This is a genomic window from Tuberibacillus calidus DSM 17572, from assembly GCF_000430685.1.
Classification (GTDB): Bacteria; Bacillota; Bacilli; order Bacillales; family Sporolactobacillaceae; genus Tuberibacillus; species Tuberibacillus calidus.
The window spans coordinates 1-57,671 of record NZ_AUMM01000005.1 but is presented as its reverse complement, the minus strand read 5'-3'; the positions used below and the strand labels follow the sequence as shown (position 1 = coordinate 57,671).

The window sequence follows — 57,671 nt, the reverse complement described above, 5'->3', positions numbered from 1 at the left end:
AAGTATGTATGTAAAGCGGTGGCTTCTCGACGCGTTGACAGTTGCATGCGAATCAATCCCTCGACCCCTCCTCAAACACGACTCCAATCAATTTGGTTATAGGTATCATTTTCAGGACAACTTTATTCACAAGGACAAAATGATCTTGAATCGTTGACCGGCTACGGCGGACGACAAACGCTTTTGCCCTTTAAGCAGGCTTACGTTTAATAAAATATATGGGGCTGGTCCAAAAAAAATGACACCTTCACTTAGGAGATGCCGAGTAAGATCGTTCAGTAACGTATTTGTAAAAAGAAAGCCGTCTCTCAAATCCTTTAAATGATTTAAGAGACGGCCTTTTGCTTTTCGCTGTCAAAATAAAAATCTCAATTTTTCTTTTTCCGGCTAGCCTGACTCATGCTCTTCGATTTTTCCCGTTAACGCGCACATTGATGGTTAAATATCGGATGCGTTCCATGATTCTTTTTGCTTTGACGTATTCTGTCCCGCTTTTATTAGAATAAGCGAGATGGTCTTCCAGTTCATCGTAATCAAAATTTGAGGTATATAATGTCGGAAGCTTGTCCATCATCCGCCGTTGCAAAATGCTCCCCAATATTTCATCACGAATCCAAGGCGACATCGATTCGGCACCGATGTCATCGAAAACAAGAATCGGCACGGTTTTAATGTAGTCGAGCTTCTCATTAAGCGTTTGATCCTCGATGGCGCTCTTTAAGTCACGGAAAAAATCGGGGGCATAGACCATCATCGATTCGACGCCCGCTTCAGCTAATGCGTTTAAAACAGCTCCCATAATAAAAGTTTTGCCGACGCCAAAGGGGCCGTGCATGTACAAGCCTTTCGTTTCTTTTGGATTTTGCAAATAATTTTGCACAAATCTTCCTGCAGCTTCAAGGGCATCAATGCGCCCAAGATCATTTTTTTCAATCGTTTTAAAGGTTGCCCGCAACACGTCATTAGGAATATACAAACTGCCGATCAGTGCCCTCTGACGTTTTTCCCGATCTGCTTTCACCTTTAAAGGACAGGCACGATAGACGATTTCCACAGTGCCTTTATCCACGGTTAACACCGGCTCGTGTCCTTTTACTAAATTCGGACAGTTTTCTAGGCCAGGACAAGTCGCACAATGGTCAGATCCTTCCATAAACTCAACCAATTTAGGCAGCGCTTTCCGCCAAGTCCGCCCATTGATTTCAGGATGATCTTGTCGAAAACGGTCAATGCGGGCATCCATCATGACTTTTTCCAACAACAGTTGATATTGATGGTCGAGGTCAACGGACCCAGCCATTTTACGGACGGTTGATTTGATCGATTCCAAACGATCACCACCTATAAATTAGTTAAAAAACGTTCAAGCTCTTCCACCCGTTTTTGGATGTCTTCATCCGACCGGGTATCCGTTTCCCACTCGCCTGTCATCCACTTCGGCAGTTTTTCTTGGTGCGGATTGGAGCGGTTGGATGAACGCTTTTTCTTTGTCTGCCAATCTTGGTATTTTTTATGCTCGCTTTTTGCCAGTTCCATGGCTTGGCGAACGGTTTTTATGTTTTTTCGCGCCCAATGCGCGGCAATTTTTTGTACATAGCTCTTGCTGAGTTTATAATCATTCGTCGTCATCACGTAGTGTAAAAGCACGTTCATGACGCCGGGAGAAAGTTTTTGATCGAACATGGTCTCTTCAACGATTTTTAAATCGGCCGGTGCCGGTTTCGCTCCGCCAGAGACTGCTTTAAGAAGTTCATATGGGCTAATGGTTTCAAAAAATTGTATTTGCCGTTCATAGTCATCTTTCGGCGTTGTATGATCCATCTCACGGTCAGCCGGTGCTTGTTTGCGAAGCGCAAGTGCCGGAAGTGTATCGCCATGCTCAATTTGATAGTAGTTGCGGACCTCTTTACGCAATTGGTCAATATCAATGATTCCAGTATGTAAAAAGGCGCCTTGTATGATCTGGCTCATCTCTTCGGCGGTAAGCCGGTAAACAAAAGCGAGCTTTTCAACAGCTGTTTTTACCTCATCCGTAAATGCCTCTTTAGAAATAATGACATCGGATAAAAGCCGATATAAGTGATCAAAATCAAAGTGAGACCGAAAGAGAGGTGTGCCTTCCTTGCGGTCTAGCGCATCTTCTGCCATCCCCGTCGCTTCCGCTTCCCATCCTTGCGTCAATTCCGATGGATGAAGGGATGTAAAGACATCATTAAAACTAGCCGTTAATTCTTCTAAGCCATCGGGTGCTGAAGTCTGCGCTTGAAACAACGCCTTCAATCTTAAGTATTCACGCTTTCCAACGCGGTTGTATAGATAAATATTTAATAAACCATCAGAAAAAAAACGAGCCGGTGAAAGCGGTGCCTCCAATATATAAACGAAGGACGGTCTTTCTTCCCCAGATTTTTTGTAAACTTTTAGAAGACCAATCGCTTCTAATTTTTTACGTGCATCAAGAAGCACATCTAACGAACTGTCTGTGCGGACCATAAGATGATGATGCGTAAAGGCGCCCTCTCCTAATGCTCTGCCGTCTTCAGCTTCATACAACAGCGTAGCATATAATTGGCAAGCAAGTGGGCCGATAAGGGGCTGATAAAGATAATTAATGATTTTTAAATCGATTGGTTGGATCAATCCACCGGCTAAAACCGTATAAGGGTCAACCGGAAGCACTTCTTTCCAATGGGTCTGCATAAAAATTCCCCCCATCGCAACCCATAAAGAGAACTTGGCTCCGCAAGCCTTTTAGGCGAAGTCGGAGCCTTAGTTGCACTTATGCTGGCCTGAAAATATTTTATACTTTTTTACTCGTATAAAAAACGCTATTGGCTCCATGCCTATTGTCGGGCCTTCTTAAGTAATTCCTTTAACTCATGAATAAAAACATTAATATCTTTAAATTGCCGGTAAACCGAAGCAAAACGGACGTAGGCCACTTCATCAACCTTTGCCAGCTCGTCCATCACAAGTTCGCCGATCTCCCCGCTTTTGACTTCAGAAACCCCGCGACTTCGCAATTCCCGTTCTACATGATTGACGATTTCTTCAAGCTTTTCCAAAGGGACTGGCCGTTTCTCACAGGCTTTAATCAAACCATTGAGCAGTTTCTCGCGATTAAAGGCTTCTCGGTTATCTCCTTTTTTGATCACGATGAGCGGTGTCTCTTCGATGGTTTCAAAAGTGGTGAAGCGAAAGTGACACGCCTCGCATTCTCTTCGGCGACGAATGGAACGGCCGTCATTCACAGGCCGGGAATCCAATACTTTCGAACCCATCCCTTGGCAATTAGGGCAACGCATGGTCTGGCCTCCTCCACACGACAGGCGATAATCATCTAGATTAATTTTAGTCGAAACAAGGTTGAGGGACAAGCGAAAAACGAAAAGGAGGCGAATCGCCTCCTTTTACTAAATGACGGCTCTGATATTCCGTTCGGGGACCTGCACGGGTCCAGTTCCGCGCGGGATTTCAGCCGTCTCTATTGTTTTTGCTTCCAATTCTCGCGCGATGTAATCAGCAGCGATGGCGGGATCAATCCGATCGCCGCAAGTATACACGTCAATGCTCGCATAACCGTGTTCTGGAAAACTGTGAATCGTCAAATGCGATTCCGAAATGATGACGACACCGCTCACGCCTTGTGGTGCAAATTTGTGAAAGGCTACTTCTCTCACTTCTGCACCGCATGCCAAAGCGGCTTCTACAAAAGTTTTCTCAATAAAATCAATGTCATTCAACCGGTCGACATTACAATCCCACAATTCGGAAATAATGTGACGACCAATGGTTTCCATATGACATTCCCCCTTTAAAATGATACCCATGCCCGCTTGAGTGGCATGTGGATGGTTGTAACACCACGGGGGATAGTTAGTCCGCTGAGGTCCTAACCCTTTAAGTGTTCAAGCCCATCCATTAAAAACTACACTTTTCATTCGAGACTAAGTATACTTGTTTTGTTCTCAGAATGCAATAAAATTTTTAAAGAACAGCCGGGCATTCATTCAGCCTTTTTTAGGAGTCGGGCTTTACAAAATAACACGGCGCTTCGATCAAAAGACATTGAAGATCCAGTTCTCTCTTTATCAATCCCTAAATTTCCTAGTTTTCCAATTTCTGGATTATATATAAAAAAGAGCGCCCATCCGGTGCGCTCTCTTCATGTAAACCGCCAGGATCTGTTGGTTGATCCTTACGAAACTTTCACGTCAGCTTTATTAAGCATATGCCGTGCCACATGGACCGCCAAGTCGACAACCCGGCAGGAATAGCCCCATTCATTATCGTACCAGGCTAGAATTTTCACTTTTCTGTCGCCGATGACCATAGTCGATAAACCATCGACAATCGCAGAATGCGAGTCCGTTCTGAAATCAACCGATACCAACGGCTCTTCACAGAAGGCGACAATCCCTTCATAATCCGTTTGCGCCGCTTCTTTTAACACTTCGTTCACGGTATCCACAGTGACGGGCGTTTTCACATCTAAAACGAGGTCCACTAAGGAAACATTAGGCGTTGGCACACGCAAAGCCAATCCGTTCAATTTTCCATTCAAGTGAGGCAAAACTTTACCAATTGCTTTTGCCGCTCCCGTCGTCGTCGGAATGATCGATTCCCCACATGCCCGCGCCCTGCGCAAATCTTTATGGGGATTATCGATGTTGTTTTGATCGTTGGTATAAGCATGAACGGTTGTCATCATGCCTCCTTCGATGCCGAATCGGTCATCAATGATTTTGACAACGGGTGCTAAGCAGTTCGTCGTGCATGAGGCATTTGACAAGATTTGGTGATGTTCAGGGTCATAATCTCCATCATTGACACCTACGACAATTGTCACGTCTTCGTCTTTCGCTGGTGCTGTGATGATGACTTTCTTTGCACCGGATTCTAAATGATACCCAGCTGTTTCTTTCGTTTTAAATTTTCCAGTGGCTTCAATGACGATGTCGATGTCCATTTGCCGCCAAGGCAATTCCCGAGGATCACGGGCATTGACAAGCGTGATGACTTGATCATTCACTTGAATATGTTGATCATCGATTGCCTTCGCCGTTCCGTCAAAACGTCCATGGACGCTGTCATATTTTATTAAATGTACTAACGTTTCCGCAGGGTAACGCGCGTTGATGGCAACGATGTTGAGTTCCGGTTGGGTGATCGCCTTTCTTAAAAACATCCGGCCGATTCGACCAAATCCATTAATAGCAAGTTTCACAGGCATGAACCTTCTACCTCCAAATGTGCTATACTTTTTATCTTTATCCTCAAAAACAGTATAACATAATAAAACTTATTTGTAAGCGGTTTATTGTGAATTCTTTTCGTCCAAATGTGAAATGTCCCGATCGAGCAGCTTTTCATGAAAAAATATCATTGATGGGCAAGAAAAATGGAGCCGGCGGATTAAGCCAAGCTCCATTCTTTCAAGATCATATCTAATTGTTTTTCTGTTTGCGCAAGCGACCCGCTGTTATCAATCACAACATCGGCGTACGCTTTCTTTTCTTCTAAAGGCATCTGGGCGCGTATGCGCAAAAGGGCTTCCGCTTCGGACAAATGGTCGCGAGCCATGAGCCGTTTGAGTTCCACTTCTTGCGGGACATATACGACGATCACTTTATCCACCCAGCTGGTCAATCGGCTTTCGATGAGAAGCGGAATATCTAAAACCACTGCCTTCTCTTGTGCCGCCTCACATGCGGCGACTTTTTCCAGCATCCTTTTCCGCACCTCAGGGTGAACAATGGCGTTTAACTGTTTTCGCTTTTCTTCATCGGCAAAAACGATCTCTCCAAGCTGTTTGCGGTTTAACGTCCCGTCTTCTAAGAGTACTTCTCGCCCAAATGTTTCAACGATTTGACGGTAGGCGGATTCACCCGGCTCTACCACTTCCCGGGCGCAAACGTCAGCATCCACAATGGGCAAGCCTCTTTTCTTAAGCATCCGTGACACAGTGCTTTTTCCGCTCGCAATCCCGCCCGTTAAACCGATTTTAAGCATTTATGAAACCCTCCCCTGGCACTTGGGGCAAAAATGAGTGCCGCGGCCGGCGGTCTTCGTTTTTTCGATTAATGTCCCACATTGCTTGCACGGTTCGCCTTTACGTCCGTAAACATACAATTTTTGTTGAAACATGCCCATTTCCCCTTGACTATTTAAATACGTTCGCACAGAACTACCGCCCATTTCCACCGCTTCCGCGAGCGTTTTCTTAATGGATGTCGCAAGCAACCGGATTTGTTTTTTCGTTAATGTTTTCGCTGTGGTTTGCGGATGGATGCCACTCCGAAACAGCGCTTCATCCACGTAGATGTTTCCGAGTCCCGTGACGACCTTCTGATCGAGCAATACAGCTTTAATCGTTCTTTCCGTATTTTTTAAGACTTGCCGCAGGTACGTCTCATTAAAATCGTCATCAAATGGTTCAGGGCCGAGCGCGTTAAGCGGCGGGTGATCCCATTCCGTTCCTTTTGCAAATAGATGCATCGTTCCGAACTTCCTAACGTCACGGTAACGCAATTCACTCCCGTCAGTAAAGCGAAATATGACATGGGTGTGCTTGTCGATCGGAACATCCGGCGTCTCTACTCGGTATTTGCCTTCCATTCTTAAGTGGGAGACCAATACATAATGGTCAAGGATAAACCGTAAAAATTTTCCTCTACGTTCAATATCGCGAATCGTCTCACCAAGGAGCATCGTTTTAAATTGTTCTGGATCACTCGGTTGTTTTATGATTTTGCCCCAGCGAACATCGACATCTGCAATGGTTTTATCAGTCACTAACCGCTGCAATGTCCGCTTGACGGTTTCGACTTCTGGTAATTCCGGCATGTCTACCCCTGCTTTTATCTTTCTGATTTACTTCGCGTCATACCATGTCGGACCGTACGCCACGTCCACAATAAGCGGTACTTTGAGATCGATGGCGTTTTCCATTACCTCAGGTACAACGATTTTAAGTTTTTCAACTTCTTCCTCAGGCGCTTCAAAAATTAATTCATCGTGTACTTGAAGCAGCATTTTTGCTTTTAAGCCTTCTTGTTTAAGCCGTTTGGCCATTTGTACCATGGCAAGCTTGATAATGTCGGCGGCTGTTCCCTGAATGGGCGTATTCATCGCCGTGCGTTCCGCAAAACTGCGGCGGTTGAATTGCCGGCTGGTAATATCGGGTAAATAGCGGCGCCGGTTTAACAATGTCGTGACGTAGCCGTCGTGTTTTGCTTTTTGAACGATCTCCGTCATATAATTTTTGACCCCGGGGAATGTCTCCAAATATTTTTCAATGAATGCACCGGCTTCTTTTCTTGAAATATTCAAGCTCTGGGATAAGCCGTAATCGCTGATGCCATAGACAATCCCGAAATTAACAGCCTTGGCATGGCGCCTCATGAGCGGTGTGACTTTTTCCGGCGGGACGTCGAAGACATCCGAGGCCGTCTTCGTATGAATGTCCATGCCTTCCTTAAAAGCCCGGATTAAATTCTCGTCTTCAGAAATATGGGCGAGGACGCGCAGTTCAATTTGCGAATAGTCGGCTGAAAAAATCATATAACCGGGTTCAGAAGGCATAAAGGCTTTGCGAATTTTTCGCCCCTCTTCCAAGCGAATCGGGATGTTTTGCAAGTTCGGGTCAATCGAGCTAAGGCGCCCTGTTTGTGTGTACGTCTGGCGAAAGACGGTATGAATTCTTTTCGTTTTTGGGTGAATGACTTTTAAAAGGCCATCGATGTAGGTTGAACTCAACTTGCCGAGTTGGCGATAATCCAAGATTTTATCAATAATTTCGTGCTGGCCTTTCAGTTTCTCTAAAACGTCCGCCGATGTGGAATATCCGGTTTTCGTTTTTTTCACCGGAGGTAGATTGAGTTTTTCAAAAAGCACTTCGCCTAACTGTTTCGGAGAGTTGATATTAAAATCCACCCCGGCTAGTTTATGAATATCGCTTTCCAATTCTGCGAGTCTTTCCTCAAGGTCAACTCCCATTTTTTTAAGCGCTTCTTCGCTTACGGCCACACCTTCTAGCTCCATATCCGCCAAAACTTTGGAGAGCGGCCTCTCAAGCTGGTTATAGAGTTCATCTTGATTGTTTTTCGCAAGCTCTTTTTTAAGCAGCGGCATGAGATCTAAAAGAGCCTGGGCTTTACGCACAAGGTGATCAGCAAGTTCCTCCTCACCGGGCACGTGCTGCTTCACACCTTTTCCGTAGAACGCTTCATCGGCAAAAACATAGGTGATGCCGTACCGCTTGGCAATAGCCGCCAAATCGCTGAACGTCTCCGACGGGTCGATAAGGTATGCAGCAAGATTCACATCAAAACAGACGCCATCAAATGTCAAACCGTGCCAGTGCAAAACCGCTTGGTCATGTTTAGCATCCAAAACAATTTTTCTTTTAGAGGCGTCGGCAAGCCATTCTTTAAAAAGGTCAGACGCCAGGCCAACGGATTTCGGAATATACCAACGGCCTTTCGCATTGGTCAGAGCGAAGCCGATGATGTCGGCAAAGTGGTAATTTTCCTCTAAAGTTTCAACAATTAAAGCCGTCTTGTCTTCAAATACTGGCGCTTCTTTATCAATGTGCTCGATCACCGTAAATGATAAATCCGTTTGTTTCGCTTCTTCTGAAAGGGTTGCCTCCGCACCAATGCGTTCAAGAAGCGACTGAAACTCCAGCTCTTTAAAAAGGTCAATGAGCGGGGCGTTGAAGGACGGTTCATATTTCAAATCGTCTAGGCTAAAGTCGAGCGGTGTTTGACAATTGATCGTTGCCAGTTTTTTGCTCATCAATGCTTGCTCTTGGTGCTGGGCCAATTTTTCCCGCAATTTCGTACCCGAGACGTCATCCAAGTGGTCATAGATCGCCTCAACCGAGCCAAATTGTTTCAGGAGTTTGATGGCCGTCTTTTCTCCGACTCCCGGTACGCCGGGGATGTTGTCGGATGCATCACCCATCAACCCTTTTAAGTCAATGATTTGATCTGGATTGAGTTCATAGCGCTCAAAAACCTTTTCCGGGGTATACCCATCAACATCCGTGATCCCTTTTCGCGTCAAAAGCACCTTGACGCGCTCGTCGGCGAGTTGGAGCAAGTCTTTATCCCCAGTAACGACTTCCGTTTCCCAGCCTTTCTCTTGCGCAGCTTTAGCGAGCGTTCCGATGATATCATCGGCCTCGTAAAGTTCCTTTTCATACCTTTTAATCCCCATTAAATCTAGCACTTCACGTATGAAAGGGAACTGCTCCGACAGCTCAGGCGGTGTTTTTTGGCGGCCGCCTTTATACTCTTTAAATGTTTGATGCCGGAATGTCGTTTTGCCGGCATCAAAAGCGACGAGCATATGTGTTGGCTTTTCCTCTTCAATAATTTTTAAAAGCATGTTTGTAAACCCGTAGACCGCGTTGGTGTACACGCCCTTGTCAGTATTTAGAAGCGGGAGGGCAAAAAAGGCTCGGTAAGCAATGCTATTGCCATCAATAAGAACAAGCTTGTTCATGAAAGCACTCCTTTTCAGGGTCTTGTCTCCTTTAATTATCCTGTGTCCATCATACACTTTTTCCTATTGTTTATAAAGGAGAAGCTTAAGTCAATCGGGTTTACTCGAAAGCAAATGAGAGAAAAAGACAACACGACTTTTTTGGCTGATCGTCATGAAAATCTTCGATCGACATGCTCATTCTCCTTGAGTCCACCCAATCATGGGCATAAAAAAGCACCACCTCAGAACCATTGAGGCGGCGCTTATTAGAACGCTTAAGTTTTACATATTTTTGATTAACGCATCGCCGAACTCGGAGCATTTGACTTCCGTTGCGCCTTCCATGAGACGGGCGAAGTCGTAGGTAACAACTTTTTCGGCAATTGTTTTTTCCATGGCTTTAATGATCAAGGATGCGGCTTCATGCCAACCTAAGTGTTCGAGCATGAGGACGCCGGAGAGAATAACCGAAGACGGGTTGACTTTATCAAGGCCAGCATACTTCGGTGCCGTGCCATGTGTCGCTTCAAAAATAGCATGTCCGGTTTCATAGTTGATGTTTGCACCTGGAGCAATGCCGATGCCGCCAACTTGGGCTGCTAATGCATCGGAAATGTAGTCCCCGTTTAAGTTCATCGTTGCAACAACATCAAATTCTTCTGGACGGGTTAAGACTTGTTGTAAGAAAATATCCGCAATCGAATCTTTAATCAAGATTTTGCCGGAAGCGAGCGCTTCTTCTTGAGCTTTATTGGCAGCGTCTTTGCCTTCTTTTTCCGCAATGCGGTCATATTGAGCCCATGTGAAGACTTTATCGGCAAATTCTTCTTCCGCCACTTCGTAGCCCCAGTTTTTAAAGGCGCCTTCCGTAAACTTCATGATATTGCCTTTATGGACGAGCGTGACGCTCTTCCTGCCTTCTTTAATAGCGTATTGAATAGCGGCGCGAACAAGACGTTTCGAGCCTTCTTCGGAAACCGGCTTAATGCCAATGCCGGAAGTTTCCGGGAAGCGGATTTTCTTCACGCCCATTTCGTTTTGCAAGAAGTCGATGACCTTTTTAACTTCTTCGGTTCCTTTTGCCCATTCAATACCAGCATAGATGTCTTCCGTGTTTTCGCGGAAAATGACCATGTCGGTTTTTTCCGGATGTTTGACCGGTGAAGGAACGCCTTGGAAATAGCGCACAGGACGCAGGCAAGTGAAAAGATCAAGCTCTTGGCGAAGGGCGACGTTCAAAGAACGGATACCGCCGCCGACCGGTGTTGTGAGCGGACCTTTAATGGCAATTATGTACTCCCGGACGGTATCGAGCGTTTCTTGCGGCAGCCATTCGCCGGTTTGGTCAAAAGCTTTTTGACCCGCTAAAATTTCTTTCCAAACGATTTTCTTCTTACCAGCATAGGCTTTATCAACGGCTGCTTCCAATACACGGGAAGCCGCAGCCCAGATGTCCGGGCCAGTTCCGTCGCCTTCAATAAAAGGAATAATCGGGTAATCCGGTACATTTAATTTTCCGTTTTCGACTGTAATGCGTTCTCCGTTTGCCACTCAAAAAACCTCCTAAAATCGATTAACCATTGATGGTGGTCTGGTTAAAAAATGTGTTTCTTTTCAGGTCATTAAGTTTTTTACGCATTGGCGCCGTTTGTCAAAAAGGTCGCCTTAGTTACGGTCTTCGAGCTTCACATATTCGCGCGCTTCCGGACCGACATATTCCGCACGCGGACGAATCAGACGGTTATCGGAATATTGTTCAAGAATGTGGGCCAACCATCCTGATACGCGGCTTACGGCAAACACCGGTGTGAAGATGTCATGTGGGATGCCGAGGCTGTGATAAACCGATGCGGAATAAAAATCAACATTCGGCAAAAGCCCTTTCTTGCTTGAGACAAGTTCTTCAATTTTTTCGCTCATTTCATACCATTTAGGTTCTCCGGTAATTTGCGTCAATTGACGGGACATTTCTTTAAGGTGTTTAGCGCGCGGGTCGCCAGTTTTATACACGCGGTGACCGAAGCCCATAATTTTTTCTTTCTTTTCAAGTTTATCGTTGATATAGGCTTCGACATTGTCAACGCTACCGATTTCGCTCAGCATTTTCATTACCCGTTCATTGGCACCACCGTGAAGCGGACCTTTTAACGCACAGATCGCTGCGGTAATACCGGAGTAAATATCGCTTAACGTACCGACGGCAACACGTGCGGTAAAGGTTGATGCATTAAATTCATGATCGGCATGGAGAATCAAGGCTTTATCAAAGGCTTTGACTTCCACTTCATTCGGTTCGCGATCAAACAGCATATACAAGAAGTTAGCAGCGACACCAAGATCTTGGCGGGGTGCAACAACCTCTTTGCCATCGCGAAGCCGGGTGAAAGCGGCGACAATGGTCGGTACCTTAGCCTGTAGGCGTAGCGCTTTTCTTTTGTTCGCTTCATCGCTCATGTCATCGGCTTCACTGTCGAATAAACCGAGAGCGGAAACAGCCGTGCGCAAAATGGCCATAGGATGAACGTTTTTCAGTGGATAGGATTTGATTTGTTCAATCAGTTCATTCGGAATGGCGTATTCACTAGCAAGTTCTTTCTTAAAAGCCGCCAATTCCTCTTTATTTGGAAGTTTATCGTTCCACAATAAATAGACGACTTCTTCAAACGTGGCATAGTTTGCCAAATCGTCGATATTATAGCCTTTATACCTAAGAACGCTATTGACAATGGAACTAATCGCCGAAGTTGCGGCGACAACCCCTTCTAAACCCTTGGTTGCTGGCATCCCAATCTCCTCCTTAATCTCAACATTTAAAGTGGCGCCTTCATTTTTAATAAAAATCGGGCTTTTAGTCAATGGAACGGTAGAGTCCACATACAATTATAAACAACTGGGAACTGTTTGTGAATAAATATGGATGGTTCCCACCCTCATCAAACGCCTACCCAGACGGTGACCGACTTGAAAAATGGACAAGGAGGATCCGCAGTGAACGATTCCCATTCATTCTTTCTCATTAAATATTTAACCATTTTTCTACGTTTTTCTTTTGTATTGGCCATTATTATTGTGTTCACGGCGCTCTCTTACTATGTTTTAAAATATGCCTATCCGTTCGTTATCGCCCTGATACTCGCCATCCTCATCCAACCCTTTGTCGCATGGTTGGAACGCCATCTCAGAATGCCGCGGGCGTTTGCCACCCTCATTGTCATGATGGCTGGTTTAGCCCTTATGGTCGGGACAATCAGCCTTATTTCCGTGGAAATGATCAGCGGCTTGTCCTATCTCATCGACCGCTTGCCCGTTGCCATGCAATCGGCAATAACGTTACTAAATGGTTTTATAACCCACCACTTTTTTCCGATTCGAGAAAAAATGATCGATTTCTTTTATACCATGAATGATAGTCAAAAAGCCGCCCTTCTCCACCATATCGAAAACGTCAATCATGAGATGATGGCTTTGATCACGACAACTGGGACAAATGTCTTGCGGCAATTGATGGATATGATTCTTCACCTTCCGAACGCCATTGCTTTATTGATCATTATCTTTATGGCAACGTTTTTCATTTGTAAAGATTGGCATCGGATTTCCAACTATCTTCACAGAAGGCTTTCGACAGCCATTCACTCGACATTACTGCAAGTTTTCAATGACTTTAAAGAAGCTGTCCTCGGCTATATGCGGGCGCAGCTGGCATTGATGTCAGTAACCTGTGCGGTTTTAATGATTTGTTTATCGATCCTGCGCGTGCCTCATGCGTTTACCGTGTCCCTTCTAACGGCTGGAGTTGATTTTTTGCCTTATATCGGAACTGGGGCCGTGCTACTTCCGTGGGCAACATATGCGTTTTTATCCGGACAAGCACCGCTTTCTTTTTATTTGGCGGTCATTTACCTATTACTTGTCGCCATTCGACAGCTCCTTGAGCCAAAATTACTGGCGACATCCATCGGTTTAAACCCTTTGGCTGCCTTGGTTTCCGTTTTCGTTGGTTTTCAAATCTTCGGCTGGGCGGGCATAATGATCGGGCCGTGGCTTGTCGTATTCCTCAAATCGCTGTCCCATGCGAATGTCTTCAAAACTGCCTGGACGTTTATCGTCGGATCTTCCGGGAAATAAGAAAAGGTAGACTCATGAGGGGTCAGACCCCAACTTTTAGCTTCTCATGCTGTCTAAGATTTTTTGATGTAAATCCGGCCAATGTCGGCTTAACTTTACCGGACGCATGTCTGTTGTCGTCCAGCAATGTTCCGTAAATCCTTCGGCTAACACCGCCCCGTCTTCATCTCGGATGGCCTTATAATGAAATTTTATCCTTACACCGTTATATGAGTGAATGCGGGTTTCAATCGTCACCAGATCCTCGTACTTAGCCGGCGCTTTATAAGCGACTTGAACGCCGATGACTGGCAGGTAAAACCCTTCCTGTTCAATCTCACCGTATGACTTGTCCAAGGCGCGAATATAATCCGTACGTCCGACTTCAAACCATTTGACATATTCGCTGTGGTGAACGATTTTCATTTGGTCGGTTTCGCTGTATCGGACCCGCAATTTCGTCTCCGACTTCATCCCTTATCCTCTCCTTTTCCGTAAAAAAGAGAAAGGCGAAACCTTCCTCTTCGCATTACAATACTTTGGCGTGGCCGTCGTAGATATGACCACGTTCTGCGTCCACCGTGATTTCTTGACCGGTTTTTAAAATGGATGTCGCCTCCCGAACCCCGACAATGGCCGGAATGTCTAGGCTGACACTGACGACTGCACCATGTGAGGTTAATCCGCCTTCCTCGGTAATGATCGCACTTGCCCGCTCAACAGCCGGCATCAAGTCTTTATCAGTCGCCCGCGTGACGAGAATGGCGCCGTCCGGCATATTGCGGTTGGCGTCCTCTGCGTTATTCGTCACATAGACAGCCCCGCATACCGACCGCTTGCCAATTCCCTGACCTTTGGCCAAAACTTCTCCAACGACATGGACTTTTAAGAGATTCGTCGTACCCACTTCACCGACTGGCACGCCCGCTGTGATGACAACGAGGTCTCCGTGGTGCACAAAGCCCGATTTCAATGCTTGGTCGACGGCCGATTCAAGCATTTCGTCGGTTGAAGTAGCGGTTTTCCCCAATACTGGATATACTCCCCAGAACAGAGTCAGTTTCCGCAGCGCTTCCTCGGTGCTTGTGACAGCTAAAATTAATGCTTTCGGGCGGTATTTCGAGACGACTTTAGCGGTATGACCGCTGACGGTGGCCGTGATGATGGTGGAAACTTTTAATTTTAAAGCAGTATTTGTGACCGCTTGTCCGATGGCATCGGTGATGGTCGTTTCACTATCACGACTTCGTGTTTCGTAGAGTTCCCGATAATTCAAGGCTTGTTCGGTTCGAAAAGCGATGCGGTCCATCGTTTTCACCGCTTCGACGGGATATTCACCAGCCGCCGTCTCCCCAGACAGCATGATGGCATCCGTCCCATCAAAAATTGCATTGGCCACATCACTCGCTTCGGCACGGGTTGGCCGCGGATTTCTTTGCATGGAATCCAGCATTTGCGTCGCCGTAATAACGGGTTTACCAAGGGCATTGCATTTTTTAATTAACATTTTCTGTACAAGCGGCACTTCTTCGGCGGGAATTTCAACGCCTAAATCCCCACGGGCGACCATTAATCCGTCGGAGACGCTCAAAATTTCATCAATGTTTTCAACGCCTTCTCTGTTTTCAATCTTTGGGATGATCATGATATGTCCGGCATGATTTTTCTCCAGCAATTCACGAATCTCGAGAACATCTGACGCCCGACGAACAAAAGATGCCGCAATAAAATCTATGCCTTGTTCAATGCCAAAGAGAATGTCTTTGGCATCTTTCTCGGTAATTCCCGGTAAATTGACGCTGACTCCCGGAACATTGACGCCTTTTTTGCTTTTCAGCTCGCCGCTATTCAGCACTTTAGTGACAATTTCATCATCGGTTCGGCTTATGACTTCCAATTCGATTAAACCATCATCTAATAAAATTTTAGAACCGGGATGAACGTCTTTGGCTAACCCCGAATATGTAACCGAAATTTTTTCCGCGGTGCCTTTCACCTCTTTCATCGAAATGATGAGCTGTTGTCCGGCATTGAGAACGACTTTTTCCTCCGCCATGTCTCCCGTCCGAATTTCCGGTCCTTTTGTATCCAATAAAATGCCTACGGTTTTACCGGTCCGTCTCGCTGCCTCTCGGATGTTGGCGATGCGCGCACCATGTTCTTCGTGGTCGCCGTGAGAAAAATTCAACCGGGCGACGTTCATGCCGGCATTCATTAATGCCACGAGTTTATCTACCGATTCACTCGCCGGACCGATCGTACAGACAATCTTTGTCTTTCGCATAAAAGGAAACCTCCTCGTTAAATCGATAACTGACTCGCAATTTGAATAAGTGTCGGATCAATGTGATGATGGCCGGTCAGAATTTGCTCAATATCGCAGGCGATGATTTGATTTTGCCGGATACCGACCATTTTCCCCGCTTCGCCGTTTAATAAAAGCTCAACAGCTTTAGCGCCAAGGCGGCTTGCAAGCACCCTGTCGCTCGCTGTCGGACTACCGCCACGCTGAATATGCCCTAGCACGGTGACGCGCGGGTCGATGCCGGCTTTTTCTTTCAATTGTTTCGCGACATCGTTTGCCGAGCAAACACCCTCAGCCACGATAATGATGCTGTGCCTCTTTCCGCGGGCATGTCCCTGTTGGATTCTTTCAATGACTTTATCAACGTCTGTCGGGGATTCGGGAATTAAAATGGACTCGGCACCACCGGCCATACCTGCCCATAAAGCGATATCACCCGCATCTCGGCCCATCACTTCAATGATAAAGGTACGGTCATGGGATGTCGCCGTGTCTCGAATTTGGTCTATAGCATGGATCACGGTGTTTAAGGCCGTATCAAAACCGATTGTAAAATCCGTGCCCGGGATGTCATTGTCAATGGTTCCGGGAATGCCGATGGTGGGAAACCCGGCTTCAGTCAGTTTAAGAGCCCCGCGAAAGGAGCCGTCACCGCCAATGACAACAAGAGCTTCGATACCGTGCTTTTTCAACTGTTCAATCGCTTTTTTCCGACCAGCTTCGGTTTTAAATTCCTCGCTGCGGGAGGTATATAAAATGGTGCCGCCGCGATGAATAATGTCACCGACGCTGCCGACATCAAGTGGTTTAATCTTTCCTTCGATGAGTCCGGCATAACCTTGGTAAATACCGTATACTTCAAGCTGATGATAAATCCCTGTGCGAACGATGGCGCGAATGGCTGCGTTCATTCCCGGAGCGTCGCCCCCGCTTGTCAAGACACCGATTCTCTTCAACTTTTTCACCTTCTATATAGATTGGTTTTAATAGAGTAAGGGTCTGAAGAAAAAGTGCCTTCCACAATGGAAAGCACATTCTTCAGACTTTGAAATCGTTTACAACAGCATATTCACCCAAATTGCGATATTTTTTAAGTCGGTTTTCGACGAGTTCATCGGGTGAGAGTTGTCTTAATTCCGCTAAATGTCTCGATAGAAAATCATCAATGATGGCAGCTTGTTCAGCCGGGTCGTGATGGGCGCCGCCTTTGACCTCCGGTATCACTTCATCAACAATATGCATTGCCTTTAAATCCGGTGCCGTAATTTTCATGGTGACGGCTGCGCGTTCGGCAAGTGATGCGTCTCTCCATAGAAGAGCAGCGGCGCTTTCTGGCGCAATCACAGAATACCACGAATTTTCAAGCATGAGCAGACGGTCACCCACACCGATGGCGAGTGCCCCGCCAGAAGCACCTTCACCAATGACAATACAAATAATCGGCACTTTCAGCCCCGCCATCTCGAACAAATTGCGGGCAATCGCTTCGCCCTGCCCGCGTTCTTCGGCTGTTTTACCTGGGAAGGCGCCTTTCGTGTCGATAAACGAGATAATCGGCCGGCGGAATTTTTCTGCTTGTTTCATCAACCTGAGCGCTTTCCGGTAACCTTCAGGGTGGGGCATGCCAAAATTGCGGCGGAGATTTTCTTTCGTATCCCGCCCTCTTTGCTCGCCGATAATCGTGACTGGGGTCCCTTTATATCTGGCAATGCCGCCAACAATGGCTTGATCATCACCAAAAAGACGGTCTCCGTGGCATTCGATGAAATCAGTGAAAAGATAAGGAATATAATCCAATGTCGTCGGGCGTTCCATATGACGGGCAAGTTGCACCCGATCCCACGCCGTAAGGTTCCCATATGTTTTTTCTTCCAATTCGGCAAGGCGCGCTTTCAAGCGTCCTAACTCATCCGATAGATCCAGATCTTTGTCTTCCATAAAGCTTTCAAGTTCTTTAATTTTCGCCTTTAATTCAATGATCGGTTTTTCAAATTCTAAGTCCACGCGTCTTCCCCCCTATGCGTGCAGAGACAATATGGTGGCCAGGGTCGATTTGAGATCTTTACGGTGAATCACCTTATCCAATTGGCCATGCTCGAGTAAAAATTCAGCGGTCTGAAAATCATCGGGCAGTTTTTCACGAATGGTTTGTTCAATAATTCTTCTGCCGGCAAAACCGATTAACGCCCCCGGTTCTGCAAAATTGTAATCGCCGAGTGAGGCAAAGCTTGCGGTCACCCCACCTGTTGTCGGGTGCGTCATCACCGTGATGAATAAACCCCCGCCGTCACTAAACCGTTTTAATACCGCACTTGTCTTAGCCATTTGCATGAGACTCAGCGCCCCTTCTTGCATGCGCGCTCCGCCCGAAGCGGTAAAGACGATGACGGGCAAGTGATGGCGTTCGGCATATTCGATCGCCCGTGCCATTTTTTCACCGACGACAGAGCCCATGCTGCCCATTCGAAAACGCGCATCCATGACAGCAATGACGGTCTCATAACCGTCAATCTTCCCTTTTCCCGTCACAATCGCTTCATTTAAATTCGTTTTTTCGCGATCTTTTTTCAATTTTTCTTCGTAACCCGGAAAACCGAGCGGATTTTCCGAAATGAGCTCACGATCAAACTCGGTAAAAGTACCTTCATCCATTAACATGGCCAAACGTTCCGGAGCTGTCATCTGATAATGGTATCCACAATTTTGACAAATAAATAAGTGCTTTTGTAATTCTTTTGTATACATGATTTTTTTACAGCTCGGGCATTTTTTCATAATACCTTCCGGAACATCTTGTTTGGCAACTTGTGCGGGAACAGTCGCATATCTTTTTTTCTTTTTATTAAATAACACGTTGTGTCACCTTCTTTCCCCTCTCAAGCTCTTTGACGGGGTTAATCTTTCTTTCTGAGGAGTTGGAACCGAAATGGGGTCTTCCCACGCCGACTTCCATATTATCCATATGACCAACCTATTATAACAAACATAAAGGGAGGATTAAAACGAATTATGTGCGCAAAATGACATTAGTGCTCCCAAGCAATGCCTTTAATTCATTCAAGCAAGCAGAAGACGGATTAACGGCTAGATGCTGGGATAATTGCACCGTCTGTTTTTCGGCTGCGTAATACAGGAATACATTCGTCGTCCCTTTATGTTTTTCCAAGCAATCTTTCACGTGCCTAAGCAATTCGCCTGTGCCGACTTTTGACGGAATGCGTAAAAATAACTGCTGAGGGATCGTGATGCTTTGTAAGTCTTCTATTTTTTGAATGATGACCTGCTGGTCGTCTTCTGTGGTCACTGTACCGGTGACCACAACGAGGGCACCGTTCTGAAACAGCCGCATATTTTTTTCGAAAACGTTCGGAAAGGCGACCGCCCGGATGCTTCCCGATGGGTCATTGAGCACCATCGTCCCCATCTGACGGCCGGCTTTTGTGCGCAATTGTCGAAATTGGTCAATCATGGCAACGGTTTTCACCGGCCCTTCTTGTTCGCGAACTTCGCGGACGGTCAATGCTCTAAGCCGCTTGATGAGGCGACCGAATGCTTCCAACGGGTGGGCTGTTAAATAGAACCCGAGCGCTTCTTTTTCCAATGCTAGTTTTTCATTCAACGTTAAAGGCGGCACATCGGCATAAACCGGCTCCGTTTCATTTTCAAAACCGAACGTGGATTGCTTTGGATCACTCTCGCGCGCTAGAAGCATGGCGCGGTCCAGTGAAGCGAGCAACACGGCACGGTCCACACCAAATTCATCCATGGCTCCTGACGCAATCAATGCCTCATATGTTCTGCGATTGACGTGGAATCCGACTGTCCGTTCACAAAGGTCAAATAAATCCCGGTACGGGCGGGTTTCCCTTTCCTTTAATAAATCTTGGATAGCAGCCGTACCGACGTTTTTGATCGCCGAAAGCCCATAAAGAATGCCTTCGGAAGTGTTTTTAAATTCGGCAGCACTTCGATTGATGGATGGCGGTAAAATTTTTATGCCTTTTTGAATGAGTTCATAGCGGTATTCCGCTAATTTTTCCGGGTCGTGCATGACACTCGACATTAAAGCGGTCATAAAAGCCTTAGGTTCATGGGCTTTTAAATAAGCAAGCCGATAGGCGATCATGGTATAGGCGACGGAATGGGACTTATTAAAACCGTAATCAGCGAATCGAACGATCCAGTCATATAGCGTTTTCGCAACATCAAGGGAGTAACCATTCTTTAGACAACCGTCAATAAATCGGCTTTCTTCGCGTTCCAGTATGTCCCTTTTTTTCTTAGAAACCGCCCGCCGCAAAATGTCGGCCTCCCCTAAACTGTAACCAGCCGCGATTGAGGCAATTTGCATGATTTGTTCTTGATAGATAATGATCCCATACGTTGATTTTAAAATAGGTTCCAAATCCGGGTGCGGGTAGCGAATCGGAATATTTCCGTGTTTGGCCGCGATAAATGTTGGAATGTTTTGCATCGGCCCCGGGCGGTTTAAGGCATTAACCGCAACGAGGTCATCGAATGTCGACGGCTTAAGCTGCCGGAGAATGCGGCGAAGGCCTTCCCTTTCAAATTGGAAAATTCCCGTTGTATCCCCCGAACTTAAAAGTTGGTAGGTTAACGGATCATCGACTGGAAAGGCTTCGGGGTTCGGCCGCACCCCTTTTTCCTGTTCGATGAGATCCAAAATTTCTTCGATCAAGGTTAAATTTCGGAGGCTGAGAAAATCCATTTTAAGAAGTCCGAGGGCTTCCAAAACTTCCATCGGAAACTGCGTGACGTAAAGCCCTTCCCGTCCTTCAGCAAGCGGGACGAGTTCGGTCAGTGGTTCACGGCTGATGATGACGCCTGCCGCATGTATGGATGGATGCCTCGGCAAACCTTCCACCAAACGTGCCAAACGAAAGAGGGTTTGTGCTTCTTTTTCCTTTTGGATCAGCTCTTGCAAAGGCTTCGACTGTTTGTAAGCTTCTTTCAAGGTGACGCCCGGCTTTGATGGGATGTACCTCGAAAGGCGATCAATCAATGGAATGGGAAGTTCCAACACCCGGCCGATATCGCGAATGGCCGCTTTAGCAGAAAGCGTTCCAAACGTGCCGATTTGTGCCACCCGTTCATTTCCGTATTTTTCATGGACGTAAGCGATCACTTCGTCACGGCGATGATCGGGAAAATCAATATCAATATCAGGCATTGACACGCGTTTCGGATTCAAAAACCGCTCAAACAGCAAATGAAATTGAAGCGGGTCGACATCGGTGATGCCGAGCACATAGGAGACGAGACTGCCGGCAGCCGATCCTCGGCCGGGGCCAGGGCGAATGCCGTTCTGCCTGGCAAAACGGACGACATCCCAAACGATTAAAAAATAATCTTGAAACCCCATTTGGTTAATAACGCTTAGCTCATCATCCAGCCTTTTCCTGATCCTGTCATCCATGTGGCCGAAACGCTGCCATACGCCTTTGTAACATAATTCTTTTAAATAATCTGCCGCCTGATATCCTGAAGGCACGGGGAATTTCGGAAAGTGATAGTTCCCGAATTCAAAGGACACTTGGCACCGCTCGGCAATGACTTCGGTATTGCGAAGCGCTTCGGGATAAGCGGAAAAAAGCGCGTCCATTTCGGCACCACTCTTTAAATAACGGTTTGTCTCACCCCCCATGTCTTGAATGTCTTGCAAAGAACGCCCCGTGCGAATCGCTGTAACGCATTGATAAGCGAGGGCTTCTTCTTCGGTTAAATAATGGACATCATTGGTCGCCACAAGGGGAAGGCCGCATTGCTCGGCAAGTGTTACCGCACGTAAAATCAATTCCCGATCAGCTAAGCGCCCGTGATCTTGAAGTTCAACATAAAAGCGCCCCGGAAAAAGCGCCTGATACTCGCGTGCGATGCTCGCTGCACTTTCGAAGTCCCTAACGGCAAGCTTTCGTTCAATTTCCCCTTCAGGACCCCCAGAAAGGGCAATGAGCCCAGCCGTGTAGGGTTTCAGCTTTTCTCTTTCCACGGCTTTCATGCGTTCCGTTTGTATCATGGTACTGATTTTCACGAGATTTTGATAGCCGTCTTTGTTTTCAGCCAGCAGGATGAGGGACGCCCGTTCTGTTTCCCGTCGGCGAGGATGGTTTTCCTTTTTCCATAAAGGCACTTCCATTCCGATCACCGGATGAATGCCGCGGGCAAGGCAAGCCTTATAAAATGGAATGACACCGTAGAGAACCCCTGTATCTGTAATCGAAAGCGACCGCATGCCTAATGCCGCGGCTTTCGCAACGAGCCGATCGATGCGGCAAGTGCTGTCCAATAAACTATATTCACTATGTACGTGCAGATGCGTATAACCCATGGGCTCACCCCAAATGGCTAATGTTAGACAAGACGTTCATAAATGCTTATCTCTATTATAAAACATCCGCATCTTAAAGAAAACTTGGCTCCGCTAAAGAAGGCAGGGCCTAGAGTGCCGTTATGCTGGTCAATTGCAAAACTTGACTTTACTAAGCCTTTGAGTGGTGTCAACCTCAGTTCGCCTTATGTTAGCCTAAAAAATGCGATCCCCGCATTCCAGTAGAACGGGAAACCGGAATACTCTCCTTTCTTGTCCCATATGATGATAGCGATGGGAGGCAATAGAGATGGACATGGAAACCTTCGCCAAAACGGCAACGATGAATTTTTTTATCGCTTTTGGCGTCTTAATTGGCGGCTGTATTGTTGGCGGGATCGGTGCCTTTTTAATCAGCAAACCCCCGCTTTTTGCGATGAATGAATTAGTTGATAAACTCAAGATTTGGGCAATAGTCTCAGCGATTGGCGGAACGTTTGACGCCATCAATGACTTAGAAAAAGGCTTTTTGGAAGGAACGCCAAGCGAGGTTATCAAGCATTTATTACTCATCGCCTCTGCCATGGTCGGTGCCCATACCGCATCCATCATCATTCATTGGTTGACACAGGAGTCTTAGCGATGCGCATTCCGCCATACTATAAATATCCCGCTTGGCAAAGGTTTTTTGCCGGTTGTGCGGTCGGTGCGATTATCGGTTTTTGCTTTTTCATCCTCCTATATGGCATGGCCCAAGAACGGCAGATCGATAAAATTATGGAACAAGAAACCATCATTAAAGATTTGAAAGATAACCTTGAGGTTTTAAGGGAAAGCAGCGAAAAAGAAAATGAGGAACTTACGAAACAGTTGACCATTCAGGAAGTGAAAGTGTTCGTCGACGAAGGCAAATTTTCTTTGAACCATTTAGTCAAACTTGACTTGGAACAGGCCCTCGCTTCACAGCTTAAAATTCTCATCAACAAAAGGATTGAAACCGTCGGCGATAATGATCAATTAATTTTTCAAGCCATCGAAGGCCATCCCTTTACCGTTGAAGATAAGACGTATACTTTTAAAATCAAAAGCCTGATCATCTTCTCCACCGTCAAAATCACGGTTTTGCTGACAGGTGTTAAAGAGGCTTAAATCTTTGCCATCATCACCATTAAATCAGCAATATTTCCATTGACATTTTTTCGTAAAGATGTTTTTACAAATTTTTGACGATTGGGCACTTTATCAGACAAACGCGCATTTTTTTTTGTAAAATAGCTTTAGACCAATTTTGTGAGGTGATTGTTATGATCATTAATCGCCGCGAAATTGCTAAAGCGAAATTACAATTACTTGAAGAGGGCTTTTCAGCCTATACGGATTCCCAAGAGGTCGCTCGTCTTTTAAAAAGGGAATTAAAGAAACGAAACATGGAAGCAATAGAAGATCAAACATCAATAGGGTATTGGTTTTACCCTGTTAAATAGAAGTAAAGAGGTTGATTTCAGAAAGCCGCATCCTTTCTGTATCAACCTCTCTTCTTTTTACTTATTTAAACAGAGTTCTGTTAGGTCTTTGACCACTTGATCACAAGCTTCCCATGAATAAACCGTCGCTCCCGCAGCCAACGGGTGCCCGCCTCCATTGTATTTGGCCGCAAGCGTATTGACCACAGGACCTTTGGAGCGGAGGCGCACCCGGATTTGGTCGGCTTCTTCGATAAAGAAAACCCAAGCTTTTATTCCTGTCACACTTGAGAAGCTGTTAATTAAAAGAGAAGCACTTTCCGGCGTTACGCCAAAACGCTGCATCAACTCTATAGGGATCCGCATCTGGCCGACACCCGCCTCATTTAATTCAAAATGTTCCAGCACATAACCGTTCAGCCGCATAAGGGGGAGGGGCATTTCATACATGCGGTCGTGAAGCGTGTTGCGGTCGAAATTTTTTTGTATCAGCCGGCTTGCGGTTTCAAACGTCTTCGGCGTCGTATTGTTATAAAGAAACCTACCGGTATCTCCGACGATGCCAGCATAAAGAAGTCTCGCTGCATCTTCAGACAGCGTGAGGTCCGGCCGCATCTCATAGAGGGAAGCGATCATTTCGGAGACAGAACTCGCATTTTCATCCACCCACATCAGGTCGCCATAAGGTTCGACATTGGGATGATGATCGATTTTTATCAAAAACCGACCCTTTCGCCAGCGGTCATCACTGATGCGCGCTTGGTTAGCTGTATCACAAACGATGACTAATGCATCATCATAGGCGCTGTCCGGAATATCATCCATCGTGTTCAGATAAGCCAGTGATGGAACATCCTCACCGACGACATAGACGTTTTTATCCGGATAATGATCTTTGATCAACCGAGCGAGCCCGCCTTGAGAGCCGAGCGCATCGGGGTCGGGCCGTACATGGCGGTGAATAATAATCGTCTGAAAGGCTTCGATCTGTTTAAAAATTTCATCAATCATCAGTTCATTCTCCTATCTACTCACAATCACTTGTCCATGAAGGTCGCATTCTTGGACAAAAACCGCTAAAATTAAAAGCGAACGCGATGCCGACCTGGAGGTGACACTGTGCCCACATTCATCATACTCATTATCTTATCTTTTGCCATGTTCATCTACTATCGCATTCGAGCTTGGCAAATTCACGCCCCTTATAAGAAAAAATGGACTGTGACAAAAGCCAATATGGGGCTTGGAGCTTTTATGTTTTTCTTTGGTTTAAACCGCTTGTTTATTCAAGCGTCCGCTCTTTCAGCCATTGTATGCGGCGTTTTCATTTTATACGGCCTCTTTATTATTTATTACAGCATAAAAGCGTACCGCTATTACTGGCCAAGGATGGTGGAGGAATCCCGCCGCTCGGTTACCTCAAACGGACAATGACGCCATGTCATCAGTAACGATCGATAAACTGCGCCAGTACAAAAGCTTTGCCGACAGCTTGGCCGTTATAAAAGATTTCAACATCCACTTTACCATATCGGCGCGTCGCGTCTAAAACTTTCGGTTGGATTTCCACAATGCTTTCAATTTGGATTGGCTTAATAAAGTAAAGGGTGACATTTTCGATCACAAGGTCACCTTTTTTTTGTTTCCTGAGCAACCGGATCGCAGCCGTAATGACGACCGTTGTGACGACCCCTTGCGAGAGCACGCCAAGATGGTTGGTCATCTGCGGCATGACTTTAAAAGAAAAACGGTCATCATCCATTTCCGTCAAATGCGCCGTAATCAAATCATCGATCGTTTCCCCGACTTGTGGCTGGCGTTGCATCATTTGTAATGCTTTTAACACATCCTGCCTCGTAATAATGCCGAGCAGTCTCTTCGCATCATCAACCACTGGCAAACATTCAATGCCTTCCCAAATCATCATGTGGGCGCAACTTGCCAAAGACGTAGTCATCCCCGTTGTGATCGGATCCTTCGTCATCACTTTCTCAATCGGCACCTCATCGTTATGGCCAATGATGTCTTTGGCGGTGATCATGCCTTGCACCCGATTTCTGTCGTCAATAACAGGATAGCGGCTATGACCGGTTTCCTCATTGAGCTTGCGAAAATCGCGAATGCTGTCGCCAAGCGCCAAGACATTTGTCCGCTCAAAAGGAATAAAAATATCGGCAACGTGAACAATTTCTTTTTTGATTAACTGATCATAAATCGCGCGGTTGATCATCGCCGCGGTGGTAAAGGTGTCATAAGTCGTTGAAATGACGGGCAGACTGAGTTCATCGGCAAGGCGCTTGACAACGTCTGAGGCATCGAACCCGCCCGTGATTAACACAGCAGCGCCTGCTTGTAAACCATACTCGTGCGCTTTATCCCGATTACCGACGATCAAAAGTCCCCCAGCTTCAACATATCGCATCATATCTTCCAACCGCATGGCTCCGATGAAAAAGCGGTTCAACGTTTTATGTAAGCCTTCCCGCCCGCCGAGAACTTGTCCGTCAACGATATTGACGACCTCGGCAAACGTTAATTTTTCAATATTACCCTTGTGTTTTTTCTCAATGCGGATGGTCCCGACCCGTTCGATCGTGCTGACATACCCTTGATTTTCCGCCTCTTTGATCGCCCGATAGGCCGTCCCTTCACTGACGTTTAATGTCTTGGCAATTTGACGGACGGAAATTCTATGACCGACTTCCAAATTTTCGATATACTTAAGAATTTGTTCGTGCTTGGTCGACAAAACCTTTCACCCCTTTTCCATCACTCCAAGCGGGTGCTTTTTCTTTCAAAAAAATTCAAAAGGAAGCGGACCACCCACGGGTCCGCCGTCATTTCTAGTAAGTATCACGTCTGATTGTCAATTGGACTCATTAAGCGCCTTACAGTTCAAGACTCTCTCCGGGAGCGAGTTTCACCCCTACACCATTCAGTTTGGAAACAAATTCATCCGGGTCTTGTTGAATGACCGGGAACGTGTTGTAATGGATGGGCACAACCTTTTTCGCTTGAATCCAATTCGCCGCAATGACCGCATCATCCGGCCCCATCGTAAAATTATCGCCAATCGGTAAAAAGGCAAGATCAATGTCGTGTTTCTCACCGAGTAATTTCATATCGGAGTAAAGCGCGGTATCCCCCGCATGATAAATCGTTTTCCCGTCAATGTTTAAGAGGACGCCACCGGGCATGCCTGTATAAATGATTTGCCCATTTTCATCCGTATAACTTGAACCGTGAAAAGCGATAGTATATTGCAATCGGCCGAAATCAAAATTGTACCCGCCGCCAATGCTCATCGCGTGTGCTTTTAATCCCTTACCACTAGAGTAATCCGCCAGCTCCGCGACGGCAATGATTGTAGCGTCATGTTTTTTCGCCAAATCAAAAGCATCACCGACATGGTCGTTATGGCCATGAGTCAAAATGATGTAATCCAATTTCGGCAGTTCATCTGGTCCAATTGGAGCAAGAGGATTGCCGCTGAGGAACGGATCAATAATTAAATTTTTTTCACCGGTTTCAATCAGGACCACAGCATGTCCCAAATATGTAAGTTTCATTCGCCCATCTCCCTTTATCCGAATTTAAATTCTATTAATAATAATACCGAAGCCATTCCATCAATTTCAATAAAAACCATGCCAGCCGTTAAAGCAATAAAACGTTGCGATTTCACTTTTTGCCCAACGTTTTCTCATGGTGGGAGCTTAAAAACGTCGTGCAAAGGTGCTTGGACTTAAGAATCGTGCCTGACATACAGTCCGATAGCTTTTTTATACTGCTATAAAAAAACTTGGCTCTTTCCCTTCTCATCTCAATTTTTGTCCACCTGAATCATCCGTAAAGCATTTTGACGCGCACTGTTTTATAATATGTAAGAGTAGATGTATAGCACAATGGGAGGGATGATGGTGCAACACCGCTTAGAACGGTTTGCCGAATGGGTCGGACGCGAACACATTGACTTTGCTTTTTTAAGCGACCCTAAAAATGTTTTTTACTTTACAGGTTTTAAATGTGACCCACATGAAAGATTATTAGGTCTATTCATCATACCGGGAAAAACGCCGTTTCTCGTATGTCCGAACATGGAAGTTACCCGCGCCGAAGAGGCCGGTTGGACAAGCGAGATTATCGGCTATGACGATGACCAAAACCCGTGGCATCTGATCCAAAAAGCATTAGCCGGCCGCGGTATATCCAGAAAAGTAACGGTAGCCATTGAAACCGAGACGCTGTCCTTTGCCAAAGCTGAACAACTGCGAGCTTTGTTTGATGATGTCCGTTTCGTCTCGTCGGAAGAAGCCATCCTCGCGCAACGGTTAATCAAGGGACCCGATGAGCTGGAACATCTGAAAAAAGCGGCTGAACTCGCTGATTTTGCGATCAATATCGGAAAAAATGCTATTAAAAAAGGAAAAACCGAACTTGCCCTCGTAGCAGAAATTGAATATGAGGTCAAAAAACGCGGGGCAGAAGGCATGTCGTTTGCGACAACTGTTCTTACAGGTCCAAAAAGTGCCTTGCCGCACGGCACACCAAATGATCGGCAAATTCGCGAAGGTGATTTCGTTCTGTTCGATCTCGGCGTTGTCGTCAATGGCTATTGTTCGGATATTACGCGGACGTTTGTCTATAAACACGCAAGCAAAGAACAAGAAGCAATATATGAAGCCGTACGGAAAGCCAATGAAGCAGCTATTCAAAGCGCAAAACCCGGCGTGCGCATTGGGGATGTCGACTTAGCCGCGCGACAAGTCATTCAAGACGCAGGTTTCGGCGACTATTTTACCCATCGCGTCGGACACGGATTGGGCCTTGACATCCATGAGGCACCTTCGATGAACAGTCAGAACACAGCGCTATTAAAAGCTGGTATGGTGTTTACAATTGAGCCGGGCATTTATCTGCCGGAAGTCGGCGGCGTCCGCATCGAAGACGATGTTTACCTCGATGAGACCGGCCCGCTCGTTCTGACAAGTTTTCCTAAAGAGCTGCAAATTATTGAATAACGTCAGCTCCTGATTTACTAGAGCCTAAAATTTGCGTAAAAATTGGGTTTGTGCTTATTTTTGGTCGCTTTTCGGTTTGAAATTGTGCATACGCTCCAGTTTTTTACATATCAAGCTATGGTTTTCCATTTACTGGAGCGTCTGCGCATTTTTCAATACCTTGAACCTTAAAATTGCGCAGAAATCGGGTTTGTGCTCATTTTTGGTGGCTTTTCGATCTGAAATTGTGCATATACTCCTGTTTTTTACAGTTTTCACACCCGTTTTTCCATTTACTGGAGCGTCTGCGCATTTTTCGCCCGCTAGAGCCTTAAATTTGCGCAGAAATCGGGTTTGTGCTCATTTTTGGTGGCTTTTCGATCTGAAATTGTGCATATACTCCTGTTTTTTACAGTTTTCACACTCGTTTTTCCAATTACTGGAGCGTTTACTCATTTTCCGCTTGCTGAAGTCTCAAAAGTGCGCAGAAATCGGTTTTTGCTCAGTTTTGGTCACCGATCGATCTGAAATTGCGCATATACTCCAGTTTTTTTACAGCTTTTGTCCTTGCTTTTTTCATTTACAGGAGCGTCTATTCATTCACCTGAATGAGCAAAGTATAATTTCCTTGGCTCTTCCTAGCGTTACACTAGCTTCTCATTCGGTTGATGACATCTTTTCCGCCGGTCATATCCACAACGGCTCCGGTAATCATTTCCGAATCTTCCGCGCATAAGAAAAGAATGGTGCGGGCGATGTCTTCTCCTGTAACAGACCGTCCGATCGGCGTCCTTTTTTTCCGATCCTCCCGAGCCATCGCTATCGTTGCTTCTTTCATGTCATCTTCAATTAATCCCGGTAATACCATATTGGCGGTAATGCCGTATGCCGCTTCTTCTAAGGCAATTGTCCTCGTTAAAGACACCAAGCCGGTTTTTGCCGAAGCAAATGGTCCTCTATGTATCCATCCCGGTGCCACATCAGCATTTTGAAAACCATATGTAATGATGCGTCCAAAGTGTTGTCGTCTCATGATCGGCACAACCTTTTTTACTAGCCGAAAGACACTGGTTAAATTGCCGTTGATCATTTCGAACCATTCGTCTTCACTGTAGTCAATGATTGGTTTGCGTGTAAAAACAAAAGGACCAGCATTATTGATCAGACAATCGATCCGCCCAAAACGCCGATAAGCCCCTTCTACCAATGCATCGATATCTTCTCGGCGGGTCATATCGCCTTTTATTACTTGCAACCGATCCTGAGCTGCTTCCCATTTGGTTTTTAAATCGACAACCGCCTTCTCGTCGCTTCGATAATTGACGGTCACGGCATAACCTTTTGCCAAAAAAGCTTCTGTAACCATTCGGCCGAGTCCTTTGCTACCAGCAGTTATAATAGCATGTCGCACTATACCCCTCGCTCCCTGTTTTTTGACTATTATAATCCCATAAAGCTTGAGTCGTAAATCAAAGACCATTCACGTTCGGACAAGTGTAGGGTTATGAAGACATGAAGTTGGTCTCCCAACACAACTTGAGGGGGCGCGTTTCTGTAGGTATTCTCGTGATCATCGACTTTTTACGTATCCGATGGCTACTGAAGTGTGCAAACCAACATACCACACGAGCGGCAAAAAGAAAGGGCATCCAAACGAATGGAGCCCTCCCCAGCGCTTTTTCATCACGCCGAAAAAATTCTGTACCGCCACGACTATTGGCTTGTGCTTTCCTCTTTTTCAGCGATAAGCTTTTCATTCTCTAGTATGCGATCAATGACACCGCTTTGGTAAGATTCTGTAATTTGCTGATGGACGATTTTTTCACCTTCCGGATCGTAATGAACGTTTTTGTGGTCAGCCATCATTATCCCTCCGTATGTTTAGTGGCAAGCCTTATTCATAGTCTGCTTCATTATGTATAGGGATATGTAAGAGTATGGCGAAGCTATTAGCATGGCGGGATCTTTTGAACGTTAAAAGCTGATGGATGAAAGCTGAACCTTCTCCGATGGCGTGTCGTGTCCTATCGCCTTCAGCCCCTCGATCCATCTCATTACATTTTTAGAGAAAAATGGCATATAAAAACCGGCCATTTTCCGCAAATGACCGGATTCCGTGAATATAAGAGTTTTTTCTCTTAGGATCTACTTGTGGAGTTCGTAAACGACATGAGCGAGTTCCGGTAAAATGAGCTTCGTCATGGCGAGGCGCACCGCCCCACTTGAACCAGGCATCGAAAAAAGGACTTTGCCTCGGCTCGTTCCGGCGCTAGCCCGGCTCATCATCGCACTCGATCCGATGTCCTCTGTGTAACTCAACATCCGGAACAATTCACCGAAACCCGGGATCGTTTTCTCGAACAAAGCTTCAACAGCCTCGATCGTGACATCTCTCTTGGCGATTCCAGTACCGCCATTCGTTAAAATCACATCGATGCCGTCACGGTCAAGCCAAGCGTTTAGGGACGTTAAAATCGCATCCTTTTCATCTTTAACGATTTTCCGGTCAACGACATGGTGGCCGGCTTTTTGGAGCATATCGATGATAAGCGCCCCGCTTTTGTCCGTTTTTTCATCCCTCGTATCACTGACGGTTAACACCGCACAATTTACTGTTTTTTGAGCTTGTTTTTTATGTTCATGAACACTCATAAGGCGATCCTCCTGGTCCAAAAGCATGAAAAAACACCGGCTTAAGTCCGTTGTTTATCCGACACCGATTGCCCTCTCATCGAATGGGAAAAATCGGCGGATGGTTATTGACCATCAGAAAAATTTTCGCCGAACCATTGATTTATGCGGCTCATCATCGCGGTCATTGCCTCGCGGTTTTTGAAACTTGGCAATTCGGCTAGTAATGCTTGCCGAGGAGTTTTTACCCCGTCGCCTTTTTTGCGCAATAATAAAAGGCTTTTAGCAAAATCGGCATGACGAAACATGGTTTTTGGAAGTTGCAAAATCCCGAGGACGATTCCCGCCTCTTGAATGACCGCATGGAGCAAGCGGTCATTGTCCATCGCGAATAAATCGTTCGGAATAATAAAAATAAGAAATCCGCCCGGTTTGGTATACGAAAGTGCTTGTTCGATCATCAAAAATTGGCTTAAAGGCTTTTCCGTCGTTGCCGTCTTAAAGCGCTTGGCATTCTCCTTGTCGTAATAAACACCATAAGGCAGATCACATAGAACAATATCTACCGGGTCGATGAGTAACGGCCGGAGACTGTCTTGGCGATAAAGCTCTACATCGTGTTGCTGCAAATTGACACTAGATAGAGCAAGTTTTATCAATAGTTCATCAACATCGACACCCTGGGCTTGTCCGTACTTTTTTTGGGCATGATTCAAGACACAAGTCAAGAGATTCCCTGTTCCGACTGCCGGATCCAAAAGTGTCCAACCGTCTTTTAAAGGGAATTTGTTGACGAGGTAACTTATAAATAAGGCCACGGCATCTGGCGTCATTTGATGTTGTGGTTGAGACGCGTTTTTCATCCCTTTGAGAATCGAAAGCTGAAGGGCTTTTCTTACTTGTTCAGCACTCGTTTCTAAACGGTAAAGCCTTTTGTAAAGCGTCTGCAATTCCCGCTCGATTGCCTCCGGGTCTGTCTTTTCCCAAACGATGTTGTCTGCCGTCATCACAAGTCCCTCTAGATACGGGACATCGGTGTGCTTGGCAATTTTCTCAGCTGAACGGTCCAATACGTCAAACCATTCGTGAACGACATCCATGGCCATTCCTCCAATGAAAACTTATACCACCATCTTATACAACAAACGAGGTTCCTTCAAAGATTTTACTGTTTGAGCTGCTCGGACACCTGTTAGGGCAAAAAAAAAACGGGCTTAACCATCACTTTGGCAGATTTTCATGGTAAGCTCTAGATTTTTCGTTTTTCTGGAACAGATGCTGATCAAGGCGGCTTTCCTCGCTAAAAAACGGGCATAAATGCCGTTCTGGACGTTTTCACGGCTAGTTCTGCATGGTCATCGTGCCCGCTCACGATTTTTGCCTTTTTAACCTCAGTTCTTCCATATAGCATGTGTATAAAAATAAAAAGCTGATCGCAAAACAGCAATCAGCTGAAATAGTCCTCTTGTTCTTGGTTGGTTTTCCGGCGGGTGCCGCTGCGGCCATTTTGTGCTTCACTGCCTTGGCTCTTCATCTTTTTTGAACCGTTTAACATATTCTGGATTTTATCAACAACCTGCGGGGCAAAATCGAGCATTTTTTCATAAATATGCGTGCTGTTATCCAAATGAATGGTTTTAATACCGTGCGGTCCGACGATTAAAAAAGCAATAGGGGTAATCGATACACCGCCGCCCGAGCCGCCGCCAAACGGCAAGCCAGATCCCCCTTGACTGGAATCGCCTTGGGAATTGCCATCCGATTGACCGGACATGAATTCACTGCCGCCCGCCGCAAATCCGAACCCGACTCTGGAGACCGTTAAAATAACATTGCCGTCGGGTGTTTCGATCGGGTCGCCGATGATTGTGTTGACATCCGTCATCTCTTGCAGGCTCTCCAGCGCCGTCTTCATTAAGCCTTGTATTGGATGTTCTGGCATAGTCGTTGCCTCCTTTTCCATCTTTTAGCGATCCGGTAGACTGCGAGGATAGTTTTCCCAATACGGAAACTGATCATGCACGTAAAATGCGTACTGAATGCCCATCCTTGAAAGACAGGGCGCACATCCATGATCGGCCTTTCCACTTGCTTTATACGGTTAAACAAAAAAGCCATAATCTGACCCTTTATTGCCCAAATAACCCCACTGATAATGGCCGAGAGCTGAGCATCATCCAAACCTATCGTTGTCGCCCATTTGATTTTATGGATGTGGATCATGTTTAAAAGCTTCCCTAGCGCTTCGAGATCATATTTTATGTAAGTGGGTATGGCCACCTTTTTGCGGGCTGAAGTCGCCTCCGCCTTATCTTCCGCGTATGTTCCGTCGTCGGCTTTGTTTTTAATAAAGCGTGAGGTGTCGACCGCTATGTCAGAAAATGAAAACGTTGTGAGGCGTAATTTCCATAAATACAAGGAGACTTTCAAATCAAGATGAAAATCAATCACTTTCACATCTATATAGACATGCATTAGGCCAAAGATAAAGAAAAGGACAATGAGGCCGAAAAGCGTGAGGATGATGATAGCGGCTAGTAACTGTATGACGGCCACCCCCTTCCCCTACTCTTATCATCAACCGGAAACCAAAAATTAAAACATTAAAATGTCCATAAAAACCAAAATGTTCCGTCGCAAGTGTTCGACGGAACATTTGAACAATGATTTATTGAGCTTGGTTTTCGCGCGCCCTGAGCTCGACGCGGCGAATTTTTCCGGAAGTCGTCTTTGGAAGGTCATCGACAAATTCCACTTTTCTTGGATATTTATACGGTGCCGTCAATGTTTTCACATGGTCTTGCAGTTCCTTGACGAGATGGGGATCCGATTTGTCATCGGGGTTTCGCAATACGATAAACGCTTTCACCACATGCCCGCGATCCGGATCGGGGCTCGCCACAACAGCGCATTCCTTCACTTTCGGGTGCTTAACTAAGGCATCCTCGACTTCAAAGGGTCCGATTGTATAGCCCGCGCTGATGATAATGTCATCGCGGCGCCCTTCAAACCAGAAGTAGCCGTCTTTATCCTTTCGGGCGCGGTCACCTGTAATGTAATATTCTCCTCTGAATGCTTGCGCCGTGCGTTCTTCATCTTTATAGTACCGTTTAAAAAGGGCTGGGGTGCTGATATGAACGGCAATGTCACCGACTTCTCCGACATCCGCAGCATCGCCGTCTTCCGTAATGATTTCAACGCGGTTTCCCGGCGTTGGTTTGCCCATGGAACCAGGTTTCGGCACCATGTCTTTCTGCGTGCAGACAATTAACGTGTTTTCCGTTTGGCCGTAGCCGTCGCGGACGAGAACGTTGAAATGCTTTTTAAAGGTCTCGATGACTTCGATGTTGAGCGGCTCACCGGCGGATACGGCACTGCGCAAATGCGGGAGCTTGTAATCCGCGAGGTTGTCAACTTTTGCCATCAAGCGATATTCGGTCGGTGTACAACAGAGCACATTGATATTAAAGTCCTGTAAAATGCTCAAATAACGGACTGGGTCAAAGGGCCCACCATAGACAAAACCGGTTGCCCCAGAACCTAATGTAGAGACGAAAGGCGACCAAACCCATTTTGCCCATCCAGGACCTGCTGTCGCCCAAACTGTATCCTCAGGTTGAATATCAAGCCAGCTTTTGGCAGCTGTTCGTAAATGCGCATAGGCCCATGCGTGAACATGAACGACCCCCTTCGGATTTCCCGTCGTTCCGGATGTATAGGAAATGAAGGCCATATCATCTTTTTGCGTCTGTACGGCTTGAAAAACATCCGAATGGGTTTTTAATAATTCCTCATATACAATCCAGTCGGAAGACGGTGCTTTGCCGACGACGATTTTAACCGCTACGCCAGTGAGGTCAGCGTCATGAAAGTTTTTGGTCAGTCGTTCATGCGTTAAGATCGCGCGAGCTTCCGAATGATTTAAGCGATAAGTCAAGTCTTTGGGACGGAGCATTTCCGAAGATGGGATGATAACTAGTCCCGCTTTAAGGGCAGCAATATAGGCAACATATGTATCGATCGCGCGGGGCATCATGATGAGAAGACGATCACCTTTCTCTAGTCCTAGAGAGGTCAAGCCATTAGCTAAACGATTAGCTTTCTTTATCAATTCAGAATAGGTCATGGTGACCAACGTGCCGTCAGTCCCAAGATATTTCAAAGCCAGCTTGTCCGGGTCTTGCGCATGTTTTTCGATTTCTTCCGTCAGGTTGTAAAATTCGGGTGCGACTAAGTTTTCCACGAACCAATTCCCCTTTCTTATTCGTCTTTCCTCACCTTCCATTATACGAAATCCATATAATTTTTTGAAGATTAACGGCATAGGGAATTTTTGTAAGTTTTTGTCGATAAAAAATAAAGAAGATAGCTTTTCTATGTCTTTTAAGGCGATAGCAGAACCTTAGTTATCCGTATTCTTGCCTGATTAAAAAGCCCAGTGCAAGCCTTTTAAGGGAAGGCGAGCGACTCGTCGTATAAAAAAAGAGAGTGGCCCGAAAGCCACTCTCAGCCATGGTTTATTCAATTACATATTAGAAGGTACGGCCGCCGGCAAGTTGTTGTTGCGCAGCTGCAACGAGACGTTTCGTGATTTCACCACCGACAGAACCGTTTGCGCGAGAAGTCGTGTCAGGACCAAGTTGTACACCGAATTCTTGGGCAATTTCTTGTTTCATTTGATCAAGAGCTTGCTCTACACCAGGAACCAAGATTTGATTGCTGTTGTTGTTAGCCATATTGTCTCACCTCCTTGTGTACCTATAGAATGACTCACAAGGGGTGAAAACATGCAGTATTCCTTATGGTAATTATTTCTTTTATAACAGCGAACTCAAATCATCTTGAATGCGTCCGACATCGACGGTTTCGATGCCACCGATCGCCTGATCCACCAACTCAGAGACCGAAAGATATGCTTCAAAACGATTGGCGTGTGCGCGGTCGGGTTTTGTTTTCGGTTGCCTCGGCAAAAAGAGCGTACAGCAATCTTCATAAGGCCGAATGGAAATCTCATACGTGTCAATTTTTTTAGCGATTTGAATAATGTCTAATTTATCCATCGCAACAAGCGGACGAAGCACCGGCAGATTCGTGACTTCATTGATGGTATTCATGCTCTCGAGCGTTTGGCTCGCAACTTGCCCAAGGCTTTCACCGGTAACTAAAGCGAGCGCCCCGCGCTTTTCTGCCACTTTTTCCGCAATGCGCAACATGACGCGGCGCATGATCGTCATTCGATAATTCTCAGGCACATTGTCCCGAATCGCAATTTGCGCCTCGGTGAAAGGGACAATATGGAGTTTTAGATCAACAGCCGCATATTCCTGCAACTTTTCCGCAAGATCCACCACTTTTTGTCTTGCTCTGTCGCTTGTATATGGCGGGCTGTGAAAATGAATGGCTTCTACCGTTGCCCCGCGGCGCATCATTTGATAAGCCGCAACTGGACTGTCAATGCCGCCGGATAAAAGCAAAAGAACTTTCCCTGCTGAACCGGCCGGCATACCTCCTTCGCCGGCAAAGGTTTTTCCATAAATGCGCGTTTTTGTATTTCTCACTTCAATTTTTATTTCCAAATCGGGATGATGCACATCCACTTTTAAGTGTTCGGTATTTCTAAGAATAAAACTTCCCACTTTATGGTTTAATTCCATGGAATTGATGGGAAATTGTTTGTTATTGCGCTTGGCGGAAATTTTAAACGTGCGCGCTTCGGCGTTTTCGGCACGCACGACTTTTAAAGCAGCTTCTTGAATTTTTTCTAAATCGTTTTCAACGGAAATGGCACAGCGCATGGAGTGGATGCCAAACACATGGCGAAGCCGTTCCGCCACGTCCTCAGCGGGTCGGCCATTTAGAGCAACTTCGATATGGTCAAAATGTTTTTTGATGTCTACATCAGGAAATGGTGCCAATTGTTTTTTGACATGTTTATAAAGCAAATCGGTAAATGAATTTCGGTTTTTTCCTTTTAAAGCCATTTCTCCAAATGTTAAAATCATCGAATCATATTGCACGGCGATCACTCCATTACGGTTTCCAATTTATCGATCGTTTGCATAAAGATGTCTAAAAAGCTTTCCACTTCATCCATCGTGTTTTCAAAAGATAAGCTAATGCGAATGGCATGAGAAGCGTCTTCTTCAGACAATCCTGTTGCGAGCAATACGGCGCTCGGTTCTTGAGTTTTCGAGGAACAGGCCGATTTCGTCGACACATAGATCCCTTGACGATCCAAAGCGTGTACGAGCACCTCAGAACGTATGCCTTTGACCGTTAGATTTAAAATATGTGGGGCGCTTGCTCCGCTCGGCGTATTAAAAGATAAGAGCGGATGGGAAGCAAGTGCTTGGCGGAGACGGTCGGTCATGTTTCGCAGCCGGGCGATGCCGCCGTTTTGGGCGCGTTCAAGCGACAAGCGCATGGCCTTCACAAAAGCAGCGATCGCTGGCAAGTTTTCCGTACCCGAACGAAAACCGAATTCCTGTCCACCACCTGCTAAGAGCGGGCTCAACATGATGCCTTCACGCTTATAAAGGATACCCGTACCCTTCGGCCCATGGATTTTATGGCCGCTGATCGTGCATAAATCAATGTTTGCCTCATGAAAATCTAAAGGTACTTTTGTAAAGCCTTGAACATGGTCGACATGAAAAAGCGTTTTCGGCCGATCTTTTAACAACTGACCGATTTCCTTAACGGGTTGAATCGTTCCAAGTTCATTATTAACATGGATGACTGAAACAAGTATTGTATCCTCACGCAAAGCCTTTTTGACATCATCTAAAGAAATGCGGCCGTTACGGTCCACTTCGAGGTAAGTGACGTCAAAACCGAGCGCTTCCAACTGTTCAAACGCCCGGAGACTGGCTGGATGTTCCACACGTGTTGTCATCAAGTGTTTGCCGCGATGGCGAAACGCGAAGGCTGTACCTTTAATCGCAAAATTATTGCCTTCCGTGCCTCCGGAAGTAAAAATCACTTCCTGCGGTTTGACGCGTAGAAGCTGAGCCGCCTGCTCTCGTGATTTCTTCAGTAATTCTTCTGAACGGCCACCGAGTTTGTGAATCGAGGATGGATTGGCAAAAAACTGTTCGGCTGCCGTCCGGTAAGTGTCCAATACCTCGGGATACGGTTTCGTAGTCGCACTGTTATCAAAATATATCATAACGATTGCTCCTTAAATCATACATCAAAAGCTTTATCCTGCATCATAGCATAACCGATTCCTTATTTTCCAAGCGTAAAAATGGATAAGCTTTGGCATGGTCCATCAACCATTCACTATACACCATTTTCTCACCAGCAAGCAATTTTTTCACATGCAACAGTCAAAATGGTAACAAAAGATTCAGCTTATTGGCGAGTTGGCCGCCCAACCCCAAATGAAAAAGAGATCGACTGATTCAGACGACCTCTTCAATTTCGACTTTAAAGCGTTTAATGACGCTCGGGTCGATTTTATAGATGGCTAAAGCGGCTAATTCCACCGCTTCACTGTAATTATAGCTTCTGAAGTAGCTTTCCGCTTTACGGAGCGCCTCATCCAGTTCGGGATTTTGGCTGCGATAGCGATTGCCGTATTGGATGAGCTGTTCAGTTAAAATGGCCGATTCCACCATCTCATCAGTTTTTTCTTTAACCAACACAATTTTCTCTCGGGCTTCATCGAGAAGCTGATGGATCGTCGGCATCGTGAGCGGCTTCATGTCAAGTTTTTGACTGATTTCCCTGAGTATCTCCTCACCCTCTTCGACAATCGTCATATAACTATTGGGGATACCAGGAAGATTGCTTTTTCGAACTTTTCGGCGGGCTTCCAATAATTGTTCCTTTAATTGTTGCAAGGTGTCTTTGGCCAGCATCTCATCTTTACGCAAATTCGTTAAAAATTCTTTAAAACGGTCAACACTGTCACGCAGCACATCGATATGCTCTTTCATGTCTTCCATTTTTTCGTGAAGGATGCTGAACGCTTGTTTATTTTCATTAAGGACTTGGTCCACTTCCTGAAATTCCTGTTCCAATTTCTTAAACGTTTTATCGATTTCACTTTGGGTTTTCAAGTCTTCTTCATCAATGTAATAACTTTGTTTGACGACTTCGGTTTCTTTATTGATGTCTTTGATTTTCTCCCCAACGATTTCTAAATCACGGCGAATGACAGGTGCTTCTTCGCGCAATCGGTTTTTGGACTCGACTTCTCTTTCTAGTCTGCCGTATACCCATTCCACTTGTTCAAACGTATTTTCCAGCCCTTCTTTGACATCGGCGAAGGATGCTTTCCTCATGCCCTCATCGAAGAGTTGCAAAGCTTTGCGGGTTTGCGCAAGCCAATCCTCAAGATTGAGGTGGTCAAGGGAATAACCATTTTCGATCATGTCTTTCATGCCGTTTTCTATTTCGTTTAATTCCTTAGGGATAACCGTATGTATATCCTTATATAAGTCAGGGATCTCTTGGACTAAATTCGCTAGCGTTTCAAGACGATCTTTGGCGCCGATGAGAATTTCTCTTGCCTTTATGACATTGCCTTCATCCGTTTGTTGTTCAAATTGGGAGAGATCGGTTTCAACTTGAGTCAGTTCTTTTTCTAAATAGTCACCCGCTTCCCGGTAATAAGAACGGCGGGTTATCAGTTCGCGCTTCAAATTGTGGTATTGCTCTTTAACCCTTACGATATCTTGCCGGTTCTTTTCTTCGCTTTCGACCACTTCATTTAAATCATCAAGCATCTTTTTGATCTGGTCTTCAATGTTTTCGAGGTTTTTCTGAATATCCCGGAGGGTGCTTTGTGCTTTTCCAAATTGAAAGCGATCGGTGAGTTCTTCGGCATCGAAAAGCATTTCTTCAATCATCGGCAATTCCGTTGCTACGATTTCATCCCAATCGGCGCGCCACTTCTCAAATTTTTTCTCTGTTTCACCGACCATTTTTAGTTCTTTTATTCTGGAAATTTGTTCTGTTATCGGCCGATTTAAAATATCGATTTTCCATGATTCAAATCGGTCAATTTGTTTGAATATGCGCCGGCGCATGATAGAGCCATAAACGACAATGGCAGCAAAAAGAAGAATAATGCCGACAATTGCATATACCATACCGAAACTTCCCCCATTCGAAAGCCACGCATTTTCCGTTCGACCAAAATGCATTAGTAGTTTTAATCATATCATGAATTGACGTTTTATGACATATTTTTTATCGTTCTCAGGCAAGTTCCGAAAAAAAATGCCCCTCGATCAATGGACCGATAAGGACATGGTATACCAAACGGGGCATCGTGCAACGCTTACTGTACAACTGGGGTCAACATATGATCGACCCACTCTTTGACCATTGCCAAATAACGATTGAGAAAAACTTCCGCCGTCGGTTCCAGCGTGTGGACTTGGCGCAAATAAAGCGGTTGTAAAAACGGCATGATAATCATATTCCGATATTGAAGGATAAAAAGATCAGTCGGAACCAAAGGAATGGTTTCGTGTGCGGATTCAAAGATGATCTCATACATGTATTTTTCCTTCATCAAATAGGTTGCCATCAGTTCCCTGACGAGCGTGGAGTCTGTTGTCACTTCTCGATGAACGAAGAGCGACAAATCAAAATGATCCAGCTGATAACGAATCAGGTTTTCTGCTAGGATGACTAAAAGCTCCTCTGGACGCCGGTCAGTTTCTGCTGTCAGTGTCTCTTCCATAACGCGCAAATACCCTTCATAAAAGCTTTCCATTAAATATTCCAACAGGGCTTTCTTTCCTCCAAAATAGTAAGAGACAAGGGCAGCGTTGACACCGGCTTCTTCAGCGATATTGCGCACCGAGGTGCCGTGATAGCCGTACATGTGAAACAGCCTTGCTGCCGCTTTTGCAATCAGCTTTTTGGTCATTTGCTTTTTGCCGCCCGTCTTCGCTTTCATCGCTCACACCCTCTTTAAACCTTCTCATATTGTAGATGTTCAACGGCTTACGCTTTTATCCTTCATAAATCACTCGACAAAAAAAATGAAAATCAGACTGTTTTCTGATAAACTGAGTAAAAAAGAAAGAGGGGAAAGCATGTTTACACCGATGAAATATACTGGGACGCGTGAAGAACAATATGCACTCGTCGCAAAGCAGCTCGAAGCGTTAATTGCAAATGAACCGAACCGCATCGCCAACTTGGCCAATGCGTCTGCATTATTAAACCAGTTTTTAGAAAATATTAATTGGGTCGGCTTTTATCTCAGCGATGGAAAAGAATTGGTGCTTGGTCCGTTTCAAGGGCTTCCAGCCTGCATACGCATCCCTTTTGGGAAAGGCGTCTGCGGCACCGCTTTTGCGGAAAGAAAAACGATTCGGGTGAAAGATGTGAATGCCTTCGAAGGTCACATCGCCTGTGATGCCAATTCCCGTTCAGAAATTGTCGTCCCAATCACCGTTAAGGGTAGCGTCATCGGTGTCCTCGACATTGACAGCCCGATCGTTGACCGCTTCGATGACACCGACCAAAAAGGTTTGGAACAATTTGTCGAAACGCTCGAAAAACATTTATAAAGAAATTGTCGCTAATATCATAGTTAAATGTCTTGCCATTGTAAAAACGCATACATTTGGCCGTCCTCTAGGGGGCGGCCAACGTTTTTCTCTTTTCAGTGATAAATGTAAAGCTGGTTTTTGCCTTGCTCTTTTGCGCGATAGAGGGCCTGATCGGCTTTGAGGAATAAATCACGACCCCCGCCTTGAAAATCTCTTTGCCTCCAAAATGACAGACCGCAAGAAATTGTCACCCTCGGTACGGTTGATTTTCGAACACTGGTAACAATGCGTTCAGCAATGGCACGTCCTTGCTCAACGGTGCAATTCGGCAAATAAACGGCGAGCTCCTCTCCACCCCACCGCGCGGCAATATCTGTTTTCCGAACATTCTGTTTTATGATATTAGCAACATGGATGAGGATTTCATCCCCCACCGCATGCCCGTGGGTGTCATTGATGATTTTAAAATTATCAATGTCAATTAAAATCATAACGCCCCTAAGGTCGGTCTTCAGGGATAGCTCCACTTTTTTATTGAGATAATCGCGGGCAAAAAGCCCTGTGAGTTGGTCGGTATTCACTTGCCGCTCCAATTCTTCGCGGAGCCTTGCGTTGGTAATGGCTAGCGTCGAATGGCGGACAATGGATTGAAGCAAGCGAAATTCATCAAAAGAAAAGTGATAAGGCTCGCGATGGACGGCCACGATGAGACCTAAAAAGCTGTCTTTTGTTATCAACGGCAAAGCGATAAGGGATCGATAGGGGATGTTCAACCAATTTTCGGCGTGAACATCGCCAAGAAATAACCCCTCCTGATCTTCAATCAGTTTTTCCATCACCCGGTTAACAAGTTTTAACCCCTCACCGGTATGAAAAAAAGGCGTGCATTTCGGATAGATAACGGGAGATTGGTTAGGACTTATCGTAAAAAACCCCAACTCTTCGACCGAAAAATGATCCTGAATTTCTTTGATCAAATAGTCAACGGTATCGTTAAAGCGCATGATGGCGTTTAACTGTTGGCTCATTTTATTAATGAGTCGCAAATCGGCAATCGACCGTTGGGATTGTTGATATAATTTAGCATTTTCAAAAGCATGGCCAGCGGTACTGGCTAGTAATTGAATAAATTCCCTATCATCTTTCGAGAAGGCATCCCTTCGGTCCGTGCTAATTTTTATGACACCATAGACGCCTTGCCGTCCGGCCAAAGGTGCGTATAGGTGGACGGCGTTTTCGGCATGATGGACTTGCACACGCCCGTTTAAGTAGGCTTGCAAAGCCTCGGGGTCCCCATCTACCCAGTCAATAGAATCATCCGTAAACAGTAACTGGATATCGCAATGGCCGTAAAGACCCTCGATGGTCTTCAGGACCTCATCAAGCACATCTCGATCATTCATGGTCGAATGAAATTTTTTCGTTACCGTATATAATTGTTGATAACGGCGGCCAATTTTTATGCTGTAAAGGTAGTTTTGGATTTCGTGCATTAACTTTGAAAATTCATCAATGATTTCTTTTAAATGTCTGACCACAACAGGATCATTCGGAGCCTCAGGCATATTTAAAAGAAGCAAAGCAAATACGCGCTGGCCGCCATATAACGGAAAGAGCAAACAGCGGTGATCAGCGCCAGCGTCTCGCTTCCCTAGGAAGATATTCGCCATCCACTTTCCGCCAGCGAGGTGCAGCACATCATTTTCTGTAAAAGAAAGGCTTTTCCAATCAGTGTGACCACCATCATTCGAGGACAGAAGAAAGTCATAACGCTCGGCCAACTCGTTATAAACATACAATGCCGCATCTTTCTTAAACACACCCGACATATATTCAACAAAGGCTTTCGGCACGATGTTCAAGCGGCGCGCATAATCGCTACGGTGCAATAAATGCATCAGCATATCTTTTCCATTAAAGCGGCTTAAATCAAAAGCCGAGGTCTCAAGCGCTGTCATTTGATATGTAAGACGAATATATTCGGAAAAATCCTCCAAGTCCGGACGTAAGCTGACAATAGCCAGTTTTCCATGTTCCGTATCCCATTCTTTCACTGCGGCTTCTGGCCAATAAGATCTAACGATTGGCCAATCACAACCCGACTGGAGATGTGACACCATCTCAAGACCGAAATTACGGTATGCCAGGATTTTTTGTTGGACATCTATTAAAAATAAACAGATAGGCTTAACGGATGGCATCAACCACGCACAGTGGTCAACCGTTCTGTTAAACCGCTCAATTAACGCCTCAGTGACTCGCGGCACATTCGAAACAAACCTATCCTCACCCATTTTAATCCGCCTCTTTAGGATAAATGTCCTAGTTCTTTGGATACAATTTTATCATATTCTTGACACAATCGGTAGCGGTAGATATAATGAACGTTGTGTAAAATGAGAGACAGTATAACGGTCGTCATTGCGCGAGCACCATTTTATGCCTCGTCAAACGAGGCGCATCGCGTAACCTCTGCTGTCGGGCGAAGATGCGTGAACATAAAATGCCTCCGCAATCGCCGTTCGGAGCTGTCATTTTATACAAAAATAAAATGACAAAGGAGGAGTCTTTAATGGCTCGCTATACAGGTCCAGCCTGGAAAAAATCCCGCCGTTATGGCATGAGCTTAAGCGGCACGGGTAAAGAATTGGAAAAACGCCCATATGCTCCTGGCCAACACGGCCCAAACCAACGGAAGAAACTTTCTGAATACGGTTTGCAACTCCAAGAAAAACAAAAGCTTCGTTTTATGTACGGTTTGAATGAACGTCAATTCCGTCGCACATTTGAAGCGGCTTCCAAAATGAAAGGTGTTCATGGCGAAAACTTCATGATTCTTTTGGAATCACGCCTGGATAACATCGTTTATCGCCTTGGTTTAGCGCGCACGCGCCGTCAGGCTCGCCAGCTCGTCAACCACGGTCACATCACCGTCAACGGCAAACGCGTGGACATTCCATCCTACCGCGTAAACGTTGGTGACGTCATCGGCGTCAGAGAAAAATCGCGTAACTTGGACATCATTAAAGAAGCACTTGAAGTGAATAACTTCGTACCTGAATACCTTTCATTTGATGAAAATAAAATGGAAGGAACCTATACACGCCTTCCGGAACGTTCCGAACTGCCAGCTGAAATCACAGAAGCTTTGATCGTCGAATTTTACTCACGTTAAAGCTGATAAAGAAAGCTTTGCTCTGCCAAGCCCTTTTGGGGAAGGCAGAGCTTTATTTTTCCACTTTCACCCCAACTGGAAACTGATCTTCTCATTCTAAAACCCCTATTTCCCAAAGCCTTTTTTTAGTATAAGATGTTCATAGGACTTTTCGTCTGTTTTTATCACGGCAGTCATTCAATGCAAAGGAGGGAAATCGATGTCCTTCGAGCCTTCAAAGTGGGTCACCTATTTCCAAAACGCCGTGACATGGCTCAAAGAAAAAAAGATCTTAAAGGGGTTCCGCATCGGCTCCAAAGTGGTATGGAACTTATTTTTAATATTCCTTTCCATCCTTGTTATCCTAGGCTGTTTTGCTTTTGGGCTTGGTGCAGGTTATTTTGCCTCCCTTGTCAAAGATCAACCCGTTATAAGCTATGAAACTATGAAAAAGGCGATGAGCGATTACTCCGAGACGACCACCGTTTATTTTGCCGAAAAGAAAGTGCTCGGCAAGCTACAAACCGACTTAATTCGCACGGTGGTACCGCTTGAGCAAGTCTCACCGCATTTTATTGATGCGCTCTTATCGACTGAAGACGAGCTTTTTTACGAACATCATGGCGTGGTTCCGAAAGCCGTTTTTCGGGCCGTTTTCCAAGAGCTGACGAATCGCCCAATCGTTACGGGAGGAAGCACGATCACCCAGCAACTTGTCAAAAACCAAATTTTAACGAATGAAGTTTCTTTTAAAAGAAAAGCGAGAGAAATTTTGCTCGCTATGAGACTAGAAAACTTTTTTGACAAGAAGGATATTCTTAATGCTTACATAAATATCGTACCATTTGGGCGAAACTCAGCTGGACAAAACGTCGCCGGGATTGAGGCAGCAAGCCAAGGCATATTCGGTGTTAGCGCCAAGGACTTGAACATCCCGCAAGCTGCATTTCTCGCTGGGCTTCCGAAAAATCCGTTCGTCTATTCGCCTTTTAAAAATGAAGGCGGGCTGAAGGATGACCTATCAGCAGGTATAGAACGGGCGCATGTGGTGTTAAAGCGGATGCTTGACACCGGAGCCATCACGAAAGCCGAGTATGCCGATGCCATGAAGTATGATTATCGATCGCACTTTGCGAAAGAGCATTCCAAGGTTTTGACGCAGTATCCATACTTAATGACCGAAGTCCATCAACGCGCCAAGGAAATCTTGGCCCAGATCCTAGCTAGCCAAAACGGTTATGAAGCCGCTCGGTTAAAGAAAGATTACGAACGGTTCAATAACTTAAGTTATTTAACGAACCTTTTAAGAAATCAGGGCCTTCACGTCACCATTCAAGATACGGTGCAAAAAGCAGGGTACGATTACGACACTTTAAAGAAAAACAGCGAGCTTTTCGGTGAATTTCTGGATAATGCCAACAAACAGTTAGAACATAACGGCTATAAAATTTACACGACCATCAACAAAAAAATATATGACAAAATGCAAGAGGCTGCTCTTCAATACAAAGGGTATGAACCTGATAAAGTGTATCGGGTCACCAACTCAAAGACGGGTGAAAAGACGACCGTTCGCTTACCGATGGAAGTCGGAGCGATGTTAATTGATAACAAAACTGGGGCGATAATCAGTTTTGTCGGTGGCAGAAAGGATAAGTACGACTATTCTCAGGTCAATCACGCCACCCAAACGATCCGGCAAAACGGCTCAACAATGAAACCGCTTTTAGATTACGGGCCGGCGATTGAAAACGGCCTGATTCAACCTGGAACCATTTTGGCGGATTTACCGACAACCTATCCTGGGAACTATGAGCCGCACAACTATGCATCGACCGATATTGGCAAATACCATGGTTTTGAAACAGCCCGAAAAGCGTTGTACGAGTCACATAACGTACCAGCCATTCAAGTGTACTGGATGAATAAGCAAAAATTCCAGCCGCTCGATTACCTTGAGAAAATGGGCTTCTCAACACTCGTCTATCCAGATAATGGGCCGCTTCCTGTAGGGATCGGCGGGTTGACACTTGGGGTAACCGTCGAAGAAAATACAAACGCCTACACCACATTTGCCAATGGTGGCAACTTTGTCGATGCTTATATGATCGACCGAATTGAGACAAATGATGGGCGCGTGATCTATCAACATAAAACCGAAAATACACATGTTTTTTCACCACAAACATCCTATCTCGTTATCGATATGCTGCGCGATGTATTAAAACGCGGGACCGCAGCCGATATACCGGGCATGTTAAATTTCCATGCGGATTGGTTCGGTAAAACCGGTACGTCTCAAGATTGGCATGATTCTTGGTTCATTGCCGCCAATCCAAATATTACGCTCGGTGTATGGACCGGCTTCGATCAACAAGCCGTCTACAGCAACGGACAATTGCTTTCGCGTATACAATTAGATAGAAATTCCTATCATCGACGCACGTCGGCTTTATGGGCGAGTTTCGCCAATGCTGCCTATGCCGTTGCCCCAAAACTAATGGCGCCTACTGAAAAGTTTGCCATGCCAGATGGCATTGAACGGAAAACGATTTGTGGGTTAACGATGGGACCGGTGACCGAATCGTGCAAGAACGCGGGACTCGTCAGTACGGATCTCGTCAATACGAAAACTTTGCCAAAACAAGATGATACGAATGCCTTCGCGAGCGGGCGATATGTCATTTTAAATAATAAAAAAGTACCCGCTCTTCCAACGACCCCTGAGGCTTTCACCATGCCAGGGTTATTGTTGAGCGATGACTTTATCAAAACGCATTTTCCTTATCTCAACATGAAGGATATCAAATCTAAAATTTCCGGAGGCATTATTCCGGTTGCGGCTTATAAGGCGGATGATGCCGCACCTAAAGGCATAGCAAAGGTACAATTAAACAAAAACCGATTGGTATGGACGAGAAGCTCCTCTGATGATGTTGTTGGCTATCGCATCTATCACTCAATAAATGGTAAAACCTTTATTAAAATCAAGGATGTTGTCGGCGGTTCAACATTATCATCCGCCCTATCTCATGCAAAAGGGTATTACTATGTCACAGCCGTTGACATCACAGGTCTTGAATCGCCCCCGTCACCAACGGTCGGAAATCTCCTCGTATCCTCCAATAATCCGAAGAAAGGGGATACGGAAAATCCGCCGACAGATCAAGGAAGCGATGACGGAACAGATGCAAATAACCCGCCGACCGACACCGGATACAATGGAACAAGTCCGTAAGACAGCATTATTGCTTTTTATGAATAGCCCCACTGGCACGAACACCTTGGGGCTAGCTTTGTATCTTTGCTGGCTCTATCAATCTTTGCGTTAGCCAAGCCTTAGTTTTCTTTTCTTACCAACATAAAAAAACCGCCCTCATGCCAAAATGGCAGAGGTGCGGTTTTTTATTCTTTCGTCGATTGCCGGTATTCAATGCGATGGGGCAAAACGACGATATGCTCGTCCACCCGTTCTTTATTCATATATTTGGTCAAAAGCCGCATCGCCACGGCACCGATATCATACATCGGAACGACAATCGAAGACAATGTCGGACGAATCATTTGCGAAAGACGCGTGTTTTCACCGCTAATGACTTCAATATCATCGGGCACCTTTTTACCTTCGTCTTGGATCGCGTGGATGACCCCTAATGCCATCTCATCGGTAGCAGCAAAGATAGCTGTCGGCTGATCCGCCAATGCACTAAAAGCATCCATCGCTTCTTTCCCTGAATCGTATGTAAAATCACCATAGGAAACCAGGGCGTCATCAAACGAAAGCCGTCCTGATTCGAGCGCCTTCTTATAACCCGAAAGCTTCAGCTGTCCGTTAATGGGATCATCTTCAGGGCCTAAAACGGCTGCAATCCTCCGATGACCTTGTTCGACTAAATGGCTGACAGCTTCAAAGGTGGCTTGCTCATAATCAATGTTGACCGACGGAATTTCGCCTTTCTCATCGATTGTCGCAGCTAATACAATCGGGACCGGCGCATTTTTAAATTCCTCAAGATGTTCATCGGATAAGCGGCCACCCATAAAAACAATCCCGTCCACTTGCTTGCCTAACATGGTTTGAATTAATCGGATTTCCTTATCCTTATTTTGGTCGGAATTTGAGAGGATAATATTGTATTTGTACATGGTCGCAATATCCTCTATACCTCTAGCTAATTCCGAAAAGAAAATACTAGAAATATCCGGTATAATGACGCCGACCGTCGTCGTTTTTTTACTTGCCAATCCCCTAGCAACCGCATTCGGTCGGTAGCCGAGGCGTTTAATCGCTTCTTGCACTTTTTTTCGAGTGGTCGGTTTGACATTTGGATTCCCATTTACAACACGTGAAACGGTCGCCATGGAAACGCCAGCTTCCCGTGCTACATCATAGATTGTTGCGCTCATTGTTTCCTCCTTACGTTCGATCGATATCCTTCTAATAGTATAACCATTTTAGGTAAAACTTGCATCCATTAAATTTAATCGACACGGTATTTTCAAAAATCACATGTAAACTTTTTATCCTGCGGCTTGTCATACCTCGAAAAACGCGCAAAACTCCCTCACCGAGGGAGTCTGCTTTCTTGTACGGAAGTGTGCAGGCCGTAGGGTTTAATGGCTTCAATAAAGCTGTCAAATTGGTCAAAGTCCATTTGCTGTGCGGAGTCGGATAAAGCGATGGAGGGGTCGGGGTGCACCTCGACCATTACGCCATCGGCACCGATCGCTAAAGCCGCTTTCGCTGTTGGAATCAATAGGTCCCGGCGTCCCGTCGCATGGGTAACATCCACAAACACCGGCAGATGGGTTTCCTTCTTCAAAATCGGCACAGCCGAAATATCCAGCGTATTGCGCGTGGCTCGTTCAAAAGTGCGAATGCCGCGTTCACAAAGGATTACATTTTCGTTACCGGCCATATAAATGTATTCGGCGGCTTTCATGAATTCATCAATCGTTGCTGACAAGCCTCGTTTCAATAAAACCGGTTTGCTTGAAGTGCCCACAGCTTTCAACAGCTCAAAGTTTTGCATGTTCCGAGCACCGATTTGAATGATATCCAAATATTGTTCGGCCACATCCAAATCCTGTGGCGACATGATTTCGCTGATAACAGAAAGGTGGAATTCATCGCCGACTTGCCGCAAAATCTTTAACCCTTCGACCCCGAGCCCTTGGAAATCGTATGGGGATGTTCTCGGCTTGAAGGCTCCACCCCGCAGAAACGGGACACCATGTTTTTTCACTTGTTCAGCGACTTTTCGCGTTTGTTCGTAGCTTTCAATGGCGCACGGTCCGGCAATCAGCCTTTGCTTACCATCACCAACTGTTTCCCCATTTATGTCAATGATGGTATCGCTCGTTTTATTTTTTCGCGAGACTAGGAGGCCTTTACGGTGGTCATCTTCTTGAAGTTCCAAGCTCGCTTTAAAAATTTCTTTAAACAAATGTTTCAGTGTGTCATTTTTGAAAGGCCCGTTATTTTTGGCGATGATGCGATCCAAAATAGCCCGTTCCCTAACAGGGTCATATGGCTCGGTTCCTTGTCTCTTTTTGATTTCACCGATTTGTTGGACGACCCGAGCGCGCTCGTTGATCAATTCCAACAATTGTTCATTTAGCTCGTCAATTCTGAGTCTCAGCTGTTCTAACTCGTTCTCTCTCATTGGCTTTCCCTCCAAGATGCTTTGTCTTAGGGTTTATTATATAATAACCGTTTTGGAAATGTCACGACTTTTCTTCAATGCTTTTAAGCTTTTAACCACAAAAGTGAAAAAACCGCATAAAATTGGACGTTCACCGATCGGCGGAAGTGACGTTAGCGCTAAAAAAGAAAACTAGTCTCTGCTAAAGATTGCACATTTATTGACCTGAAAAATTTATTAACATACCCGTATAAAAAAGCTCGTGATACCCTTCTAAAAAAAATGAAAAAGCCCCCACAGGGGGAGCTGTTAAAATACGCCGTTCTCAATTTTCATTGCTCGCTTCCGCTAGAACGCTTCTTGCCGCTAATTCGTATGTACTCCGGAAGTCTTTTTACTTTGTCAGCAACTTGAACGGATTGCAAGGAAACAGTTTTGGCAAGCCCTTCCGATTTTTCTTTGGCGTATTGCGCCACGTCTATGCCCTTTTGCCTCAGCACGTCTGTTCGACGATTGAGATCTTCTCGCATTTCTTGACCTGTTTTAGGGGCTAACAGAAGGGCGCATACAGCGCCTGTCAACCCACCGATCACCGCACCGAGTAAAAAGGCACTTGTATGAGTGGACGAATCTTTCCCCATGTCCTCATCTCCTTAAGTTTTTTACTATTTTTAATGAGATTTGCTCTTTTTTACCTTCCACTTATTCCAAAGATCGATGATCGCTTCGCCCCATTGGATGGCCTTCGCCACTTCTTCGCTATGGCGCTCACCTTTAGATGTGATGGATGTACTCAAACGCTCCACGGAACGGTTGACGGTTCGGATGGAATCCCCAATGCTTTTAATGGAATCGAAAACCGGATCGAGCGCCTTCGTTTTCTCATGAACCATCTCGGCCATCTCATTAGTTTTATGTAACAATGACTCCGTTTCCTTTGTGATCCCTTCCATTTGTTGGACGACGCGGTCCAGCGTATCGCAAACCCCGTCCAGCGTCTTTTGCACCGATGTGAGCGTCTTTCCTATAAAATAAACGAGGACCGCAAAGGCGACCGCTAGAAGTGCGACGCTGAGATAAAGAATAATTTCCACAATCAAACCTCCTTCGTCATACATACCCTTACTTAGTTTTAATAAAACGCGGAGCGTCTATGCAAGTATTATGTAAAAAGAGAGGTTGAGCGCGTCAACCTCTTGATGATTCATTCATGATGCCATTACTTTGCCAAAGCCTTGACGTATGCCTGTTGATATTTTTGAATGTCGCCTGCACCCATAAATAATAAAATACTATCAGGATAATTTTCCAATTCCCGTATGTTTTCTTCCGTCAACCGTTTTGCGCCGGGAATGCGATTTAATAATACATCAACCGTCAGTTCGCCGTTAGCCTCCCGCGCTGAACCAAAGATATCGCATAAGTATACGTGATCAGCCGTTTTAAGGCTGTCCGCAAAATCGTCCAAAAACGCTTTCGTTCGCGTATAGGTATGAGGTTGAAAAATGGCCACAATCGGCCGTCCCGGCCATTTGCTCGCTGCCGCATGAATCGTCGCTTTAATTTCAGTTGGATGGTGAGCATAGTCATCAACGATAATTTGTGAGCCGAAAGGCCGTTCATTAAAGCGCCGCTTGACACCCGGAAATGTTAATAAACGCTCTTTTAAAAGTTCGATGGGCATGTTTTGATAATGACAAAAACTAATAACAGCAAGAGCATTTAAAACATTATGTTCACCGTAAGCCGGAACGGTAAACCGTCCGTAAAAATCGTTCCGCACATAGACATCAAATTGAGTGCCGGCATCGGTTCTCTCCAAGTTGACCGCCCGAAAATCATTGTCTTCTTTCAGTCCGTAAAAGATCATCGGAACATTGGCGCGAAGTCGCTGGAGGTTCTGATCATCCCCGCAAGCAAAAATGGCTTGTTTGACTTGTTGAGCGAGCTCCTGAAAGGCATGAAAGTAATCTTCTGGGGTTTTAAAATAATCGGTATGGTCATAATCAATATTGGTTATAATGCAGAAATCCGGTTCATAGGAAAGAAAATGGCGACGATATTCGCAAGCTTCAAAGATAAAAAATTCACTGTTTTCCTTGCCAACCCCAGTTCCGTCACCAATGAGGTAAGAAGTCGATTTAAAGGCTGAGAAAACATGACTAAGAAGCCCCGTCGTGCCGGTTTTCCCGTGCGTTCCGGTTACTGCAACACTTGTGAAATGTTTGGCAAAAGCACCAAGAAAATCATAATAGCGATGAATCGGTACGTTCAGTTGTTTTGCCCGAACAATTTCAGGATGGGTTTCCGGAAACGCATTGCCCCAAATAACCGTATAATCTTCCTTTATGTTATTTTCATCAAACGGAAAAATGGGTATGCCTTTTCGCTCTAGCGCCTCTTGCGTAAAAAAACGCTTATCCACATCAGACCCTTGTACGTCATGATGCATATCGTGAAGAATCTGCGCCAGCGGGCTCATTCCCGTTCCTTTGATCCCTACGAAATGATACTTCGTCATTTTACAACCTCCAAAAACCTTTTCATTAATATCCCCTATTGTCACTATATGCCCAGATGTCCGTTTGGCGAATGACCGTCTCAGCCCATCCACCCTTTCAAGGCGAGGTTAGGAAACGTCACTTCTTTCGACCATCGCTTCGGGCTTTCTGTTTAATAATACATTATCCCCTGTAAAACTAAGATTTATCTTCTATAAATGGTTACCAACACCCCAAGCATGCTCAGGTATCCCATTTCTTTCAGCACACGAAAAAGTTTCGTTTCATTTAAATCTAACAACTAAACATCATTGTATCTTTTATCCACGATGATGTAAAAACATATTACAGGCCGGTTTCATCCTCTTCGGTAAAATACGCCTCTTTCGTCACTAATACTTGCCTTGGTTTACTGCCATTGGCCGAAGAGATGATGGCGTTCGCTTCCAGTGCATCAATAAGACGAGCAGCGCGGTTATAGCCGATACGAAAATGGCGCTGCAAGCTGGAGACCGAAGCTTGACCTTGAGAGATGACAAATTGCGCCGCTTCTTCGTATAACTCATCCTCTTCTTCCATTCCCATTTGGCGTTGCTCGCGCAATTCCGAAGGGTCAAAAAGGTGGGGCGGAGCCGGCCAAGACATCATGAATTCCGTTATGCGTTCAATTTCCTCATCGGACACAAATGCTCCTTGAAGCCGACGGATTTCACGCGACCCGTTTTCCGCAAACAACATGTCCCCTTGGCCGAGAAGCCGCTCAGCACCACCAGCATCTAAAATCGTTCGAGAATCGGCTTGCGATGAGACGCCAAAAGCGATGCGCGTTGGGATATTCGCTTTGATTAAACCTGTGATCACATCGACCGACGGCCGCTGTGTCGCCAAGATCATATGAATACCGGCCGCTCGTGCTTTTTGGGCGATGCGGCAAATCGCTTCCTCTACATCTTGCGGGCTTGTCATCATCAAATCCGCCAATTCATCGATAATAATGACGATATACGGCCATTTTTCATCCGGACCGACGATTTGATTATATTTTTTAATATCGCGGACGCCAAGGTCGGCAAAGGCTTGGTAGCGTCGTTCCATTTCATCCACGGCCCACCGCAACGCCAGAGCAGCCTCTTTTGGTTGATTGATAACCGGAGCCGCTAGATGTGGAAGTCTTTGATACACAGACAGTTCCACCACTTTCGGGTCAATGAGCACAAGCCGCAAAGATTCAGGGTCCGACTTATAGATCAAACTGAGTATTAAAGAGTGAATGCAGACGCTTTTCCCTGAGCCGGTCGCCCCCGCAATGAGGCCGTGCGGCATCTTTGCCAAATCCGTAATGACTTCTTGACCCGAAACATCCATTCCAAGGGCGGCGGTAAGCGGTGAGGCGCTCTCGGAAAACGCTTTGGAGCGCAATAAGGTTTTAAGAAAAACGGGTTTGCGCTTGAGATTCGGAATTTCGATGCCGACCGTGCTTTTACCGGCAACCGGGGCGATGCGGATTTGTTCAGCCGCCATGCTCAATTTAATATCTTCCGTCAGCCCCACGACTTTACTGACCTTGACACCAGGGTGAAGGCGAATCTCAAACCGCGTGACGGACGGCCCTTGAACAAATCCCACCATATCAGCGCGGACGTGAAAATTCTTCAAAACTTGTTTTAACGTTTCTTGTTTTTCAGCAATCCAGGCTTCATCCGGTGCTAAGTTTTCAGGTGGGTCTCGGAACAATGACAGCGGCACGGTTCTTTTCCCTTGGTCGTGCAAAGCCGCATGGCTTTCATAGGAGCGCTGATCAGCTGTTACGGATGATTTGTAGGATGGTTTGCGTCGTAAAGCTTGTTTGTCGGCGCCATACATTAAGACGTTATAAGGAATGGTTGAATAGGATGACGATTTCCCACTTTCAGCCACACGTCCATCCGCATTTCCGTCACGAAGCGTTCTTTCTTCCTGTTCATTGGCCGTTTTTTCACCGTCGTTGACCTCACCGACCGATGGTTTCTGTTCAGTGTCAAAGGTTTTTTCGGGCTCCGACCAGCAATCCGCCCTCTTAGGCAATATCTCGATTTTCTCTTTCGGGTCATTTATCTCATTATCATTGTTTGAAGCCATTGCCGCTTGTACAGAATCAACTCGTCGAAAAGTTACATTTGATTCACCCTTATTCGTTTCGCTTTCGGTAATCTTCCAAGCGCCGACAACATGACGAACCGTTTCCTTTCGTTCAGATCCTCCCGTTGTCGAATCATCCGCTGACGTTATATCAGGCATTAATCGATCCGTTACCCTCTCGCGAACGGGTTCCGAAACGGTAGTCGGAAATAGCGGCTCGGCAACATCAAGTGGGGACGCAATATCCCGTTCTTCATCCGCTGCACGTTGTAGGGAATCAAGTTCCGGATTCCGAACCATACCCTCGGAAGATAAAGGGCGCATTTTGGGTCGTTGGCGATAGCCGAAAATCGGTGAAGCGACCATCGACGGACGGAACGGTTCTTTTTTCCGTTCAATCTGTTGATCTTTCCTATCTTCCTTTTGCCCTTTATGTCTGTCGTATGCTGGCTGTGAGGTGGCACTCGCTTTGTCCTGAACACGTGTCCGAAAACGGCGTACATAAGCTGGTTCGTCCCAAGGTTCATTTTTCCACCGATCACTTTGAATGGGCGATCGGGGTTTTGTCCGTTCAGGAAATTGTTTAACCATGCGCACTTCGATTCGTCGCCCCGGGTCTTCAAAACGGCCTTTTAAAGAGCGACCTAAGCCATCCGTTTCTTTACCGTTATACGTATCCTCATCATCCAACCAATCATCATCTAAACCGAAAAATCGTTTCCACCAATTAGCCATATCATCACCTGTTTCTCCCTTCTCATCCTTTGTTTATTTCGCTTCGATCGTAAAAGGTGTGCCAACTTCATAAGATGAATCCAAAACTAAGATGCCTTTCTTCGCCGGTGCATTCGGCAATCCCAGTTCTCGAGCTGAGCAGATCATCCCTTCGGAACGCACCCCTCTCAGGACGGAAGGTTTAATCACCTGACCATTCGGCATTAACGCCCCAATGCGGGCAACGACGACGCGTTGGCCTGCTTCTACGTTCGGTGCCCCACAGACGATTTGCCACGTTTCAGAGCCAACATCCACCATGCACACACTTAATTTGTCAGCATCCGGATGGGCTTTTTTCTCTTTGACTTCCCCTACAATAAAATCGGGAGCCGTATCCGGAGTAAAGGTGATCGAAAAGCCGTTTTCTTCAAAAACCTTGCTGATTTTTTCCGCAAGCTCATCATCCACTTTGATTTTTCCGTTACCATTAATCGTTATGTATTGTGAAGCATGGAAAAGGTTAGCACCAACGACATCTCCATTGCTTTGGCGAAGAACAACGGCATCCCCTTTCCGCACCGGTTCGACGTCGGATGTTTCTGTTAAAAAGTCAATGATCAGCGTATCACCAATACCTTCTTTATTATAATAATAGTTCATGTTCCTCTCTCCTTTTTGTTTTGTCATGCGCTGTCCTGACGGTATCGCTATAAACCCGTTCACAGTGGCGTCAGGGCTTTTTTTTGGCCAAGATAAAAATCGGCTGCAACCGCTTGTTTTCCCATAGAAAAGAAAGTGGAGTAATCGGAACTTTTCCGTTCATATAAAAACTCATGGTCATTTGTCCAAGGACGTCATACCCGCTATTGTTTTTTATATCCGCAAAAATCAAGACATCCTGGTGCGGGATGGCCACGGCGAGCTTTCCTTCTGCGATGCGCGCCATTTTATCGATTAAAGCTTGATTTAAGATACGGCTTGCATCATAGCCGTCATTATAGTTAATAAAATAGAAGGTGTTCCCAGCTACCTGATCACTTTTATAATCTACTGGTAGCGAGCGGAGGTTAAAAAGGGCCATTTCATGCAACGCCCCTTGAGTGAGACCTTCTCGCTCCAGGAGGGCACGGTCGATCAATCGATAAGTTCGGCCTAAATCCAATGCGTAAAACACGCGCGATTCAGCGGTATGGTCATTGTAGATGAGCGTTTTCCCATCCTTTGTTTCGACAGGAAACGATGCCGACCGCATCACAGGGTAGATGGCTTCTTCATTTCCTTTAATAACCGGCTCTTGAGCCATCGCGTTCAGCGTATTTTTAATATAATAGATCGTTTCGTCGATCGCTTGTTCTTTTCGCTGGGCATATTTGGCTAGTAGCCCGTTTAAATCAATGGTCACACCTTGACCGGAATTTTTATCTTCGATGCGTAACGACTCATCTTTTTTATGAAACTGAAAAAGCCACTCAGGCTTATCTAACCGTTCCTTTAATAATTCCAGCAAATCTTGGATTTTCAAAGCCGTCCCTCCTTTACCGCTTAATCTTCATTGTAACACGCCCGTTTAAGAGTATCCAATCTTCCTTATGTATTGAGCTTTTTGCGATGTAGCGATTTTGGGGTCTACGTCGCCAAATTTTTTTGCTTGATATACGGATTTTCCGCAAAGAGTCCCTTTTGATCGGAT

At 45.7% G+C, this 57,671-nt stretch carries 50 protein-coding genes (1 of these 50 running past the window's edge); 9 read left to right on the top strand and 41 right to left on the bottom strand.

What is annotated here, in order from left to right:
- The 11 genes from H532_RS17610 to citZ all read right to left on the bottom strand — a co-directional run.
- Window positions 1-47: the beginning of a putative sporulation protein YtxC gene (locus tag H532_RS17610; RefSeq protein WP_245566390.1), read on the bottom strand. It extends 772 nt beyond the left edge of the window; 47 of the gene's 819 nt are visible here — the first part of the coding sequence; its start codon is at window positions 45-47; the stop codon falls past the left edge of the window.
- 350 nt (window positions 48-397) lie between these two features.
- Window positions 398-1,330, bottom strand: coding sequence for a primosomal protein DnaI (gene dnaI / locus H532_RS0102175; protein WP_027724107.1), 933 nt, complete (start codon window positions 1,328-1,330; stop codon window positions 398-400).
- A gap of 11 nt (window positions 1,331-1,341) precedes the next feature.
- A complete protein-coding gene (locus tag H532_RS0102170; protein ID WP_027724106.1) occupies window positions 1,342-2,700 on the bottom strand; it encodes a replication initiation and membrane attachment family protein in 1,359 nt (452 codons plus the stop codon).
- Window positions 2,701-2,843: 143 nt separating this feature from the next.
- Complete coding sequence (nrdR, locus tag H532_RS0102165) at window positions 2,844-3,305, bottom strand: transcriptional regulator NrdR (RefSeq protein WP_027724105.1); 462 nt, start codon at window positions 3,303-3,305, stop codon at window positions 2,844-2,846.
- 108 nt (window positions 3,306-3,413) lie between these two features.
- On the bottom strand, window positions 3,414-3,800 hold the full coding sequence (gene speD / locus H532_RS0102160; RefSeq protein ID WP_027724104.1) for an adenosylmethionine decarboxylase: 387 nt from the start codon (window positions 3,798-3,800) through the stop codon (window positions 3,414-3,416).
- A gap of 398 nt (window positions 3,801-4,198) precedes the next feature.
- Window positions 4,199-5,233, bottom strand: coding sequence for a glyceraldehyde-3-phosphate dehydrogenase (locus tag H532_RS0102155; protein ID WP_027724103.1), 1,035 nt, complete (start codon window positions 5,231-5,233; stop codon window positions 4,199-4,201).
- Between the two features lie 182 nt (window positions 5,234-5,415).
- Entirely contained in the window at window positions 5,416-6,012 is a 597-nt protein-coding gene (gene coaE, locus H532_RS0102150; protein WP_027724102.1) for a dephospho-CoA kinase, read from the bottom strand.
- Complete coding sequence (gene mutM, locus H532_RS0102145) at window positions 6,013-6,846, bottom strand: DNA-formamidopyrimidine glycosylase (protein WP_027724101.1); 834 nt, start codon at window positions 6,844-6,846, stop codon at window positions 6,013-6,015.
- 27 nt (window positions 6,847-6,873) lie between these two features.
- A complete protein-coding gene (gene polA / locus H532_RS0102140; protein ID WP_027724100.1) occupies window positions 6,874-9,510 on the bottom strand; it encodes a DNA polymerase I in 2,637 nt (878 codons plus the stop codon).
- A gap of 264 nt (window positions 9,511-9,774) precedes the next feature.
- Window positions 9,775-11,043 carry an NADP-dependent isocitrate dehydrogenase gene (gene icd / locus H532_RS0102135; protein ID WP_027724099.1) on the bottom strand — a complete coding sequence of 423 codons (1,269 nt, stop codon included), beginning with the start codon at window positions 11,041-11,043 and terminating at the stop codon, window positions 9,775-9,777.
- A gap of 114 nt (window positions 11,044-11,157) precedes the next feature.
- Window positions 11,158-12,276: a citrate synthase gene (gene citZ, locus H532_RS0102130; protein ID WP_027724098.1), complete on the bottom strand. Its 1,119-nt coding sequence runs from the start codon at window positions 12,274-12,276 to the stop codon at window positions 11,158-11,160.
- A gap of 204 nt (window positions 12,277-12,480) precedes the next feature.
- Between citZ and ytvI the strand changes: the two genes are divergently transcribed.
- Window positions 12,481-13,620: a sporulation integral membrane protein YtvI gene (gene ytvI, locus H532_RS0102125; RefSeq protein ID WP_027724097.1), complete on the top strand. Its 1,140-nt coding sequence runs from the start codon at window positions 12,481-12,483 to the stop codon at window positions 13,618-13,620.
- A gap of 36 nt (window positions 13,621-13,656) precedes the next feature.
- On the opposite strand, the gene H532_RS0102120 is transcribed toward ytvI, so the two are convergent.
- From H532_RS0102120 to dnaE, 6 genes are all read right to left on the bottom strand, one after another.
- Entirely contained in the window at window positions 13,657-14,073 is a 417-nt protein-coding gene (locus H532_RS0102120) for an acyl-CoA thioesterase (protein ID WP_027724096.1), read from the bottom strand.
- Between the two features lie 55 nt (window positions 14,074-14,128).
- A complete protein-coding gene (gene pyk, locus H532_RS0102115; RefSeq protein WP_027724095.1) occupies window positions 14,129-15,883 on the bottom strand; it encodes a pyruvate kinase in 1,755 nt (584 codons plus the stop codon).
- 17 nt (window positions 15,884-15,900) lie between these two features.
- Window positions 15,901-16,860: a 6-phosphofructokinase gene (gene pfkA / locus H532_RS0102110; protein WP_027724094.1), complete on the bottom strand. Its 960-nt coding sequence runs from the start codon at window positions 16,858-16,860 to the stop codon at window positions 15,901-15,903.
- An 82-nt stretch (window positions 16,861-16,942) separates the two neighbouring features.
- Window positions 16,943-17,908: an acetyl-CoA carboxylase carboxyl transferase subunit alpha gene (accA, locus tag H532_RS0102105; RefSeq protein ID WP_027724093.1), complete on the bottom strand. Its 966-nt coding sequence runs from the start codon at window positions 17,906-17,908 to the stop codon at window positions 16,943-16,945.
- Between the two features lie 12 nt (window positions 17,909-17,920).
- Complete coding sequence (gene accD / locus H532_RS0102100) at window positions 17,921-18,757, bottom strand: acetyl-CoA carboxylase, carboxyltransferase subunit beta (protein ID WP_027724092.1); 837 nt, start codon at window positions 18,755-18,757, stop codon at window positions 17,921-17,923.
- 154 nt (window positions 18,758-18,911) lie between these two features.
- Window positions 18,912-22,253 (bottom strand): DNA polymerase III subunit alpha, encoded by a 3,342-nt coding sequence (gene dnaE / locus H532_RS0102095; protein ID WP_027724091.1) that lies wholly within the window; start codon window positions 22,251-22,253, stop codon window positions 18,912-18,914.
- A gap of 289 nt (window positions 22,254-22,542) precedes the next feature.
- Here dnaE and H532_RS0102090 point away from each other — a divergent pair, with 289 nt between their 5' ends.
- The 3 genes from H532_RS0102090 to H532_RS0102080 all read left to right on the top strand — a co-directional run bounded on the left by H532_RS0102090 (window position 22,543) and on the right by H532_RS0102080 (window position 23,716).
- The gene (locus H532_RS0102090; RefSeq protein ID WP_027724090.1) at window positions 22,543-22,872 is read left to right on the top strand and encodes a YtrH family sporulation protein; all 330 of its coding nucleotides are present in this window, start codon (window positions 22,543-22,545) and stop codon (window positions 22,870-22,872) included.
- Between the two features lie 2 nt (window positions 22,873-22,874).
- Window positions 22,875-23,381, top strand: coding sequence for a sporulation membrane protein YtrI (gene ytrI / locus H532_RS0102085; protein WP_027724089.1), 507 nt, complete (start codon window positions 22,875-22,877; stop codon window positions 23,379-23,381).
- Window positions 23,382-23,536: 155 nt separating this feature from the next.
- Window positions 23,537-23,716 carry a YtzJ family protein gene (locus H532_RS0102080; protein ID WP_027724088.1) on the top strand — a complete coding sequence of 60 codons (180 nt, stop codon included), beginning with the start codon at window positions 23,537-23,539 and terminating at the stop codon, window positions 23,714-23,716.
- A gap of 57 nt (window positions 23,717-23,773) precedes the next feature.
- Here H532_RS0102080 and H532_RS0102075 read toward each other — a convergent pair whose 3' ends face one another.
- Window positions 23,774-24,706 (bottom strand): DHH family phosphoesterase, encoded by a 933-nt coding sequence (locus H532_RS0102075; RefSeq protein ID WP_027724087.1) that lies wholly within the window; start codon window positions 24,704-24,706, stop codon window positions 23,774-23,776.
- Between the two features lie 108 nt (window positions 24,707-24,814).
- Here H532_RS0102075 and H532_RS0102070 point away from each other — a divergent pair, with 108 nt between their 5' ends.
- Window positions 24,815-25,129: a YtpI family protein gene (locus tag H532_RS0102070; RefSeq protein ID WP_027724086.1), complete on the top strand. Its 315-nt coding sequence runs from the start codon at window positions 24,815-24,817 to the stop codon at window positions 25,127-25,129.
- A gap of 10 nt (window positions 25,130-25,139) precedes the next feature.
- Here H532_RS0102070 and H532_RS0102065 read toward each other — a convergent pair whose 3' ends face one another.
- Entirely contained in the window at window positions 25,140-26,444 is a 1,305-nt protein-coding gene (locus tag H532_RS0102065) for a DRTGG domain-containing protein (RefSeq protein ID WP_027724085.1), read from the bottom strand.
- Between the two features lie 139 nt (window positions 26,445-26,583).
- Window positions 26,584-27,264 (bottom strand): metal-dependent hydrolase, encoded by a 681-nt coding sequence (locus tag H532_RS0102060; RefSeq protein ID WP_027724084.1) that lies wholly within the window; start codon window positions 27,262-27,264, stop codon window positions 26,584-26,586.
- Window positions 27,265-27,615: 351 nt separating this feature from the next.
- Here H532_RS0102060 and H532_RS0102055 point away from each other — a divergent pair, with 351 nt between their 5' ends.
- The gene (locus H532_RS0102055; RefSeq protein WP_245566387.1) at window positions 27,616-28,716 is read left to right on the top strand and encodes a M24 family metallopeptidase; all 1,101 of its coding nucleotides are present in this window, start codon (window positions 27,616-27,618) and stop codon (window positions 28,714-28,716) included.
- 628 nt (window positions 28,717-29,344) lie between these two features.
- On the opposite strand, the gene H532_RS0102050 is transcribed toward H532_RS0102055, so the two are convergent.
- From H532_RS0102050 to refZ, 12 genes are all read right to left on the bottom strand, one after another.
- Window positions 29,345-30,106 carry an SDR family oxidoreductase gene (locus H532_RS0102050; RefSeq protein WP_027724082.1) on the bottom strand — a complete coding sequence of 254 codons (762 nt, stop codon included), beginning with the start codon at window positions 30,104-30,106 and terminating at the stop codon, window positions 29,345-29,347.
- Between the two features lie 302 nt (window positions 30,107-30,408).
- Complete coding sequence (locus tag H532_RS20170; RefSeq protein ID WP_155994946.1) at window positions 30,409-30,558, bottom strand: hypothetical protein; 150 nt, start codon at window positions 30,556-30,558, stop codon at window positions 30,409-30,411.
- A gap of 282 nt (window positions 30,559-30,840) precedes the next feature.
- On the bottom strand, window positions 30,841-31,347 hold the full coding sequence (locus tag H532_RS0102040; protein WP_027724081.1) for a MogA/MoaB family molybdenum cofactor biosynthesis protein: 507 nt from the start codon (window positions 31,345-31,347) through the stop codon (window positions 30,841-30,843).
- A 104-nt stretch (window positions 31,348-31,451) separates the two neighbouring features.
- Window positions 31,452-32,426: a class I SAM-dependent methyltransferase gene (locus H532_RS0102035; RefSeq protein WP_051263077.1), complete on the bottom strand. Its 975-nt coding sequence runs from the start codon at window positions 32,424-32,426 to the stop codon at window positions 31,452-31,454.
- Window positions 32,427-32,773: 347 nt separating this feature from the next.
- Window positions 32,774-33,268, bottom strand: coding sequence for a GerW family sporulation protein (gene ytfJ / locus H532_RS17605; RefSeq protein ID WP_038111329.1), 495 nt, complete (start codon window positions 33,266-33,268; stop codon window positions 32,774-32,776).
- A complete protein-coding gene (locus H532_RS19380; protein ID WP_051263076.1) occupies window positions 33,241-33,882 on the bottom strand; it encodes a DUF2953 domain-containing protein in 642 nt (213 codons plus the stop codon). Before H532_RS19380 ends, ytfJ begins: the two co-directional genes overlap by 28 nt.
- 112 nt (window positions 33,883-33,994) lie before the next feature.
- Window positions 33,995-35,569 carry an acyl-CoA synthetase MbcS gene (gene mbcS, locus H532_RS0102015; protein WP_038111328.1) on the bottom strand — a complete coding sequence of 525 codons (1,575 nt, stop codon included), beginning with the start codon at window positions 35,567-35,569 and terminating at the stop codon, window positions 33,995-33,997.
- Window positions 35,570-35,858: 289 nt separating this feature from the next.
- The gene (locus H532_RS0102010) at window positions 35,859-36,062 is read right to left on the bottom strand and encodes an alpha/beta-type small acid-soluble spore protein (RefSeq protein ID WP_027724078.1); all 204 of its coding nucleotides are present in this window, start codon (window positions 36,060-36,062) and stop codon (window positions 35,859-35,861) included.
- A gap of 81 nt (window positions 36,063-36,143) precedes the next feature.
- Window positions 36,144-37,343, bottom strand: a complete 1,200-nt coding sequence (thiI, locus tag H532_RS0102005; RefSeq protein WP_027724077.1) for a tRNA uracil 4-sulfurtransferase ThiI — start codon at window positions 37,341-37,343, stop codon at window positions 36,144-36,146.
- 5 nt (window positions 37,344-37,348) lie between these two features.
- Window positions 37,349-38,494 carry a cysteine desulfurase family protein gene (locus H532_RS0102000; RefSeq protein ID WP_027724076.1) on the bottom strand — a complete coding sequence of 382 codons (1,146 nt, stop codon included), beginning with the start codon at window positions 38,492-38,494 and terminating at the stop codon, window positions 37,349-37,351.
- Window positions 38,495-38,732: 238 nt separating this feature from the next.
- Window positions 38,733-40,427, bottom strand: coding sequence for a septation ring formation regulator EzrA (gene ezrA, locus H532_RS0101995; protein ID WP_027724075.1), 1,695 nt, complete (start codon window positions 40,425-40,427; stop codon window positions 38,733-38,735).
- A gap of 191 nt (window positions 40,428-40,618) precedes the next feature.
- Window positions 40,619-41,245: a forespore capture DNA-binding protein RefZ gene (gene refZ / locus H532_RS0101990; protein ID WP_027724074.1), complete on the bottom strand. Its 627-nt coding sequence runs from the start codon at window positions 41,243-41,245 to the stop codon at window positions 40,619-40,621.
- 139 nt (window positions 41,246-41,384) lie between these two features.
- Between refZ and H532_RS0101985 the strand changes: the two genes are divergently transcribed.
- Window positions 41,385-41,864, top strand: coding sequence for a GAF domain-containing protein (locus H532_RS0101985; protein ID WP_027724073.1), 480 nt, complete (start codon window positions 41,385-41,387; stop codon window positions 41,862-41,864).
- 95 nt (window positions 41,865-41,959) lie between these two features.
- Here the strand turns inward: H532_RS0101985 and H532_RS19375 are convergent, their stop codons facing one another.
- Window positions 41,960-44,140 (bottom strand): sensor domain-containing diguanylate cyclase, encoded by a 2,181-nt coding sequence (locus H532_RS19375; protein ID WP_051263074.1) that lies wholly within the window; start codon window positions 44,138-44,140, stop codon window positions 41,960-41,962.
- Window positions 44,141-44,418: 278 nt separating this feature from the next.
- Between H532_RS19375 and rpsD the strand changes: the two genes are divergently transcribed.
- Together rpsD and H532_RS17590 are read left to right on the top strand one after the other, a co-directional pair.
- Window positions 44,419-45,021 (top strand): 30S ribosomal protein S4, encoded by a 603-nt coding sequence (gene rpsD / locus H532_RS0101975; RefSeq protein WP_027724072.1) that lies wholly within the window; start codon window positions 44,419-44,421, stop codon window positions 45,019-45,021.
- A 199-nt stretch (window positions 45,022-45,220) separates the two neighbouring features.
- A complete protein-coding gene (locus H532_RS17590; protein WP_051263073.1) occupies window positions 45,221-48,238 on the top strand; it encodes a transglycosylase domain-containing protein in 3,018 nt (1,005 codons plus the stop codon).
- Window positions 48,239-48,405: 167 nt separating this feature from the next.
- Here H532_RS17590 and ccpA read toward each other — a convergent pair whose 3' ends face one another.
- From ccpA to H532_RS0101925, 8 genes are all read right to left on the bottom strand, one after another.
- On the bottom strand, window positions 48,406-49,407 hold the full coding sequence (gene ccpA, locus H532_RS0101960; protein ID WP_027724071.1) for a catabolite control protein A: 1,002 nt from the start codon (window positions 49,405-49,407) through the stop codon (window positions 48,406-48,408).
- Window positions 49,408-49,565: 158 nt separating this feature from the next.
- Entirely contained in the window at window positions 49,566-50,666 is a 1,101-nt protein-coding gene (locus H532_RS0101955) for a bifunctional 3-deoxy-7-phosphoheptulonate synthase/chorismate mutase (protein WP_027724070.1), read from the bottom strand.
- Window positions 50,667-50,977: 311 nt separating this feature from the next.
- Window positions 50,978-51,286 carry a YtxH domain-containing protein gene (locus tag H532_RS17585; RefSeq protein WP_081412268.1) on the bottom strand — a complete coding sequence of 103 codons (309 nt, stop codon included), beginning with the start codon at window positions 51,284-51,286 and terminating at the stop codon, window positions 50,978-50,980.
- Between the two features lie 30 nt (window positions 51,287-51,316).
- On the bottom strand, window positions 51,317-51,739 hold the full coding sequence (locus H532_RS0101945; RefSeq protein ID WP_027724069.1) for a DUF948 domain-containing protein: 423 nt from the start codon (window positions 51,737-51,739) through the stop codon (window positions 51,317-51,319).
- A gap of 125 nt (window positions 51,740-51,864) precedes the next feature.
- Window positions 51,865-53,166 carry a UDP-N-acetylmuramate--L-alanine ligase gene (gene murC, locus H532_RS0101940; protein WP_027724068.1) on the bottom strand — a complete coding sequence of 434 codons (1,302 nt, stop codon included), beginning with the start codon at window positions 53,164-53,166 and terminating at the stop codon, window positions 51,865-51,867.
- A gap of 325 nt (window positions 53,167-53,491) precedes the next feature.
- The gene (locus tag H532_RS17580; protein ID WP_051263072.1) at window positions 53,492-55,999 is read right to left on the bottom strand and encodes a DNA translocase FtsK; all 2,508 of its coding nucleotides are present in this window, start codon (window positions 55,997-55,999) and stop codon (window positions 53,492-53,494) included.
- 33 nt (window positions 56,000-56,032) lie between these two features.
- Window positions 56,033-56,641 carry a YtpR family tRNA-binding protein gene (gene ytpR / locus H532_RS0101930; RefSeq protein ID WP_027724067.1) on the bottom strand — a complete coding sequence of 203 codons (609 nt, stop codon included), beginning with the start codon at window positions 56,639-56,641 and terminating at the stop codon, window positions 56,033-56,035.
- Window positions 56,642-56,711: 70 nt separating this feature from the next.
- Window positions 56,712-57,503: a DUF1444 domain-containing protein gene (locus H532_RS0101925; protein WP_027724066.1), complete on the bottom strand. Its 792-nt coding sequence runs from the start codon at window positions 57,501-57,503 to the stop codon at window positions 56,712-56,714.
- Window positions 57,504-57,671: the final 168 nt, after the last annotated feature.

Excerpts from the sequence above, each read along its gene's own strand:
- H532_RS0102170 (WP_027724106.1), bottom strand. The coding sequence starts at position 2,700 with ATGCAGACCCATTGGAAAGAAGTGCTTCCGGTTGACCCTTATACGGTT.
- nrdR (WP_027724105.1), bottom strand. The coding sequence starts at position 3,305 with ATGCGTTGCCCTAATTGCCAAGGGATGGGTTCGAAAGTATTGGATTCC.
- speD (WP_027724104.1), bottom strand. The coding sequence starts at position 3,800 with ATGGAAACCATTGGTCGTCACATTATTTCCGAATTGTGGGATTGTAAT.
- H532_RS0102155 (WP_027724103.1), bottom strand. The coding sequence starts at position 5,233 with ATGCCTGTGAAACTTGCTATTAATGGATTTGGTCGAATCGGCCGGATG.
- coaE (WP_027724102.1), bottom strand. The coding sequence starts at position 6,012 with ATGCTTAAAATCGGTTTAACGGGCGGGATTGCGAGCGGAAAAAGCACT.
- mutM (WP_027724101.1), bottom strand. The coding sequence starts at position 6,846 with ATGCCGGAATTACCAGAAGTCGAAACCGTCAAGCGGACATTGCAGCGG.
- polA (WP_027724100.1), bottom strand. The coding sequence starts at position 9,510 with ATGAACAAGCTTGTTCTTATTGATGGCAATAGCATTGCTTACCGAGCC.
- citZ (WP_027724098.1), bottom strand. The coding sequence starts at position 12,276 with ATGCCAGCAACCAAGGGTTTAGAAGGGGTTGTCGCCGCAACTTCGGCG.
- H532_RS0102120 (WP_027724096.1), bottom strand. The coding sequence starts at position 14,073 with ATGAAGTCGGAGACGAAATTGCGGGTCCGATACAGCGAAACCGACCAA.
- pyk (WP_027724095.1), bottom strand. The coding sequence starts at position 15,883 with ATGCGAAAGACAAAGATTGTCTGTACGATCGGTCCGGCGAGTGAATCG.
- dnaE (WP_027724091.1), bottom strand. The coding sequence starts at position 22,253 with ATGGGTTATACGCATCTGCACGTACATAGTGAATATAGTTTATTGGAC.
- H532_RS0102090 (WP_027724090.1), top strand. The coding sequence starts at position 22,543 with ATGGACATGGAAACCTTCGCCAAAACGGCAACGATGAATTTTTTTATC.
- ytrI (WP_027724089.1), top strand. The coding sequence starts at position 22,875 with ATGCGCATTCCGCCATACTATAAATATCCCGCTTGGCAAAGGTTTTTT.
- H532_RS0102080 (WP_027724088.1), top strand. The coding sequence starts at position 23,537 with ATGATCATTAATCGCCGCGAAATTGCTAAAGCGAAATTACAATTACTT.
- H532_RS0102075 (WP_027724087.1), bottom strand. The coding sequence starts at position 24,706 with ATGATTGATGAAATTTTTAAACAGATCGAAGCCTTTCAGACGATTATT.
- H532_RS0102060 (WP_027724084.1), bottom strand. The coding sequence starts at position 27,264 with ATGAAACTTACATATTTGGGACATGCTGTGGTCCTGATTGAAACCGGT.
- H532_RS20170 (WP_155994946.1), bottom strand. The coding sequence starts at position 30,558 with ATGGCTGACCACAAAAACGTTCATTACGATCCGGAAGGTGAAAAAATC.
- H532_RS0102040 (WP_027724081.1), bottom strand. The coding sequence starts at position 31,347 with ATGAGTGTTCATGAACATAAAAAACAAGCTCAAAAAACAGTAAATTGT.
- H532_RS0102035 (WP_051263077.1), bottom strand. The coding sequence starts at position 32,426 with ATGGATGTCGTTCACGAATGGTTTGACGTATTGGACCGTTCAGCTGAG.
- ytfJ (WP_038111329.1), bottom strand. The coding sequence starts at position 33,268 with ATGCCAGAACATCCAATACAAGGCTTAATGAAGACGGCGCTGGAGAGC.
- H532_RS0102010 (WP_027724078.1), bottom strand. The coding sequence starts at position 36,062 with ATGGCTAACAACAACAGCAATCAAATCTTGGTTCCTGGTGTAGAGCAA.
- H532_RS0102000 (WP_027724076.1), bottom strand. The coding sequence starts at position 38,494 with ATGATATATTTTGATAACAGTGCGACTACGAAACCGTATCCCGAGGTA.
- ezrA (WP_027724075.1), bottom strand. The coding sequence starts at position 40,427 with ATGGTATATGCAATTGTCGGCATTATTCTTCTTTTTGCTGCCATTGTC.
- refZ (WP_027724074.1), bottom strand. The coding sequence starts at position 41,245 with ATGAAAGCGAAGACGGGCGGCAAAAAGCAAATGACCAAAAAGCTGATT.
- H532_RS0101985 (WP_027724073.1), top strand. The coding sequence starts at position 41,385 with ATGTTTACACCGATGAAATATACTGGGACGCGTGAAGAACAATATGCA.
- H532_RS19375 (WP_051263074.1), bottom strand. The coding sequence starts at position 44,140 with ATGGGTGAGGATAGGTTTGTTTCGAATGTGCCGCGAGTCACTGAGGCG.
- rpsD (WP_027724072.1), top strand. The coding sequence starts at position 44,419 with ATGGCTCGCTATACAGGTCCAGCCTGGAAAAAATCCCGCCGTTATGGC.
- H532_RS17590 (WP_051263073.1), top strand. The coding sequence starts at position 45,221 with ATGTCCTTCGAGCCTTCAAAGTGGGTCACCTATTTCCAAAACGCCGTG.
- ccpA (WP_027724071.1), bottom strand. The coding sequence starts at position 49,407 with ATGAGCGCAACAATCTATGATGTAGCACGGGAAGCTGGCGTTTCCATG.
- H532_RS0101955 (WP_027724070.1), bottom strand. The coding sequence starts at position 50,666 with ATGAGAGAGAACGAGTTAGAACAGCTGAGACTCAGAATTGACGAGCTA.
- H532_RS17585 (WP_081412268.1), bottom strand. The coding sequence starts at position 51,286 with ATGGGGAAAGATTCGTCCACTCATACAAGTGCCTTTTTACTCGGTGCG.
- murC (WP_027724068.1), bottom strand. The coding sequence starts at position 53,166 with ATGACGAAGTATCATTTCGTAGGGATCAAAGGAACGGGAATGAGCCCG.
- H532_RS17580 (WP_051263072.1), bottom strand. The coding sequence starts at position 55,999 with ATGGCTAATTGGTGGAAACGATTTTTCGGTTTAGATGATGATTGGTTG.
- ytpR (WP_027724067.1), bottom strand. The coding sequence starts at position 56,641 with ATGAACTATTATTATAATAAAGAAGGTATTGGTGATACGCTGATCATT.